Raw genomic sequence first — 57,671 nt, forward strand, 5'->3', positions numbered from 1 at the left:
CGGTATTGTTAATTTAAATGTTTCCTCCCAAAAGCCATTACATTTCAGTGCTGATTCAGCAAAAAAAAGATGCTTTACCATCTATGAACTATTGTTCACTAATGGCGCAAACTATTTTGGTACGTATACAATAGATTATAAAAATTCTACCGTAACGCATTACCCTGTAGGCGGCAATATTCCCTGGTATATTAATACCTGCCAGAAACGCCAGTTTAAAATAAAAGGCGACACTTTGATTATCGGTGATCCAACCTTTGAGATTGGTAAAAGGATATTAGTAAAAGTGGATTGATACTCTTCTGCGCTGCACTATAGTTAGCATAGCTGTATTGCAGAATTTTGGCTGCTATTAAAACAAAAGTAAAATAGTAAGTTTGTAAAACAACTAACCGACACACTATGCCTGTCTTAAAAATTACCAGGAGCGACGAATCCACTAACCGCATGCGTAACATTAAAATATTTTTAGATGGCACTTTACTCGGCACTATTAAAAATGCAGAAACAAAAGATTTTGAGATAACAGCCGGGGAACATTTGTTACAGGCAAAAATAGATTGGTGTTCAAGTCCAAAAATAAGTTTCTCCATTTTAGCCAATGCCACAAAGGCTTTCAGCATGACCAGTTTTGCCAAAAACAATCCACTTAGTGGCCTGGCTCTTATTTACTACACTAGTTTTGGTGCTGGTAAATTTTTACAACTGCAAGAAACCCCACCCCATGGATAGAATCGGCAATATCGTTCCAGTAATTTATTAAATAGGTCAAAATTAATTGCGATGAAAAAAAAGATGTTTTTGGTAATTGCTTTTCTTACTGCAACAGTTGTGGCTTCATTTGCGCAAACAGCCAACCCCATTGCAGAAAAAACAAAACGCATGAAACTCTACAAGGGTTTTGTTGATTTTTACTGGGATGACAGCACCGGTAAAGTGTGGCTGCAACTAAATAAATTTGACACTGAGATTTTATACCAAACAGCTCTGCCTGCTGGTTTGGGCTCCAATGATGTTGGGCTGGACAGAGGAATAATGGGCAACACCTACATTGTAAAGTTCAACCGTGTGGGCAATAAAATTTTACTGACAGAACCCAATTATGCCTATCGTGCTGTTAGTGGCGATGCGGCTGAAAAAAGAGCCGTGGCACAATCATTTGCACAATCTACTATCTGGGGCTTTACTGTAGCAGCAGAAAAAGGCGACACCGTATTGGTAGATGCCACCGATTTTTTATTACGTGATGCCTTGCAGGTGAGCAATGTTTTACAGAACAGTAAACAAGGGGCTTATGCTATTGATGCTACCCGTAGCGCCATGTATCTAGCACGTACAAAAAACTTCCCTTTAAATACTGAATTCGAAACTACAGTTACTTTTGTAAATAAAGATGGCAGGCCAGGTAACTATGTGGCTTCTGTTACACCTGCACCGGAGGCCATTACATTGCGTATGCATCACTCTTTTGTGCAATTACCCGATAGCAACTACCAGCGCAGGTTATACGATGCCCGTTCACCGTTTATACCCACATCCTATTTTGATTACAGCACACCGGTTACTGAACCCATCCAGAAAAACTATATCATCAGGCATCGTTTGCAAAAGAAAGATCCTGCAGCAGCAAAAAGTGAAGCCGTAAATCCTATTGTGTATTATTTAGATAATGGTACTCCCGAACCTATACGCAGTGCTTTACTGGAAGGTGCTCAATGGTGGAACCAGGCTTTTGAAGCCGCCGGTTATATCAACGCCTTCCAGGTAAAGATTTTACCTGATACCGCAGACCCGATGGACCTTCGTTATAACATGATCAACTGGGTGCACCGTTCTACCAGGGGATGGAGTTTTGGCAATGCGGTGGTGGATCCACGAACAGGAGAGATTATAAAAGGCAACGTAACATTAGGTTCTTTAAGGGTGCGCCAGGATTATATGATCGCACAAGGTTTACTGGCGCCATTTGAAAATGGCGAATTGCCGGCAGACAATAAAATGCTGCAGATGGCATTGCAACGTTTAAAGCAATTGGCCGCACATGAAGTAGGCCATACACTCGGCCTGATGCACAATTATATTTCCAGCGCACAAAACAGGGCCAGTGTTATGGATTATCCGCCACCGTTAGTAACATTAAACAATAGCGGTGATATTGATCTGAGCAACGCCTACACCAACCAGATTGGCGATTGGGATAAAGTGAGCATTGCTTTTGGCTACCAGGATTTTGCTAAAGGCAACAATGAAGCAAATGAGCTCAATAAAATTTTATCTGATGCTGCAAAAAAAGGCCTTACGTTTATTTCTGACCGTGATGCCCGTGACCCGGGCGGCTTACACCCCAATGCACATCTTTGGGATAACGGTAAAGACCCGGTTACTGAATTGAAAAATGTTTTGAAAGTAAGAGCTAAGGCCTTGTCGCAATTTGGCGAAAATAATATCCGCAAAGGAACGCCAATGGCCATGCTGGAAGATGTGCTGGTACCCATTTATCTTTTTCACCGTTACCAGGTAGAAGCAGTTACCAAAGAAGTGGGTGGCATGTATTACTCATACGCTATTCGTGGTGATGGACAGGTGATCACAGAATCGCTTACAAAAAACGATCAGTTAAATGCATTGCATGCCGTTATCGATTGCATGGATCCTAAAATATTGGCCCTGCCTGAAAGTATCATCAAATTAATTCCGCCACGCCCTGCAGGTTATGGTTATACCAGGGAATTGTTTAACCGGAGAACAGGACTGGCTTTCGATCCTTTGGCTGCAGCAGAAGCAGCGGCAGATATGCCCTTATCATTTTTATTCAACACCAGCCGTTTAAACAGGATGGCACAATTCCAGGTTGAAAATAATGGATTGGGTATTGATGAAATGATCACAGAATTAATGGCGAAAACATGGAAAGCTGCAAGAGTAAAAGGTTTGGAAGGATTAATACAAAAACAGAATGAACAATTATTATTGACTTATCTGCTTGCTGTATCGGTAAATGACGATGCCTCCTTTGCCACTAAATCGCAAATGCTGAGCGCTATTGACGATATAAAAAAATACGCCACGGCACAATTAAAAACCACAACAGATAATAATTACAAAGGTTATTTGCTGTTGACATTGGAAAGAATAAAAGCGCCTGAAAAAGCAAAACCCACATTACATGAAGCAGTGCCTCCTGGTTCTCCGATTGGTTGTGATGAGGAGTATTAAGTAAAATATTATACCCTTCACCGTGGTTCGTGTCTCACGGGCCACGACTGAACCTTATTGCGGATGGTCCGTGAGACACGAACCATGGCGGATAAAAGTAAAATAGTAAGTTTGTAATTCTCTAACATAATCATTCATTTAAAACCAGCGGTATGCAATTTTTATCCCTTGCTCCTTTTATTCCTTCAGGCAGTAATTTTGAAAGTGCCAAACAATTTTTTGCAGCACTGGGTTTTAATATCACCTGGGATGGTGGAGGTTATGCCGGTTTTGAAAGTGGCGAATGCAAATTCATTTTGCAGGAGTACAATGATAAAACATTTGCAGAAAACCTTATGCTGACGGTAAAGGTTGACGATGTAGCTGCATTCAGAAACTCGGTAATAGAAAAACAATTACCTGAAAAATTTGGTATTAAGCTAGGTGCCATTACTCAACAGCCTTATGGTAAAGAAGTAAACATTATTGATATGGCGGGTGTATGCTGGCATTTTGTACAATAATTAAAAGCATCGTACCTGCATTTATCCTGGTTCAAATTCTTTTTTTATGGAATAAAATCAATACTGCATCTGCTCATCTACATGATGCTACTGAAGAACTATACGGTATGAGAATTATTAGTTTTCTACTGTCTGTTACCGGAATATTTTTATAACCCCTCAATCAATAGCTGATGAAGAAATTTTTAATGCTTTGTTTCGCAACAATTCTTTTTGTGTGCGGTGCCGGCGCACAAGCTAATTTTGATAAGAATAAAATTTCAGATTTTTTTCAAAACCAGCAGTATGAAGAGGCTATAAACTACTTAACGCCACTACTGGATGCTGACCCAAAAAACATTTCATTACTCGGCTATATTGGTTATGCAAATTATATGAACGACAATGAAAATGCTGCAGAAATATTTTACAGGCAAATTTTCGATATCGATTCTGCTAATATTGCGGCTCTCAGTTACCTGGCAATTTTAACCAAAATTGAAAGCCCGGGAGAATCCTTGTCCTTTTACCGGCGCCTGGTTAACCTGCAGCCGGCAAAAGCAAGCCATTACAGAAACATGGCCGAACTTTTAAAAAGGAAACAACCTGATTCTTCACTTTTCTTTTATAATAAAGCGTATCAATTATTGCCCGGGGATCAAAAAAACAGCCTGGGCCTGGCAGATGCACTAATTGATAATAAAATATTTATAAGGGCAGATAGTATAATAGAAGTTGCCTTAAAAAAAGATTCTGTAAATATTTCTTTTCTAAAATCAGCAATACGTTCTGGTTATAATTCCGGTAACTATCAAAATGTAATTGTTCCCGGAGAAAGACTGGTGAGGCTTAATGATCCTGCACTAACCGCATTAACGCAAGTAGCATTATCCTACTATTCTTTAAAGTTATATAGTGATTGTATCAGGATTTGTGATTACATGGATCAGCAGGGAATTGCAAACGAAAGAATTTTATACTACGAAGCAAAAGCATGGAGCCAGTTAAAAGAATTTAATAAAAGTAATGCATTGCTGAAAACCTGCATTAATATGGCCATTTCAAAAGATGCAGAAACCTATTATTATAACCTGGCACAAAATCATGAATCACTTAAACAATATAAGGTTGCCATTTCTAATTATGATACTGCCTATTATATCTTTAAGAACCCGGTAATGAAATATAACTGCGGCCGTATTTATGAGCTCAGTTTAAAAAATAGTTTGCTGGCCCGGAAATATTATACAGAATACCTGGCAAAGGCTGATCCAAAAGATGCAGAAGAAAAAAAGGCTTACGACTATGTGAAATCGAAATGGGGGAAAACAGGCGCTATAAAAAAATGAGTGTGAATTATAGTAATTGTTAGCGTGGATTAAGAATTGAGACACTAATGAAATGATTCATTTCCGTTTACAAAATAGTACCTGCCGTTTAATAACCGTTTTCCTTTATAACAAATCACGGTTGTTTTCTTTGCAAAAAAATTATAATGACAAAGAGAACAATACTTGCTGTGTTACTATCGATATTTTCAGTTATTGCTTACGCTCAAAACAATACTAGAGATTACCTGAACATACCTGGTCCGGTTGTTTTTGATAGCCAATCGTTCCATCTCGACTGGAGCTCCCACCCTGCTGTTAATTTTTATAAACAGGAATACCTTACAAAAAACGATAGCGCAGGTAAATACAAAACCATGCTGATGATGGATGTGATTACAGGAGATAAAAACCTTAAAGATATAGTTGCAGAAAAAATAAAGGAACTCAAAAATTTAAAGGCCACCAACCCTTTGATCAGTTACGAAAGTTTTGGCAATGCCGCAGCAGGAGAATACATGCTTGATTTTGTTTTAACTGCCGGCACACCTGATGGCAAACAACTGAGCATTGCAGAAAGAAATGTGTACCGCTATAAAACCTTTGTTGATAAAGGAGGTAAAAGAGGTGTGCTTTTATTCGGCGTCAGCACAAGGGCTTATGGTAAAGACATCAGCAACTTTTATGCTGCATTAAAAACAAACAAGTCGCAATTGGTAAACCAGGTAGCAAAATATACGATCCCGGAAATAAAGGTGCGTAAATAAATCTATAGCCAGGGAAACAGTACCCATAATGAAATGCATTATCTTTAGTACACAAAACGTACTGATTGAACTGTAAAATAATTTTGACTGTAATACTAATTACGACAATTGTTGTATTCCATTCCTGTACAGATACAGCAAAAGAAAAAACTTCATCTTTATATGTACACCCGGCCCCGGTTGAACTTACTGCACAACTGGATAGTATTCAGCAAAAAGATTCGCAATCAGTTTTATTTATTAAACTGAGCCTGGTGAATAAAACGGTTGTTCCCCTTAGCTATTATTCGATGACTTGTTCGTGGACTACAGGCATTACCTGCGACAATAAAGACATTACCCCAAACCCAAACATTTGTTTTTCAAACTGGTGGATAAAAGAAAATATTGCTCCGGCACAAAGCCACAATTATTTTTTAACTGCCATTACAAAAAACAATCTTCCGAAAAAAAAATTCCGGATCGGTTTTAATATGGTCACTGATGTGGTAAATGATGTTGACAGTATTGAGCATGCTTTATCCGCTATGAAACATGTGGTATGGAGTAATGTAATTCACCCGGAGCACTAATTGCAAAACTGAGGTTTACATTTATGCCACCGCCAATGCCAGTTCCGAAAAAGATATTTTTATAGCATTGGCAGAAGCTGCTGAAACAGTATGCTCTACCGTACCGTTGTAAGATTGTGCCACCTCAAATAACAAACTATTAAATACTTCTTTACTCACTTCATTAAAACTAAGTACCGGGCCATCATCTTCAATTAAAATTTCAAAAGGCATTCCCGTTTGTATAGTAATGGTAACTATTGAAATATTTTTGTTATCAGCAAGTACTTTTAACCATTGTTCAATAATGCGGATAGCGGCAATGGCTTTATCGCCTGTATAAGAAGTTTTTTTACCTGTAATTACAGTACGTATGGTAAATGAAAATGTAGCCGCCACTCTTTCTACAAATTCTTTCACCAGTTCTTCTGCCGGTATAAAATTCATCACAGGTGGCGTAATAGCATAAGATAATTCCCGTATGCCGGTTAGCACTTTACGCAATTGCTCCTGTGCAGTTTTCCAATGCTGCGATTCTTCCATGTTTCCATTAGCCGCCATTTTCAGGAACATCATAGCAGATGCCAGTGATTGCGCCAACTCTTCGTGCAGGTTATATGCTATCTCCTTTTTATTAATTTCCTGCGCCAGTATCACCCTGCTGATGGTCTTAGTTTTTAAAGCGATCATTTCTGCGGCCCGTTTGCGGATCAACAGATTTTTCTTACGCAACTCCAGCAATTTGGTCACCTGGTTAGATAAAATTTTTAATGCTCTTTCCTGCTCCGGTAATAATTTACGGGGTTGATTATCGATGATACAGATAGTCCCCAGTTTATAACCTGCTGTTGATACAATTGGTGCCCCTGCATAAAAACGAACCTGGTGCTCACCTGTTACAAAAGGGTTATCAAAAAAGCGTTCATCTTTTGTGGCATCTTCCACCTCCATTACCTCGTCCTGCAATATGGCATGGGTACAGAAAGCAACGTCTCTTGCTGTATTATTTTCAGCAATCCCTTTTTTGGCTTTAAACCATTGCTGGTTTTTATCCAATAATGTAATTAAAGATATGGGGCAATTACAGATCTGCGCCGCCAGCTCTACCAGCTCATTAAAATCATTTTCTTCAGGGCTATCTGTTATTTCATAAGAAGCCAGGTCAATAAGGCGTAGTTCTTCATCTGGAGGTAATTCTGCAATGATCATAATATTGAATTTTACTGCCGGATTATCAATAAAGATAATCAACTACAAAGGTGCAGTTATTACTTACATTAATTACTCATTAGTTGTTAAAAAGACATCTACTACAGCAATTTCGAACTAGTACTACCCGTTTCAATGACAGTGTATTGCTTTCAATTGTTATATCTTCACTATCGGCTCTCTGCAAAAAAAAAGCGCACACAATTGTGATATACAAAAACTAAAGTATTTTAGCAATCGTTACAAACTGTATTTTAAATTAATAACAACATGACAACAGCACCATACCCAAAAGTATATTTATACCGGCGTATTGTGCAGGCCAAACTTTTTATTGACGATCATTATACAGAGCATATTGACCTTGATAACATTTCAGATGAAGCTTATTTTTCCAAATTTCATTTTATCCGGTTGTTTAAAAAAATATATGATAAAACACCGCACCAGTATTTAACCGTAGTAAGAATAGACAAAGCAATGCACTTATTAAAAGCCGGCACTCCTGTTACAGCAGCTTGTTATGCTGTAGGATTTGAAAGCCTCTCTTCTTTCAGCGGACTTTTTAAACGTACTGTTGGTATCTCCCCCTCTGATTACTTACTGCAGCAACAAATCATCAAAAAAGAATTGCAGCAAACACCATTGAAATTTGTTCCGGGCTGTTTTGCTTCCCGGCATGGCTGGACAAAAAATAGCAATTTTGAAGAAGCGGCATTATAATGTATTGCTCATCTTTGTTGCTCATCAATAATTATTATCATCATGATATCAAAACTTACACATGTATGCGTTTATGTACTTAACCAGGATAGCGCTTACGATTTCTATGTCAACAAACTCGGGTTCAAAGTACATACAGATGCGCCGATGGGTAAGGACGCCCGGTGGCTTACCGTTTGCACACCCGATGATCCGGGGCTGGAGATCACTTTATTTTTGATTGCCGAAGGAGGCCCGTTTAGCAAAGCAACGGCAGAAACTATGAAAGAACTGGTACAAAAAGGAACTTTTGGTTGTGGCGTATTTACCTGCAAAGATATTTTCGCCACTTATGAAGAACTGAAAGCAAAAGGAGTAGAATTTACCAAAGCGCCAACAAAAGAATTTTATGGTACAGAAGCGCTTTTTAAAGACGATTCAGGTAACTGGTTTTCTTTAGCACAGTTGGAGTAAAGCAGAATTAATGGCAGCATTTACTTTTCAATGTGATCATAAAAAATTATGAATAATATGAAATCAGTATTTGACGAAAGTACCAGGACTGAATTGACCGGCAGGATAAATTTACTTACTGAAAACAGCAGTGCTCAATGGGGTAAGATGAATGTTTATCAAATGCTGAAACATTGTACCATGTGGGACGAATGGGTAACCGGCACGGATACCAAAAAATATCCGAGAGCATTCCTTGGCCGCATTGTTGGCAGAATGGCGTTGAAAAGCATTACAAAAGATGAAACACCTATACAACGCAATGCCGTTTCACTTGCTGCATTTATAATAAAAGAAACAAATGGAGATATTGATACTGAAAAAAAGAAATGGATAACACTTATTGCATCCTATGCACATTTTTCTAATCCCGGTTTTGTACATACTTTTTTTGGAAAGATGACAACTGAACAGATCGGTTATTTTGCCTACAAGCATGCCGATCATCATTTGCGGCAGTTTAATGTTTAGAAATAAAAATATGGATAGCGTAATCTATTCGTATTTTTATTATACTACTGATATACGCTGTACAATGACAGGAGAAAATGATCTATCCCGGCTTTTAAAAACCATGCAACCGCAATTGAATGACGGTGAATTTGTTTTTTGTACCACTCCCGATCTTACAAATATCAATATGGCTGACGTGGTGATGCTATTTAAAGAACAGGAAGGATACACTCTCCTGCTTACGAAAGCAACAGCCGACCAGTTGCCATTACCCTACTCTTTTATTGCTTCCTGGATCACATTAACGGTGCATTCTTCATTAGAAGCCGTTGGATTAACTGCTGCATTCTCCAATGCACTTGCTGCTGAAGGAATCAGCTGCAACGTGGTGGCGGCATTTTATCACGATCATATTTTTGTTGATAAAAAAGATGCACAAAGGGCAATAGTGGCACTTCAAAAGCTTTCAAAAACAGCGTAACCATTTAAAACTAAAAAACTCCGCCTGTAACATCCGGGTAATTTTCATTAAACTTTTTCAATTTCCGGTTGTTGATTTCCATTTATTATCATGCTTAATAATGGCAGGTAGAATATGGAAATCATTTATATCGCTAATATCATCGTTGCAGGATGGATAAGTATCACATCAATATTTAATCCTAAACTTGCTGCAGCAACTATATTTCAAAATGCCTACCCCGATACAGAAATCACCAGGCTAACAGGTTGCCTTTGGCTTTCCATTGCTATCATTTCTTTTTTGGGGCTTTGGCAACCGCTCATATTTGCACCCATACTGCTGGTACAACTAATATACAAATCTGCCTGGCTACTATTTGTTGCATTACCGGCCTTTAAAAATAAACAACCCTACCCTGCAGCTATGGCTTTATTCTTTTTAGTGTGGGTAATGGCTTTACCTTTTTTTATACCCTGGGACGAATGGATAAAGTGAGTACTGTTTTTCAAATACATCATTTGAATTTCATTGTTGCATAGTAAATTAAAAATATGGAAATCAAACCTGAAGAATTAGTTGCAAATAATTACACCCTCCTCGCCAGCCTGGAGCATCATAACATTATCCCTTTTGTAAGAACCTACATAAAAAAGAAGACCCGTTTTGCTACCATTTATTATATCAGCAATATCATTCCCTTATTGTTACTGTTTTTCTTTTCTTACAAGTATTATAATACTCCGGGGTTTACAATTATCAATTGCATCAATCATTTTTGTTATGGACTTGCCATCGCCATCGCATTAGTACCCTTGCATGAGTATATTCATGTACTGGCCTATAAATCGCAGGGCGCAAAACAGACATCCTATGACAGCAACATTAAAAAATTCTATTTTATGGCTATTGCCGATCAATTTGTTGCGAACAGAAAGGAATTTCAAATTGTGGCATTGGCTCCATTTGTATGTATTTCTTCCGTTTTGATAGTACTATTATTTTTCGCCGCCCCCTCCTGGAATTATACAATCATCGGAATATTATTTACTCATACGGCATGCTGCTCCGGAGATTTTACCCTGTTGAGTTTTTTTGATTTTCATAAGGATAAGACCGTGGTTACTTATGACGACAAGAAAAATAAGATTTCTTATTTCTTTGAAAAGTAAATACTACCTCACCCTGCGGCTACTCTTCACGCACTTATCCCACATGCTTACAAAATAATCTGCGGCATTAAAAAATACCTGCCGTTCACTCCTCTCCATTCCCAGGTTTTTAAGGTCCTGGAAATAATCGGGGTACAATCCAATATGCGCCATGCCCTCTGTATTATAATCCCAGCTTTTATTACCAAATTTATATTTACGCATTTTTAAAGGAGAGCCCGGTGAAGATTGCAAAGGCATTCCTTCTGCAGCATAGCTTACCTGTTTATTCCAGTAGTTGTAAATATTTCCTGCATACTTGCTTCTTGCCCCATCCCTGCCCGGGCCAATTCTTGGTTTAGGCAAGGTAACTGCACCATTCACATCAGAGCCCATCATAATTGCGCCACCATTCATTTTATTGGCTCTCATAGCAATGCGAAAATTGGTGAGGTATTGCGCCGCTGTTGATTCGCCGATACCAATACCAAACACTCCACCGAGGCTTTTTATGTTTTGTAATTGTTCATCTGTTCTTTGGTTCTCACTCACCTTATGATCTTTGTCTTCAAAAAAACCGTCACGCACACCATTGTGCCCCGATACCACAGGATAATCAAATTCGTTTGCCATCATCAGCATATCCGAAACAGAATGGTCGCTCATGTGATCCACATCAATGATCATTCCTAAACGCATCATCTCTTTTATCGCCACTTTTCCCAGGTCAGTAAGTCCTAACTGATTTTGTTGTCCGCCCGGAATACTATTGTAGATATCCCATGCAGGATCGGGTGTAAGTAAACTTTTAATAATTTTAAATTGACTAATGCAACCCAATTTTGGATCAGGACAAAAATCACCACTTGTAAAATCAAGATTTAATGCCGGCGGAAAAGGTATTTGCGAAATGCCATCAAATAATCCATTGATACCACCAATAGCTGCATTCATAGAACCAGCGGTTGCAACCCCGTCTGTAAGACTTAAAGAATATTTTATCCGTGGATCACGTGCAGACTCCACATTAAACATTAATCCGGGCCGCAACGGATCGCCAAAGCGCAGGGGCTGACTATTAGTAAAACGATTACTGAAATTAAACAGCAGGCTATAAATAGCAGAGCCGCCGAATTTATTATTTACTAAATGAACAGGGAAAATATACCGCACTCCTTTGTCATAAAGCCGCCTGATCTCTGCCTTTGCAGTGGTTTCATTTACGGTTATATTAGCATAGTTAAAGTTACCGATATTATCTACTTCCATACCTATGATAATGGCCATTTTATTACTACGCACAATACGCCTGATGTCATCGGGGCCATTGGCTACTTCCATAAAATCATTATGCCTTGCCACGAATGATTTTATTTCATCCAGTTGCAGATCCGCACTGGCTTTATCATCCATTGGTCCATCCCCGCTAAGCACGGCACCCAGCAATTCACTGTTTACTGTAAGTGTTACCATCACCCGCAATCCGCCCTGGTAGGCCCGTTTGATCCAGTCTACCCACATCTGCTGGTGGCTGGCACTTGAAAAATGCGGCCAGTATAAAAAATCCGGGTAACCTGCATGCGGATGATCACCATGCAGGTTCCTTTCCAGTGGCACACGATTTTCAAACTCTGCATCAAATGCAAAATTCAATACCGCTGCACGGATGTAATTACCGCAATCATTATCTGCACCCCAGCCACCATGCGCTGCATTACAGTTACCTAATGCATCAGCAGGGCCTTTTGCTCTTTCGTCGCTGGGATTACATTCAGGAGCAAATGCATCAAAACCACGTACATGCGTACCCGCCGGAACTATTGACCCCGAGTCTGGTGCGCCATAAATCAATTTCTTTCCCATGGATAAATGGCTCATCAGGTGCGTATGCAGATCTGCGGCTCCACATATCGGCACATAAACATCGGCAGTAATTTGCTGGTCCCTGTTGGCTACCATATCTTTTATAGTGATCTGCTGTACTCTTAACGAGTCATTGGGTTCCCTGTTAGTTGCAGGATTAAATTTTACCATTTTAAAATCATCTACATTAATGATACCCCATGTAAGATTGGTGGAATTATCTGTAATGCGGATGGCGTATAATTTAGAAGTATCAAGATTGTGTACATCCCACCAGTCCCTGCGAAAGATATGATTGTTGTGGCCTGTTTTTGCAGTAATACCTGCAATAGGTTTGTACATAGTATCTCCTACAGTTCTTACACTTCCCTGGCTTACTCCAGGTAAAGTTTGCTGGCCGGTTAATACGCCACCAACATTGGAGCCTGCAAGCCTTATGCCTGTTGCATATTCCAGCAACTCTACTTTTAAGTTTGCGGCATCATTACCACCGGAAATTAAAAAGCTGATAAAATTCTGATCAGGATATAGTTTAAATGGCTCCGAAGTTAATGTACCTGTTGCCCGGCCCACTTCCGTGCTGCTTCCCAACATACCTTCGCCTTTACTACTGATCCAATGCTGGCGGTGATTGCCCAGGTTAAACTTAATATCCGTCCAGTAATCACCTCCCACATCAGTTTTTGAAACCACATCAAAATCATTCCAGGTATAAATATCTGCACCTTCTTTTTGCATAAATGCAGCACCTGTAATTTTCCATCCGGGCAACTGGCGGAAATAACCCAATTCAAAATCGCCGTTATTCAAATAATCAAATGTGCGGATGTTAGCATTTACCTGTACCGGGGTGGGCACATATACCATTGTTTTAACCGTATCTTTTTTAGGCAGCGTTTTAATTTTAAGCGGAACAGTCTTTACAAATTTTGGATCAATCTCAAACCCGATACTGTAGGGGTTTTTAGATTGATCTACCTTTGCCAGCATATTGTTGTACAACTGCCTGTAAAAAGCAGTGTCGCCCGGGTTCATATGCAGGAAGATGATCTTACTGCCCTCTAATCTTATCTGGCCCTGTTGTTCCATCATCTTAAGGCCACGCTCAAAATCTTCTTTTGATTGCTGGGCATTTGTAACACAAGGCAGCATCAGCAGCAGGTATACAATGGTTCTTTTAAGCATAGTATGATTTTGCTACGCAATAAACAAAAAAACATGTTTCAAGAAAACTACATAATCATGTTTCAGTTTAAGTAAATTCGTTTAGCCTTAGCCAATTTTATGAACGATACGCCGGTTAAAAAATGGATACTGCCCGCCATTGTAGTGGCACAATTTTCCTGCACTTCCTTATGGTTTGCCGGCAATGCCATTATGCCCGATATTATTAAAAAATTTACACAGGATGAAAGTTTTTTAGCTAACCTTACCAGTGCTGTACAATTTGGGTTTATCACAGGCACCTTTATTTTTGCATTATTTACTATTGCCGACCGCTTTTCCCCTTCGGTAGTTTTCTTTAGTTGTTCTGTAATTGCAGCATTGTTTAATCTGGGCATAATTATCAATGGCATTCCTACTTCTGCATTATTGTTGTTCCGTTTTTTTACCGGCTTTTTTCTTGCGGGCATTTATCCTGTGGGTATGAAGATCGCTTCGGATTATTTTCAAAAAGGCTTAGGCAGGTCGTTAGGATTTTTAGTAGGTGCATTAGTATTAGGCACTGCTTTTCCACATTTATTAAAAAGTATCACCACACAATTACCCTGGAAATATGTGATCTATTCTATTTCCACACTCTCTGTAATGGGCGGATGTATTATTTTATTTTTAGTACCCGATGGGCCATTCAGAAAAAAAAGTCAGCAACTCAACTTTGCAGCATTCAGAAATGGTTTCAGCAATAAAAATTTCAGGTCGGCTGCTGTTGGTTATTTCGGGCATATGTGGGAGTTGTATACCTTCTGGGCATTTGTACCGGTGATATTAGCTACCAATAAAAATTATTACCATAACGATATCAATGTACCACTTTTTTCTTTTTTAATTATTGCCTGTGGTTCTGTTGCCTGCGTGGCAAGTGGTTTATTATCGCAAAAATTTGGCGCCAAAAAAATTGCCACCCTGGCCTTGTTTTTATCCTGTTCCTGCTGCCTTTTATCTCCATTATTTATACTCAGTAATTCAACCCCGCTGCTACTTTCATTTTTATTTTTTTGGGGATTAATGGTGATTGCCGATTCTCCTTTATTCTCTACATTGGTGGCACAAAACGTAGCAGAAGAATCAAGAGGTACTTCGCTTACAATAGTAAATTGTATCGGGTTTTCTATAACTATTATAAGTATTCAGCTATTAAAAATATTATCTGCAAACATTAATGCCCAATATTTATACCTGGTATTGGCTGTTGGCCCGGTGATAGGGCTTATAGCATTACTAAGAAATAAAAAATGATAATTTACCGGATGATTATTTAACCGTTATGGTCAAAACTAAAATATACCTGTTAACTTTCATATTGCTGTTTTCTGCCACAATACTTTTTTATTGCTCCAATAAAAAAATTATTACCGACGCTAACTTTATAACCTATATCGTTGATGCACAAAAGCAAAATATTAAATTGTATTGGAAAGACGAGGCAAATAAAAATTTCAGCAGCATACAAAACCTTAACCAATGGGTTGAAAAAAACAATCAAAAGCTTTTATTCGCCATGAACGGTGGTATGTATACAACCGATGGTTCTCCACAAGGGCTGTACATTGAAAACGAAAAACTGCTCTCACCTTTAGATACTGCAAGCGGTGATGGGAATTTTTACCTGAAACCCAATGGCGTTTTTTACATCACTACAGATAATATTGCGGGTATTTGCAGCAGCCTTAATTTTATTGGTAAAGAAAAAATAAAATATGCTACCCAATCCGGGCCACTGCTGTTGATTGACGGTGAAATCCATCCTGCTTTTCAGCAAGGTTCGCCAAATGTTAATACCAGGAATGGAGTGGGCATCTTACCGGATAATAAAATTGTTTTTATATTATCCAAAAAGCCCGTAAGTTTTTTTGACTTTGCTAAATATTTTAAAAGTTTAGGTTGTACAAATGCATTGTATTTAGATGGGTTGGTATCCCGTGCTTATTTACCTGAACAAAACTGGATACAGACTGATGGAAATTTTGGTGTAATGATCGGCGTAACAGAAAATATTAATTAAACGCTTTTCATTTGCGTAACGTTTTACTTCAATTAACAGCTGATGGAATTTCTTCACGGATCATCCCGGGATGAATTTGAAACAAACTTACAAACTAACTAAAAATTTTATATTTACTCATGCAAAAGCCCGTAACCTTTTTAATGTTTGATGGCAAAGCTGAAAAAGCTATAAATTTTTATTTGTCTGTTTTTAAAGAATCCTCAATATTACAAATTGCCCATTATGGTAAAAACGAAGGTGGTGCAGAAGGTTCTATTCAATTAGCCACTATTGTTCTTGCCGGCCAGGTATTCATGCTTATTGATAGCCCGGTAAAACATAACTTTTCTTTTACGCCTGCCATATCCATTTATGTTAACTGCGAAACTGACGAAGAGATCAATACACTTTTTACAAAACTATCACAACACGGAACTGTTTTTATGCCACTGGGGCCTTACCCTTTCAGCAAAAAATTTGGTTGGCTGGCAGACCAATTTGGTGTTTCCTGGCAAGTAAATCTTATTGCTACATAAAATACCAGGTCGTATTTATACCTGAAAAAATACAAGCATAGTAACCACTATAAATACGTGATAATACCTGCTGCTATCTTAAAAAACCGGCACTAACTATATCAGCATGCATTGTAAATTTTTAATATTATTATTTCTTTGCTATGTTACAACTATAATAATTTTCTACAGTTGAAGTCATAATTTATCCAATTAATTTTTCATCCACCATTTAGATTGTATCTTACATACGCATACAGTATTTTTTTCGTTCTTACAAAACCTATGAGCATGGAAAACCTGCTGAAACCTGAAATAGAATTATCTGCTTTTTTTGAAATGACACCCGACCTTGTTTGCCTTGCCGGCAAGGATGGCTTTTTCAGAAAAATCAATCTTGCTGTTATCGATAAACTGGGGTACACTAAAGAAGAATTATTTGCAGCTCCCATTGCTTCGTTCATCCATCCTGAAGACAAAGAAATCACACACCAGACCCGCCAGGAAATGCTGCAGGGTAAACCATTGCGTAATTTCAATAATCGTTATGTTACCAAGAGTGGCAATGTAGTCTGGCTGGAATGGACCTCTATTTATTTTGCCGATAGCGAACTTGTATTTGCGATTGCAAAAGATGTTACCGAAAGAAAATTAATAGAAAAAGAGGTAGATGAAAAGTATAATAAATTCAAGAGCTTAGCCACGCATTTTAAAAAGCGCATAGAAAAAGATAAAAAAAACTTTGCCTATGAATTGCATGAAGAGTTAGCCCAATTAGTATCTGTTATAAAAATGGATATCGACTGGATTGCAAATGCTATGACCAATTTGCCTGAACCTCTAAAAAACAGGATCGATCATGCTTCAGTTGTTTCGAGGATGTTGATAAAATCAATTCAGAGAATATCGTTTTCCATCAGTCCCGGCATGATGGATGACCTTGGATTTAATACTACACTGGAATGGCTTTGCAACGAATTTGGATTGCTGAATGGTTTTCCCTGCAAATTTGAAAATTATTATGACGAAGAAAAATTAACACCGGAATTAAAGACCGACCTCTTTAGAATATGCCAGGAATCATTAACCAATGTTACCTATCATGCACAGGCAAACAATGTTATTATACGTATTGAAGAACTGTCGGGCAAGATTGTACTTACCATTACCGATGATGGAAAGGGGTTTGATATTAACGAAGAGAAAGAAACACCCGGCATTACCAACATGCATGAACGTGCCGCTTCAATTAATGGTTTGCTAACAGTTGAAAGTAAAATTGGCAAAGGCACAACAATTACTTTTAGTGTGGAGAAACCTAAAATACCGTAAGCCCTGTTTTCCGCTTTTAAAGTTGAAGTATACACTAACAGGGTTCTTCGTTGCAATGATAATTGCAGCGATACTCAAATAAAAAAAGAGCATTATCCTTTTACTTCCACTCTTTCAATCTTACAAATGAAACAACAGGCTTCTGCATTTCTTGCATGCAGATAGGCTACATAAGGATGCTCTTCAAATATTTTTACAATCAGTTCATCTATATCATCTTCCCCAACCAGTTTTGCAAAAACCATTTGCTGATTTTTACTGTACCCTATTAATGACAAAGGAAAACTTTCCTTATCTGCTTTTATCTCGGGTGGAAAACGATGCACATCTTTATACGCCTCCACTTCTTTTTTATGAATAAAGATCGGGCCTGGCTGGTTGAATGCATTGTCTTTTTCAAATGGACTGTGCGATAAGAGCAAGCGCATATCTTCCCCCACTGCAAATGGTTTTAAAGAGACCCTGCAAGGACCTTTACCTGTTGCCAGCTTTTCTGTTACGGTATGCCCGAATGCATCGGTATTGGTGGAACGAATTGTTGCGGCAAATTCCTCACTCAGTGGAATAATTTTAAACTGATTCATGTTGATTAATTTTATTGATACAAAGTTGCCGCAACAAATATTTTATCTCAACCCGATATTTGCGGAGTTAATTTTCAGGAGAGAGTTTTGCAGCTTCCCAACCAAGGATAGCAGTTTTGCGGTGGCTGCCCCAGTGATAATCACCAATAATACCCGTTGATTTTATTACACGGTGGCAAGGAATTAAAAATGCAACAGGATTATCACCAATGGCAGTACCCACTGCCCTTGATGCTTTTGGATTTTGTATACTGCCGGCAATAGTACCATAAGTGGCCATGTTGCCAAAGGGAATATGCAACAGCGATTGCCATACTTTTAGTTGAAAGGCCGTTCCTTTCAGATGCAGCTTTATTTTTTTAAGATCATTCCAGTCGCCGGTAAAAAACTGCAGTGCATCTTCCTGCAAATGATCCCTTTTTTTAACCAACTGTGCATTAGGAAAAAAATACCGGAGGTTCTCTAAGCCCTCCTTTTGATTTTTAATAAATGAAATATGACAGATGCCTTTTTCTGTAGAAGCTATAACAATTTCGCCAAAGGGAGTTGCTGCAAAGCTATATTGTATCAGTAAAGCCTCTCCCCCGTTTTTAAATTCACCCGGCGTCATTCCTTCTATACCAATAAACAGATCATGCAATCTTCCGGTACCTGATAAACCGGTTTCAAAACTTACATCAAATAAGGAGCGGTTTTGTTTTAATAAATTTTTTGCATACTCTACACTGATGAACTGGAGAAATTTTTTAGGACTTACGCCTGCCCACTCTTTAAATAAACGTTGAAAATGAAACGGACTCAGGTGTACCTGTTTTGCCACCACATCCAGATCGGGTTGGTCTCTAAAGTTTTCCTTTAAATACACAATGGCTTTTTCTATTCTTTCGTAATCGTTCATAACAGTACAAAAGTACAGCAGGACTGCACAATTAAAAACCCGAAACTTGCTATAAATTGAAAGGTATTTTTTTACACCATATAGGCATTTAAGACATTTTAGGCATATAGAATACACATATCAATCTTATATGCCTTAAATGCCTGTTTGGTAAATTTAACTCTGCAACATTTTTTTACCGCCCCAACTAATTAGTAAGATTTACTTTATCCAGTGCATCGCAAACCTGTCGTAGTGCTGCATTCTCTTTTTAACACGGCGTAATTTTCTTTTGCATTTGCCGGGATTGCTATAAAACAGTAAAGCCATTTGCACCTGCCTTTTCCGCCAGTTAAATATCATTTGCCTTCCCATTATTTTATCGGCGCCTAATGTAAAAAAATGGAGGCGTTTTACTTTTTTATACTTTCCTGTTGCAACGTAAATACTATCAAAAAAACTATTCAATGCTTTTTGAAATTGCAGCAGCGGCTGCTTATATTTTTTGAGTGTATCATAGCCAAATTTATCTTTCAGCGCCAGCCACATGTCGCCGTTAATATGAGCATTCATTCCCATAAACTGGTATTGCAATTCATTTAAACCGGTATCAGCATAATAATTTTTCCAGCTGAATTCCTGGGGTTGCTGTGTAATGTAGTTATGGTAAGACCTGAAAAAAGTTGGTGCAAAAAGAGATTCAAATCCAAATATAAATTGCTTTACACTATCTGGTTTTGCAATGGTATAGCGGTTAGTGGTTTCTATAGCTTTGTAATATAAACGGGCAAAATATTTTGAGGGAGTATTACTGTTGGCTATTTCCTGCAATGTATCTAACAATGGAGCGTTGTACCTAGGCTGTGCAAATGCAATTACAAAGAAGCCCATACAAAAAAATGTAGCCAGAAACCTCATTTAGCTAACGGGATTTACGTTATTACCAGTAAGTATTTTTTTGGCGATCGCTGCTTTTTTTGCAATGGGAAACTCCAGGTAACAGCTGGTTAAAAAATACCTTTCTTTACGGGAGAGTTTTTTTAGCAGGAAGGTTTTTAATTCACTATCCATTAATGCCACATCAATGATGTATGCCCATTTCATATCAGCAGTGATAAATGTATACCCGCCATACATTACCTGCTTATGAATAAAATAGAGTTTTAGCGGAATGCTGTTATCTTTTTTATTCATTACTGCAGAAAGGCAAAAACCATTTTTGTTTAGCAGCGGGTTATTAAAGCCCAGCCAGTTTTTTCGCCACAGGTAGTTTTGTATTTTGCGCTGCACCCAGCTCAATTTAGTATGTGCAATATTACGGGCATATTGCATCGCCATCATGCAGCTGGCAGGCATGTACACACTGATAGTACTATGCAGTTCTATGCCTTTACATTTTTGTAACCTTTCTTTATGCTGCTGTAGCCACAACCATTCTTCTGTAAAATAATTTTTAGCAAAAAAGCAAAGCACATTCATTTGAAAATCACAATCACCTGCTACGTCCTCCATATCATCATACAACTGCATACTACGTACCATACTGCTCCAGCTGCTGAATTGCTTTTGATACTGCAATTGCTTTTTGTTCAACAGTACTGCCCTTAATGTAAGCAGCACCTGTATGATATCATCGTCTTTTGTTTTTTGGTATTGCAACAGGTTGGTTAAAGTATAGTTGCCGTCAAATTCATTAATATCTGCTTTATAAGTATCAAAACATTTATTACAGGCCTTGCAGATCAGTTGTGCTGCTTCTGTGGCTTTTTCATCATCCAGTTTATTCAGGTAACTATTCATTTCCTGCAATAAAAATTGCAGGTGATTATAAAATGCTTTGTAAGTAATGCCGTATTTGCTGTTGCTACTTTCTAAAACCTGGTCAGGTAATACTTCGCAGATGTCAAACTCATAATATAATTCATGCCGGTTATTTATTTTTTTGTAACGCAGGTAATAATCGAGATCTTCATTATAAAGAATGCGCTGTATGTTTTCTTTGCCATGTTCGGCAGCAATGCCGTCAATAAATTCATCACCAAAAAGAATAGCCAGGCAAACCAGGTTGGCCAGGTGACTTTTATTTTTTAATAATTGTACCGGTGATTGCTTAAACAATAAAGTGTCGTAAGCAAAAGAACCTTTTTCGATATTATTTCTTACCTGTAATAATTCTTTAAACTGCAGGATATAATTAAGCCTTTTGTTTTTACGGATGCGCTTACGCATGTACAGGCCCACAGGAAAGGCACACAACATTGAAGCGGTGAATTGTAAAAAATTAAAAATTTCGCCAGATAGTTTGGTCTTAAACTCCTGGTCATGCTGAAGGTTTTCCTGTAGCATGTCCTGTACAAGCTGTGCTTCGGCATTATACAGATTTCTGTACGCCACTGTAACCGGCGCTGCAGTTATCAGATTTTGCTCAAGGCTGGTAAAAAAGAGTTTCATGAATTGCTAAAGTAAGCATCTATAGTAACCAGCCTATACCCTTTCGGGGGTATTTTTAGGAAACAGGGTTTTATTTTAATTCCAGCATTACAATACTTTGTGCCGGCAATTCCACCGTTAACTGGTCACCAGATTTTTTTGCTCCATTGAAAGGTACGTTTTTAACCTTATCAGGGTTTTCAAAAGTATTGATGTCAGTTAGCTTTGCAGAAGTAAGAATTTGTCCCTGTACTGTCTTCCAGTTTAGCCCAACCAATGCCGTTTGTAAATTCATTTTTTTATTGGGATCAAGATTAACCAATGTAATGTGTACTGTACCGGTTGAGTCCTGGGATGCAGAAATATTCAGTGCAGGAATTTTGTTGTTCTCGTTCACATAATCCGGTGATTTAAAATTAATGTTCAGTTTTTTTGCATCCATATGCACTTTGTACATATCAAAAATATAATAGGTTGGTGTGAGCAATATCTTATCTCCTTTGGTAAGAATAATAGATTGCAATACATTGATGGTTTGCGCCAGGTTTGCCATACGCACCCTGTCGCTGTGATTGTTGAAGATATTTAAAGTGGTTCCTGCAATCAATGCATCACGTAAACTGTTTTGCTGGTATAAAAAACCGGGATTAGTACCAGGTTCCACATCTGTCCATATACCCCATTCATCCACCACTAACGCTGTTCTTTTTGCAGGATCATATTTATCCATGATGGTAGAATGCCTTGTAACCAGGTCTTCCATCACCAGGCAATTCTTCATGGTATTGAAATATTCTTTTTCATCAAATGCAGTAGCCGATCCTTTCTTTCCCCAATTGCCGGAAGGAATGGTGTAGTAATGTAAAGTGATGCCCCACATTCTGCCGGGGCCAACATTTTTCATCAACGATTCCGTCCAGTTGTAGTCGCCGCTGTTAGCACCGCTGGCAATTTTCATCAATGGTGCTTTTGCATAATCTCTTGCATATACTGCATAACGTTTGTATTGATCGGCATAAAAATCAGCAGTCATATTTCCACCACAGCCCCAGCTTTCGTTACCTACGCCCCAGAATTTCACACGCCACGGTTCGCTGCGGCCATTTTGTTTACGCAGGTCGGTCATGGTACTTTTAGCATCGCTGTTTAAATACTCTACCCACTTGGCCATTTCTTCTACCGTACCACTACCCACATTACCTGCGATGTAAGGTTCACAACCGATCAATGAGCAGAGGTCCAAAAATTCATGCGTGCCAAAACTGTTATCTTCTGATACGCCACCCCAATTGGTATTTACCATGTACGGCCTTTCTTTTCGTGGACCAATACCATCACGCCAATGATATTCATCTGCAAAGCAGCCACCCGGCCATCTTAAATTAGGCACTTTAATTTTTTTCAATGCTTCTACCACATCTAATCTTATCCTGTCTTTTTTAGGTACATTCACAGAATCACCTACCCAAAAGCCATCGTAAATGCAGCGGCCAAGATGCTCGGAAAAATGCCCGTAAATATGGCGGCTGATGATGTTGGAAGAATTGGTAGCATCAATCACTACAGTTGTAGTTTGTGCCTTCGAAATATTTACAATTGCAGCAATCGTTAATAACGATACAAATATTTTTTTCATAATTCTAAATTATTCAATGTTTAAGGAAATAGTTCGGTTGATGATTTATATTTTAATTTAACTACGAAAACGTTTTAGCTATTTACTTCCTACTTTATTTACTTCTTACTTTATTTACCTACTTCCCTCCCTGCACACCTTCCCCCGTCATCATAACTCTTTTAATAGTTCCATCTTTATTATAATACAGGTAATCAATACAAACAGAACGATGGAAGCTGGCGTAATCAGGCACCAATGCACCATTATGATAAATAAAATAATCCTTGCCTTTAAATTCAATAATAGCCTGGTGATTGGTATTACAGTTGCCTGCAATTTCATTAATGATGCCTTTGTATATCCAGGGGCCTTCTATATTTTTACTCATCGCATACGCAATTTTTTCAGGAAATTCGTAAGCGTAAGATAAGTAATACCAGCCATTTTTTTTATGTACCCACGGCGCTTCAGTAAAATGTGGCAGCGATATAGTTTGTATCGGCCCATCCATATCAATCATATTCTCTTTCAACTTTACATAATGCAATGTGGTATTACCCCAGAATAAATACGCTTGTTTGTTATCATCAATAAAAATGGTAGGGTCTATATCATCCCAGCTGATCTTAGTCTCTGTAGTCATATCATTGGTAATAATTGCAGATCCTTTTGCATCTGTAAACGGGCCTAAAGGATTATCACTTACTGCAACGCCGATTGCTTTACCACGGTGTGTGCTATCATGGGTAATGGCTACATACCAATAAAATTTCCCGTTACGTTCTATTACCTGGCTGGCCCAGGCATCATCTTTTGCCCACTTAAAAGCTTTTACATTTAATGGAGATGGGTGCTCGGTAAATGTTTTCATATCACTTGTAGAAAAACAAAGCCATTCGTGCATTTCATAACCATTGCGTTTTTCCGGGGCCACATCATGCCCGGTGTAGATATACACTTTATCCTTATATACCATTGCCGCAGGATCGGCAGTAAATTTATATTTGATTATCGGGTTACCGGTTGCTGTAAAAGTAGTGTCTTTTATTCCGCTATTACCCTGTGCATTGCTTATAGTATTTGACAGTATCAGCAGGAACAATCCTGCAATATGTTTTACTTTTTTTTTCATCCGCCTGATTTATTTAAACTAATACAATAAAATTATTTGCTTTTTTATCACTTTATTTTCACCAGCGATACATCATCTACATAACAAAAAGCATTGGCCATACCCGCTGCACGAAAACCAATTTCCACCTTTCCTCCTTTAACAGCTATACGGTCTATACTGATTGTTTTCCATGATGTGTTTTCTTCTTTAACAGTAACTACAAAAGATTTGCTTTTACTAGAAGCATACATTTCCAATGTAGAAAAGCCAATGCTGTTCTTCACTTTTGCAGTCATGGTATAATAGCCATCCTGCAACTCTACATAAGGTGACGACGTTATTGTTTGCGATATATTTCTTTTAAAATTTACCTTATCACTGATGTTCATACTTTTTTCACCAGTCACCATTTTACGATCACTCTCACTATTGAAATAATTCAGTATGGGTGAACTGTTACTATCCTGCGAAATTTTATTGCCTTCCACAACCGTAGTCTGCCATCCTGATAAATATTCCTGCACGGGTTTAACCGGGCTTGGAATTTTTCTTCTATCCGCTTCAAAACTTCCATTCTTTACATAATTATTATCAGCGGAAATATTCCACTCTCCCGTTTTTGCATTGATGTTCCAGGAGCTGAGTGAATTAAAATAAGGTATGGTATCATTAAATGAAAGCGGGAACCATTGATTGTACCCTAAACCATTGCCGGCAAAATCAGCCCAGCGGTCACCGCAGTACACTACAGTTTCTTGCTTGCTGCCTTTTATGTTACAAAAAAATCCCGTTTGCGTAACATGTGCATAGTCATCTGCACAACCATTCATTACCTGCATATCATTCGCAGGTGTAAATGGGCCTCTTATATTATCCGACACCAGGTAATAAGCAAAAGAAGCATCCCAGCCATAAATATTTGATGCACACATATAATATCTTCCCTTGTATTTGAACATACAATTACCTTCCCTGCTTTCACCCTGGAAAACCTTTGTGCAATCTAATAAATTTACCATCCCATCTTTAACACCGATCTCCGACACATAGATTTTATTTCTGCCGCTGCCATAAGAGTAAATAAGATATGACTTGCCATCTTCATCAGTAAATACCGTTTGGTCGCCGGTATTGCTGGTACCAATCATATTGGTCATATTAATTTTCTGATGCCAGGTAAATTTTCCTGCAGGCTGATCAGCAACTGCAACCAACACTTCTTTATCATGCTGTACAAACAGTGCATATTTTTTAAGCTCTTTTAAATAAGCAACACCTAAGCGCCCCACCCAACTATTTTTTCCCGGCTTTATTACTTCTTCTTTTGTTAGTACATCGGCTTCAAATTTCCAGTTCACTAAATCAACCGAACTATAACAGGTAACAGATTTAAAAGTACATTTTGAATATGAGGTTACCGGGTTATTGCGATAAGCATCAGCTTCTTCATAATATACTCCATACCAGTAATATTTTTCCACACCTGTAACGGGATCAGCAAACCTGAATATTCCTCCTCCCTGGCTGTTTATCGGGCTTCCATCTTTTGTATTCCAGAATGTATCATTCTTAATATTGAGCAACTGAGCATCAACTGATGGAAGAAAAAAAGTACACAATATTGTTAGGATAAAAATTTGTTTCATGCTTTTATTTTAATTCCGTGGCCAGTGTCTTCACCGGCCACTATCCGAAATTACATACGATGTTTACTTAGCTGGTTCATGAAATTGTATGAACTCAAGTTTTAATAAACTTACACCCTGTGGTGGCAAACTGAGGGTAAAAATTCCTATTCCATTATCTACCCACAAGTCTTTCATTTTTCTTATCACCTGTAATTGACCGGCTTTTTCCAATTCCTTTACCTGGGCCATGGTTGGGTTTTGCGGTTGCCCCATTTTTTTCCAGGCGGTATAAGCATTACTATGTGTATCATCAATACGATACTCCGTCATAGTCATTGTATTAGTAGGTATACCCTTTATATTAATTAAAACCGGTTTAGGTACTTTTGTGATATCATCGTCATCATGATAATTCCATATCATGATGGCGCCCGTTTTTTTATCACAGCTTGCCAAAGCACCAATATCATTCTTTTTACCCCTTACACTGGAATCTACTATTAATTTCAGGTCATACATTTCATCTGCATCAACTGCCACCCGTTTTCCTGTCATCATACCAAACATCCTGAATACATTCAATACCGGTTTATCCACACCGTTAGTAGCCAGGTCTCTGAAACCATAGAACCAGGGTTGGTTCTCAAATTCAAATGCCCAGGTTACAGCGCCTAAAAAATTTACTTTAAAAGAATCTGCCAGTAAATACTTTCTTGCGAAAGATGCAGCTGTATAACTGGAATACATGGTGCCATTGCGATACGCATTTTCAGGATTAGTTTGCATGCCACATGCAGCACAACCTTCCGGATCAGATTCGCCAATGATAACAGGAATATTCTTTAACTGCGGATAAGAGGCCACTAATTTAAATCCTGCGTTGATGTCCTGTAATTGCCTTCCCATATTCATACGCACATGTCCATCTACAAGCTTTGGAGATCCCTTGGCATGAAATAAAAATGCATCAATTGGTGCACCTATTTTTTTAGTAACTGCATTGGTATCTTCAAAACAATGTTTAACAAATGCCTTTAACCAATCCTGTGCACCGGCACTTGCTGTACCTGCAATATTTATTCCCCCGATCTTTGCCGTAGGCAATGCTCTCTTTACTGCATCAGTAGTATAGTCATACAATTTAAAGAACTCTGCCTGTGTACCTTTCCAGTAGCCGTTGGGCTCATTCCATAATTCCCAGTACCAGCTATCCACTTCCTTCTTTCCATAACGGTCAACACTATGTTTTACCCATTGATAAACCAGCTCTGCCCATTTGTTGTAATCTTTAGGCGGATAGGCCCATCCGGTCATTATTTTAGAATAAGGGTCGCCGGGCTTCCAATCGTGTTTGTATGGTGAGGGATTTGTAGATAACGCTTCTGGCATAAAACCAATTTGTGCCAGTGGCTTCATGCCTCTTTTAATATAGGTATCAAAAATACTATCAATGATCGTCCAGTTGTAAATGGGCTTACCATTCACGTCTTCGGTATAAGCATTGGTACTGCCCCATTTTAATGCAGGAGTTCCATCGCCTGTAACCAATAAACTATGTGCCCTTACATAAACAGGCACCTTGCTTAATGCTGCAATTTCACTCAGTAGTTTTTTGCCATCCTTCATATAAGTATAGTTGGGTTCATCATAACCAAACCATGCCCATACCGGTTTCATATCTCCTGTTTTTTTATTCAGATCAACATTTATAGTTGCCTGCTGTGCCTGCATTGAAAAAGAAAATAAAAAACTGATGACTACAAAATATACTTTCATGTTATTGAATTAAAGTACTGTGGCTGATGATTGTTTGATTTTTTTATCTTTGAAACCTTCGCTGTTTTTTATACTGAACTGTGTTATATTTTTCAGGATGATATTATCAGCACCGGCAACCGCCTGCGTTTTTATACTGAAGAGTGTTGCATTTTTTACATCCTCCATCATTATTGCCGCACGGGTTTCATTACCCAAATAACTCACCTGCACATTATTAAGTGCAATACCATTTACATGGCGGATAAAAAAACCATACACCGGCATGATACCCATTTTTGCTGGCTCAGGATAATCTTTTTCATTTTCAGGAACTATAGCAGGAATTTTTGCCGTTGCAGAATCCATCTGGCGGTATTGGATATTGATATTGCTCAACTGAATGCTTTCTATAGCATTGCCGGGCACTCCGCTAATGATAGAAGCAAAATGCGAATTGGCATTATATACATTGATATTGCTGATCATTATCCTTCTTAATTTACCAACCGGTGTACCTTCGGGGCCACGCATTCTTGCACCTAATCTTAAAAATAATGGCGCATTTACAATATCTTTCATAGTGATGTTGCTGATCACTACATCTTCCAGCAAAGCACCATCAACAGTTTCCAAAGCCAGGCCCCTGCAATAATCAAACACACAATTGGAGATGCTGATATTCTTAAATCCTCCATTTGATTCTGTTCCGAATTTTATCCTTCCCGTTGGCCCCATTTTATCAGGCACTTTCTTCCACTCATTGCGTTGGTAAGTGCCATTGTAAAAAGTACCTACATCATAACCACTCACAATACAATTGGTGATGGTAACATTTTCTGTTGCCCTTGCATAACCCAGCGCATAAGAGCTTTTTAAACAAATAGCATCATCCCACGGTGCGTTGATGCTGCAATTAGAAACATGCACATTATTACAACAATCAATATCGATGCCATCACGGTTGGTGTCCATCTTCAAATTATCAACTGTACAATTATCAACACCTGTTGCCAGTATTCCAAAATGACCGCCGTTCAAAATGGTAAAATCCCGAAGTGTAACATTGCGGCACAATCTTAATGCAATGGCTTTATTGCCCCATGGCCTTCTTTCAGATGCGTTTCTTCTCAATCCCTTCCCGTTAATAATACCATTACCAGTGATGGCAATATTTTGCAGGCTATCACCCCATATCAAACTATTATGCCAGTGACTATGGCCATAGTCCTGGTATTTATCGTCGGCATTTTTTTCTGCTGCATCATATTTCCCATCAGCAGTGGAATCAGCTGCCAGCAATACTGCTCCATTATCAAAATGCAAAGTGATAAAACTTTTCAGGTGAATAGAAAAACTCAGGTAAGTGCCTGCAGAAAAAAAAACAGTTCCTCCTCCGTTTTTTGAAGCAGCGTCAATAGCATCGTTGATTGCTTTTGTATCAACAGCAATGCCATCAGCCTTAGCGCCAAAATCTTTTACATTATATACATTATACTGTGCCTTTGCAGTAACAATAAAAAAAACAGCAAGTATAAGAAGATAAGGTTTCATTTTTATTACTGGTTAATTACCATCAGGCTTTACTGCTGCCATTAAAACACTTTGCGGCCAGTACCATTTTTCTACAGCATCGGGTTCTGCAGGATTAAATTTCGTAATTCCCTTCTTTAAATATTTTGCAATGGGCAATTTATTATCCTGTATCGACTGCACAATACAACGGCATATCTCATAAGCTCCATAAGTATTAAAGTGTGTATTGTCTTCTAATTTTTTATCCTGGTTAGGAAATGTATTGGCAGGATAATGCACAAATGCTTTGATTGATTTTTCCGGACCCCAGGCTTCATACATAATCTTACTCATCGCATTCAGATCAACCAATGCCACATTTTCTTCTTTAGCAGTTTGCCGCACAGCTTCAGGATAATCACCTAATGAATTGGTGATATGCCCCGTGGAATCAAAAGTTCTGCGGTTCATAGAAGTTACCAAAACAGGTATGCCGCCTTTCTTTCTTGTTTCGCTGATAAAATATTTTAAACTGGCTTTGTAAGAGGTGAATGGGCCAATACCTTCCCCTTTTTGTTTCATATCGTTGTGACCGAATTCTATAAACAAATAATCGCCTGCTTTCATCAGGCTTAATAATTTCTGCAAGCGTTTAGCGCTTTTAAAAGAGCTTAATGTTTCTCCGCTCTCTGCATAGTTAGCAATGCAAATATTCTTTCCTTCAAAAAACGAGGGAATCATTTGTCCCCATGATGCCCATGGTTCTCTATCCTGATCAACCACGGTTGAATTACCGGATAAAAATATAGTAGTGGCTTTTGTATTGGGTGTAATTTCTATGGCACAAACTCTGGAAGCAGTATCATTAAATTCAAGCGTGAGTTGATTATCCCAATGCAAGTAATTTATTTCTCTCTCTTTTAATTTTACTTTATCTATTATAGTACCTTTTGCATCCCTTATCAAACTATCTTTTACATGAACTGTGAAGGTTTCGGTTCTTATTTCGCCAGCTTTAGTAATAATGTTTTGCAAAAATAACCTTCTGCATTCCGCTCTTACTGTGGTGGCAGATGTACCGCTCCCTCCCAGTGTAACTTTTACATCATAATTACCTTCGGGTAGCTTCACAGAAAAGAAAAAAGGTTTGCTACTGCCAATATTATCTACTGTTATACTTTTATTTTTTTTATAGGGTTTAAGGGCCCGGCCAATTAGCTCTTCTTCATCCGGATTTATAAAACCATACCCAAGTGCATCTGTATAAATCGTTCGCACAGTTACCGGTATGTATCCTATTGCAGCTTCGCCATTCCCAAAATCAAATTTAAAACTCGTTTTTTGTTGTGCGTTTGCAACGCTACACAAAAGCATTAAAGCAATTATTGTTTTCATCTTGCTACTCATACATTTTTTTATTTTTTCTTGTACCAATCTTTACTACTGTCATCCTGAGCTTTATTTTTACTCCTCATACTGCAACGCACTATCGTTCATTTTAAATTTATTTTTTGCCACCAGTTTATACATTTCTGCGCCGGCTAAAATTACCGGACCATAACCATGCGCTGCAAAAACATTTACAGGCCGGTGATAATAAAATGCAGGATCAAATGCCATACCTGTTCCCACACAAGTGCCTTCTACCTGGCCTTTGTCATTTACTTTGGTAGCTACTGCATTCCATGCCAGCATAGCCATGGGTGCATAGGTAGCAGGATTTAACCAGCCTTTGTTGCAGGCATGTGCAATACAATAAGAATAAATGGCGGTGGCAGATGTTTCCAAATAACTATCTTCCCTGTCTAACAACTGGTGCCAGAAACCGCTGGCACTTTGATAAGAGGCTAAACCTTTTACATGCGCTTTTAATTGTTGCAACACAAAATCTCTCCCTTCATGGTTTTCCGGTAGCACATCCAGTAATTCAACTGTTGCCAGCAAAGCCCATCCATTAGCACGTGCCCATTTAAATTCAGGATGTGTTTCCATACTCTCCACCCAGCCATGCATGTATATTCCTTTTTCTTTAATGAACATTCGCTGGCTGTATAATTTTACCTGGTTCACAGCATCATCAAAATATTTTTTATCGCCGGTAAGTTTTCCCATTTGTGCTAACGTTGGTATCCCCATGTACATATCATCCAGCCACATGGTATTTTTCTGCGGACGGTTTCTTGCTAATGTACCATCCGGTAGGCGATATTCTTTTTTAGCAACCCAATCGCTGTATACATCAATCTGCGGACGTAAATTATTATTCACTCCCATTGTGGTAGCTTTTATCATAGCTGCACAAACAGCACCTGCATCATCCAATGCTTTTGGATCTATTGGTTGGTGCAAAGGATAATTATTGCCGGTGTAACCACCAGCTGCTTTTAATTTTTTTACAGCGGGTATCCAGTTAGCAAAAAAATTAAACCTGTCTTTTGTATAGTTGGTGTATTTTTTATCGCCGGTAATTTCTCCTGCCCATAGCATAGCTGCATAAGTCACTCCCCATTCATAACTGGTGATCCTGAAATCGCCTTGCTGCAAAACTGTATTGGTATCAATTTTTGCGACATCGTTCACCAGTTCATTTGTTTTTTTGTTGATCATTTGTGCAGGCGTAACGGCATCTAAATAATTAAATACTTTATCCAGCACTTTTTTTATTTCTTCTTTTGGCATAGGCTCATAAGGCACAGTATACACCGGCTTCATCGCATGCAGTGATGCATCGTTGGCAGCTTTTACCTGAGCATTGGCAACTGCAGATAGTAAACCCAATGCTGTAAATATGGCTAGTCTTTTCATATCAAATTTTATTTCAGTGTTTATGTTTTTGTTTTGCCCGGTTTCAACAAGCCCCAACTAACAGCATTAATATTTTTAGAGCCTGCAGTAATGTTACTGATAAAGCAGCGTTTAAAGAAGTCAAGTCTTAAAGACTTGACTTCTTTTGGCAAGCCAGCTGATTACATTTAATATAATATGCCATTTATAATTTTTTACAAGCAATTCTCATCACAATAAGTGAAGATGGATTTAAAACCACTGCTACTTTATTATTTTTTACGGAAATTATTTTTTCTACCGGTACTACTTCAGCAGGTTTGTCCAGCGAATTGAATGCTTCTTTATTGGCCGATTGCAGCAGCATTGCTTTTACATCCTGTTTATTCACTACAGTATTTTCAAGATTTAATGTCAGCGGAATTGATGCACCACTGATATTCACCATTTTCAAAATCACTTCGTTGCTGTTTTTATCAATAGCAGCCGTTACATACACGCTATCTTTTCCTGCTACTACTTCTCCATTTTTTAAAACAGGTATTACATGCGTTCCCCTGTTGGTAGAAAATAATTTCTGCACATAATAATTCGGTGTTCCTATTGAACGTAAATTATCAAACCAGATCAGGTCAGGCCGCCACTGCCATGCTTCCACATGCGCCAGCAATGGTGCGTAAGAAGCCATGTTCACCACATCAGCATTTCTTTCCAGGCCGGTCATAAATGCAGCTTCAGCAATAGCACTTTCCCAGTTATTTCTTCCTTCCGAATTATTATTATCTTTTGAATGTGCAGCATATTCTCCTGCAAAAACTTTAGGACCATTACGATCGTATTTATCATAGCGGTTAGCATTATCCAAAAACCATTTAGGTGGCTTGTAATAATGCTCATCAATTAATGAAGGGCTGAGTTGCTTTAATTCCTTCCAGGCCATATCAAAATATTCTCCGTTAGAATAAGGGCCTGAACCGGAAACAATTTTTATGTTGGGATATTTTGCAAGAATCGCTTTTTCAAAAATTTTATAGCGGTCGAAATATTGTGCTTCCCATTGTTCATTACCCACGCCTAAAAATTTTAAATTAAATGGTGCCGGATGCCCCATATCAGCCCTCAGTTTTCCCCATGAAGTAGTTACAGGCCCGTTGGCAAATTCTATAAGATCCAGTGCATCCTGTATATAAGGTTGCAATGCGTCAATAGCAACAACTTCTGCGCTGTTGTATTGACAAGCCATACCGCAATTCAATATCGGCAACGGTTCTGCACCTATATCATCTGCCAGTTGAAAATATTCATAAAACCCTAATCCAAAACTTTGAAAATAATCCGGTGCAGATTTTTGTTTGAATTCCACATTCCACCGGTTCATAATTAATTTGCGATCATCAACATTGCCCACAGTGGTTTTCCATTGGTAACGATTGGTCAGGTCTCTTCCTTCCACAATGCAACCGCCGGGAAAACGAACAAAACCTGGTTTAAGATCGGCCAGTTTTTGTGCAAGGTCTTCTCTTAAACCATTCGGCCTGTTTTTAAAAGTATTGGCAGGAAATAAAGAGACCACATCAATATCGATGGTACCATTGCCTTCAAATAATAAATTTAATTTTCCTTTTTGTGCAGAGTCAGTAGTGGTAATTACAGCTGTATATTTTTTCCAGTCGCTGGTAAAATTTGACAGTACTGTCTCTCCTATAATTTTTCCTGAAGCATTTACCAATTGCACTTTTATTTTTACTGCTGCACCTGCCTCATTTTTTGCCACCACCGAAAAATTATATTGCTTGCCTGCGTAAATACCCATACCCCTGAACCCTTCATTACTTAATCCGTACACAGGTGATTGGTTATTGATAGAAATACTTGCATAACGAAGATTGGCGGTATTTTCTTTTCCGTGGTTTACAATTAATGTGGAAGACGTGTTTCCTTTTTCTTCAATTTCTTTCCACCCCATCATGGGCATAGGAAATTCAAAAGAACGGTTCTTTACCAGCTCTGCATACAAACCACCATCAGCTGCAAAATTGATGTCTTCAAAAAAAATGCCCCACATAGTGGATTGAATGGGTGCCAGTGGTTTGGTTGGCTGCACGGTTAATTGCATCGGTTGTTGTGCAATTATTGTTTGATGGAGCGTAAATACCAATAACAGTACAAAGCTATAAAGTAGTGTAGTTTTTTTCATGCTTAAAATTACCAAATTCAATCTTTAAATTCTATATAAACTAAAGGACGGTACAATTTTCATTGACCGCCCTTTACCAACTGCTAAATGAGAAAAATCTTAATATCCCGGGTTTTGCATTGCTTGTTTTTCGGCAGGTGTTAAGTTAACCCCACCTTTTTGAATTCCATCAAGAAAAGTTTGTGGAATAGGCCTAAGCGTATGATAGTCTTTTATATTTGGAGCAGCGTCGGGATTAAAGACCTGCGCACGTTTTACTAATGTTTTGGTCCGGCTCAGATCCTGCCAGCGTAAATATTCACCAGCCAGTTCACGTGAACGTTCATTCAATACAAAGGCCAATGCCCTGTCGTAAGCAGACGTGTAACCTAACCTTGTAATGATATCTTCATCCTGTGCAGGTAATGTTGCCATACTTGCAACTGATAAACTTGTTGCTGTAGAAGGAGGAGCCAATAAATTAAAATTATTTGATTCGGCGTAAGAATTTTCAGCCACAAAAGATACTGGCACTGTACCTTGTGAAGTTGCATTAATAGCACCGCCGCCATCCCAATATGCGGTACGGTTTTCGCCATTTTGATATTGTGCTCTTGTTCTTACAGCATTAATATAAGGTAACGCATCGGCATAGGTGCCGGTGCCCAAAGCTGCAAGGCGTATCTTAGCTTCAGCAGCAATTAAATAAGTTTCGGCACTGCGTGCCAATGTAAGATCTCTAAGCCCCCTTGTATCATTGAAACCACCAACACGGGAACCATCAAAAAATTTGCTTAAAGGAGGAAAACGAGGTTCGGGATATAATGCCCCATCAGTTGTAGTACCGGCAGGATAAGCTACATAAACGTTTGCTATATTCCTTCCTGTTCTTGCATATGGCACCGAGTTAAGCAATTTAACGGAAGAAAAACGATTATCTCCCGGCTGATTGATCACGTACATCACTCCCATATCACCATTTACATAAGGTGTAGAAGCTTTATTTACGAGATACTTGGTCCTGAAACTTTTCCAGAACCTGGAATCATTTACCAGGTCGTAAGCCCTGAACATAAAATAACTAGTGGCCAAACGACTGAATGGCCTGTTACCACTAAGATCGCGTTGCATAAATGGCAGATCGTCGTAACGGCTACCGTAGTGAAGATGTTGTTGATTGCCGCCGGTGGCAGATGCATCACCAGTAAATTGGGCTGCTAAAATTATTTCGTTCAATTTTTCATTTGGCGCATCCGGGCCTGTATATTTCCAAAGATCGCCAAAGTTTGGCGCCAATGGATGATTGGCTATAACGGCATCACATAGTGGAATTATAGCCGCAAGGTCTGCCGCTTTTGTAGTACTGTTCCAGGAATCATTGATCTCGCTTGCACGGCTCAGGTATGCTTTGGCCAAAAAATGTGCTGCTGCATCCTTGGTTATTTTTGCAGGGCCGCCGGTGTTGGTTAAAAGTGTATTTGCCTGTGTAAAATCAGTGATGATTTGCGTGTATACATCTTTGGGAGCAGCCCGGGTAAATTCTAATTCCACACTTGTGCTGGGTGTAGTTTTTAAAGGTACTGCACCATATTGGCTTACCAGTCTTAAATAGCTATAGGCACGAAAAAAGTACCCTTCGCCCAAAGCTGTTTTCTTAATGGCATCGGCAGTAGATGTACTGGCAAGTGCATTTTGAATGATAAGATTTGCATCCCCTATGCCAATGTATAAATTATCCCATTGCGCATTGGCGGCAATCGTATTGCCATTAATTACAGCAGTTATAGAAGCCAGGCCATTACCGTAAGAGTTGAATGATGCGTTGGAGTTATCGCCACCCAAGTGAAATTCATCGGTGCCATAACTCATATTTGAATAAGGAAATTCCCCGCTGAACGGTACGCTGAATATATGATAATAAGTACCATTTACTAAAGACAATATCCCTGCATCAGTTTTATAATAGTCCTGGTTCCTTGCTGTAGTTAATGTCTCATCAAGAAAAGTTTTTTTACAGGAAGCAGTAACCATTGCCAGCGCAATGATTGCAATACTGATAAAAAATTTATTATTTTTCATACTTGTAATTTTTTTGTTGTTTTAAAATGCCGCATTAATACCTACAGTAATACCGCGGTTGTTTGTAGCTGCAGCCACATCCATATCCAGGAACTTTATCTTTGAGAACAACATACCCGGGTTAGCCATTTGGAAGAACACCCTTAAACTCTGCATGTTCATTGCTTTTAAAGGCCTGCCGGTAAGATTATAGGATGCAGAAATATTCCTGATCTTAATAAAAGAGGCTTTTTGATATCCTAAAGAAGAAGAATACAGATCACCGGTACCTGTTGAATAAATTGGTTTTTGATAATCAGCATTGGTGTTGTTTTCGGTATAATAGCTAAGCGCTCTTGTACTGGATCTTGCTACCATTGCTTCTCCGCCGGTATTGAACATGTAGTTCAAACGGCCATATAAAAACACAGAAAGTTCAAAATTCTTATAACTAAAACTGTTTGTCATACCTACTATCCATCTTGGCCTGGTGTATCCTACGATTACACGGTCGTTATTTGCATCAATTTTGTAATCCCCGTTTTTATCTACAGGTCTTACATTTCCCGGAGAAAATTTAGACCCTGCCGGTAGGTTAGCATTAAATTTATTCATCTCCACTGAATCAGATATATGCCATAATCCATTAGCCGGTATACCATAAATTACACCAATAGGCTGGCCGATGAACCAGGTATTATTAATGTCATCTGATTTGCCATTTGCCAAAGAAACGATTTCATCTTTCTGCCATGATGCATTGAAGTTAGTTGTCCATTGAAAATCCCTTATTGCGACGTTTGTAGTATTGATACTGATATCCACACCCTTGTTTGCAGTTTGCCCGATATTTTGTAAAGTAGAGAGGTAGCCTGTAACTGAAGGAATGCTACGTGACAATAAAAGGTCCTTGGTATCGGAAGAATATACATCAACTGAACCAGAGATACGGTTTTTGAAAAAAGAAAAATCCAGCCCCAGGTTATATTGGGTAGTTTTTTCCCAACCCAGTGCCGGGTTGCCAAATTCTGTTGAAGGTGTGGACCCTGCAGTGACAGCACCTATAAACGGATAGAATAAAGATACAATAGCAGGGTTTGTTTTATAGGCATCAACAGCTGAATTACCTGTAACACCAACTCCTACACGCAGTTTAAGATCGTTAACCCAATGTATATTTTTCATGAAGTTTTCATGATTGATACGCCATGCTAAAGCGGCGCTGGGGAATACAGAATATTTATTGCCCTCTGCAAATTGAGATGCACCATCCTGACGGGCAGATACCGTTAACAAATACCTGTCGTCAAATGCATAGTTCAGGCGGGCCATATAGCTTAACAATTGCCTCTCTATCAGGTCTGAAACAAAGTTTACTGAAAGATTGGCTGAAGGAATAACTCTACTATTAAGTGTATACCATTTCTGGCTGGCAAACGGTATACCTGTTCCTACAATGGTGTTAACAGGATCAGATGTGAATTTTGTAGCACTTTGTAACAGGGTAACGCCAAAACTATGCTTTTTTATTGTTTTGTCATAATACAACAGGTTATCTAAAGTGTAGGAAAAAGTTTGCGCTTTTTGCAAAGAAGCTGAACTTATACCACTGCTTGCAGAAGATAACCCGTCAATATAAATACCATTTTGATAAGTAGAAAAATCAGGACCAAAGTTCATCCTGTATTTTAATCCTTTTAAAACAGGATGCATTTTTCCAAAATCTAATTGTGCGTATAAACTACCAAACGCCCTGAGCGTTTTACGCTGGTCTTGCGAATAGTTCCATTCATCCACTACGTTTTTAAAAGCCACATCACCAGCCGGATAAAGTACCCTTGCGCCAGTGGCATCATAAGGAACCGCATAAGTATACAACCTTCTTGCCGATTCATAAATACTTGTACCAGGGCTTCCCACAAAAGAACCGATCACACCGCTGGATTGCCCAAATTCCTGTATACTCTGGGTTACGTTCATATTAATACCCATACTAAACCAATTGGTAGCCTGTATATCAACACTAGTTTTCCCGGAAAATCTAGTAAATTTCTGGCCAATGGATGTGCCCTTATTATTCAGGTATCCAAATGAAGCATAAGCTTTCACTTTATTGGTACCTCCGCTAACACTTAATGTATGATCTGTAGTAATACCTTGTTGTGATACGAGACCTTTCCAGTCTGTAGTAGTTACTGCGGAACCATCCCAGGTACCTTTTGCCCAACCCTTTGCCACGTTAGCCCAGGCTGCAAGATCAGTTGTAGCCTTGATGACGTTAACACTATCATTTAACCTTGTTGGTTGATCACCTCGTGTAGTAGTAAATCCACCATAATACCTGGCCCAGCGTAGAAAATCAATAGATTCTGCGGCTGTCATCGACGGAGAGTAATCATTTATATTTTCCACAGTAACAGAACTGTTAAGTCCGATTTGCAACTTGCCTGCCTTACCCTGCTTGGTAGAAACGATCACCACACCATTAGCACCTCTTGAACCATAAATTGCCGTAGCGGATGCATCCTTCAACACATCAATTGTTTCTATATCATTGGGATTAATATAATCGATACCACCTGTTGTTAATGGGATACCATCTACCACAAAAAGTGGAGTGTTGGATGCCGTAATAGAACGTACGCCACGAATGTTAATAGCGCCTACTTGTCCGGGACGTTCATTGGAAGTTATATCCACACCAGCTACTTTACCCTGCATAGCCTGCAGTGCATTGGTTACCGGTCGTGATTTAATGTCATTCTGGTTAATCCCGGAAACAGCGCCGGTTACATCTTTCTTTTTAACTGTTGCATAGCCTATCACCACAACATCAGTTAAACTTTCGTTGGTAGATTTTAATGTTACTGATAGTTGCGCTTTATTATTTACAGCAACTTCCAGTGGGTCGTGGCCTACAAAACTAATCTCCAGTTTTGCTTTGCCAGATGAAACATTCAATTTAAATGTACCGCCCGTTCCGGTAACGGCAGAGTTTTTGGTGCCTTTCTCCATTACAGTGGCACCTTCCAAAGCCTTACCGGCGTCATCTGTAACTGTACCAGATACAGAGAAGCTTTGTGCTTTAACAGAAAAAGAAGAAATCAGGAATAGAAGGAGAATTGCAAAATTCTTCCTCAGGAATTTTTGACTCATGATAGCATCGTTAATTTGGTTAAAAAATAGCAGCGATTAATTTCCTTATAGCGGCGGAAATTATTTTCTAAAAATAGTTTTTTGATTTTGCGAAAGGGAAAAAAAATGCGCAATCGATTGCGTAAATACCGCATTCTTATTAAGCTATAGCAAAAGCAACACACTATCCTTAAGGTACTAAAGTTAGAAAAACTGTCTTTTTTATCATCCTGCCCCATCCTGTCCCCTGTGGTAACAGTCTGATTTTATCCTTTAGTAATCACAAGTAAAAGCAAAAAAAGTGCCTGTTTTTCAACAAGCACTTTTCAATATAATAGGAATAACCTTCTTAGTTAAATTTAAATGGCAGGAACCAATCTTTATTCATCAGCTTGGTTCTGGCAGCTGTAGCAGCTGCTGCTGATAAACCGGATTTGCGCAACTTGTCGTACACCTTATCTGCAATAAATGCAGGATCGTTACGGCGTATGGCAACTCTCAGCAGGTCGGGCCAGCGCTCGCCTTCGTAAGCCAGTTCCAATGCATCTTCTGTGATGATCATATTTTCAACATTGGTAACGCTATCAGTTAAAGGTAATGTAACGGGTTTCAGATTTGCCCTTCCTCTTATACCAATATTCCTGTACCAGGTATTTCTGTATGCAGGTGCCTGCCCGCCTCTTGCATCAAAATCGTAGGGCCAGGGTAAAAATGTTTGCTGGTAATTGGTTACATCCCTGTTGGCAGATACCGAATTACCGGGGAACGGATCGTAAGTATAACCAATGCCTTTGTTAACCAATGCATAAGCAACTCTGTACTTACCTGCACGGTTAGCCGCTTCTGCATAATGCAGGTGCAGGTTAGCTGCACGGCATAAAAACCATTTGCCTGATTTACTTAACGCATTGATAGGTTGGTTATCGGTACCCAGGTAATTGTACAGGTATTTCATTATCACCGGTTGACCGTTAATATTCCTGTACGTAAAATTAGCTCTTGAATCAGTGGGAAAATTATCCCTTAATACTTCGCCAGCTGTAACTGTTGCAGCTGTAAACACGTATACCTGCGTTTGTGCGTTCCAGTAATCCATTGCCTGTTGCGCAGGTTTTACCAGGTAGCTTCCTCCGTTTGGAGAAAACAGGTCGACAAAAGGATTTACCGGTTCAAAGTTTTTATCAAAAGGTAAACTCCAGATCATTTCCCAGTTAAATTCATTATCTACCTGCGGCCTTTCAAATAAATACCTCCAGCCATTAGTATACACTAACGAATTAAAATCAAAAGTTCTGGAATAACTGACACTTGCATTTCCAAAACTCGATATGCGGTATTGATTATACCATAACTCTGAGTTACCTACCGGGCCGCCTATTTCCAATACTCTTTTATACCTGTCGGCTGCTTTGTCGTACTGGCCCTGCCAAAGGTACAAGTCGCCCATTAAAATATTTTTATTGATAAAGAATTTTGAAGTACTGTAACCATCAACAACAGTTTGCAGCGTAGTACCACTGGGGTAATCATCTGTAAAAGGTAATTTTTCTGTAAATGATACCAATGAATCAATTAATACAGGTAATGTTATTGTAGGAAAGTTAGTACTGTCTTTCAGGTCTTTTAAAGTAACAACAGGATTGGTAACATACGGTATTTTACCGTAGTGAATGCCTAATTGCAAATATACCCAGCTCCGTATAGATGCAATATCTGAATAGCGCTGGTTAAACTCTTCCGCTTTTAGTTTGCTTTGGGCATACATTTTTTTAAAGTTATCCAGTACATCGTTACAGTTTACGATCACATCGTAAAATGGCTGGGGATCAATGTATGGATTGTTAACCGTTGCAGTGTGTTCGCTGATCTGGCGCAGGTTAGCATCTGCATTGGTGGTAATATCCATCAGGTCGCCTCTTAATTCGTTGAGTAACAAATAGGGCTTTGCTATTTTCATCACTTTGCCATACACACCAATTACAGCAGCATCTGCATCAAACACATTACGGTACATGTTGGCAATACCCACCGTAGTCTGGGGTTGTACGTCCACTAATTTTTTGCAGGAAGACATGGCGAACAATGTGCCCGCTGTACAAAAACCAACTGCTATTTTATTAATTAATTTCATCTCTGTAAAAATTTTGTAACTGAATTATTATTATAAACCAATTTTAAAGCCTACCTGAACTGACCTGAACTGTGGTTCCAGTGTATTATCCACACCCTGGCCAAATATGCTTTCTGTTGCGCTGAATTCCGGATCGTATCCTTTATAGTTAGTTAATGTAACCAGGTTGTTGCCGGTAGCATATACTGTTGCATATTTAAAGAAGTTAGACCTGATCGGTAAATCGTAAGAGAATGTAACCACTCTCAGGCGCAGGTAAGAACCATCTTCTATCCACCTGCTGCTGAAACGTGAGTTACCCATTGGATCGCCCCATGTGGCTTTTGGCATACTGGTAACCTGCCCGTTCGATCTCCACCTGTTTAATACTGCTTCTGTTTGATTGTAAGCGTTATTCATACCTTCCAGCTGTGCACGGGTGTAATTGTATATTTCATTACCATATGAAAAAGTAAATACGGTATTTAATGAAAATCTTTTGTAAGAAAATTTATTGTAGAAAGATCCGTAAAGATCGGGATTAGGATTACCCAATATTACCCTGTCGTTATCATCAATTATTTTATCGCCGTTTACATCAGTGAACCTTACATCACCGCCTTTAAACGCTGCCAGTGTACCATCTGCTTTGCGAACAGATAAACCTTCTGCTGCAGCTACTGCATCGGAAGCATATACGCCATTTGCCTGGTGACCATAAAATTCGTTAGGTGCACTGTTAACCTGGGTTACATAAGTAGCACCACCAAATGAAGTAATGATCTTGCTGGTTGGTAATTGAGTAACTGATGAAGCATAGTGGCCGATATTGAATCCTGCATCCCAGTTAAAATTCTTTTTATTAATAACTCTTGCGGCAACAGTAAATTCAACGCCTGTTGTTTTTAAAGCGCCGCTGTTGGTTACAACATAATCGAAGCCGCTTGCTGTAGCAGCAGGTTCGTATACAATTAGCTTATTGGTTTTGTTACTGTAGCCATCAAAACTAAACTGTAATCTTTCGTTAAGCACAGCCAGGTCCAAACCAACGTTTAATTTCTTTACCTGCTCCCATTGCAGCTGATCGTTGGCAATACCGGCACGTACCAACCCCTGCATACCCAAAAGGTTTTGAGACACATAAGTTCTTTGTGCAGTGTAGTTGCCTATATCATCATTGCCGGATAAGCCGTAAGAAGCCCTTAATTTCAGCAGGTCTATCTTACTATCTTCCATTGCTTTTTCACTTGAGATGAGCCAGGCTGCAGCAACAGAAGGCAACACTGCAAAAACATTACCGTTAACATTAATGCCGCTGTTTACATTTTTTCCAAAGCGGCTTGATGCATCAGCAGCAAGATTAGCAGATAAAAAATATTTATCCGCATAAGAGTAATCAGCATTAAAATAAGTATTCACCCATTTTGATTCTCCTATCTCACCACCAATTTTTCTCAGGCCATTCACACCATTGCCCACACTTACCAGTTCATCAATAGCAGAGTTGTATCCCAAACCATAATCCTGTTCAGTTTTATCTTTCATGTACCTTACCCCTAACCTTGCAGAAAATGAATGTACTTTGTTAAACACTTTTGCGTAGGTTAAACGGGTATCATTAAAAATAGAAAACAGGGAAGTAACCTGTGTACCCAACCTGCTGTACGCAACTGCATTGCTAAGCGTATCCGGTACCACACCTTTACGTGGAACAAAAAAACTTTCTCTTACTTTATTATATACTATACCAATGGTAGTAGTAAAATCAATGTCTTTGGTGATCTCGTATTTAAAACCCATTGAACCCATAAAACGATACGCTTTATTTAAACCCTGCCCCAATTCAGTTATCGCTACAGGATTACTGATATTTAAAGTATCCCTGTCTGCTATGATAGGAGATTCAACGCCTGTTGCCGATACATCATTAGTACGCAGGAAAGGCGCTTTAACCAAAGCCAGGAAAAGCGGATTTGTTTTTGCTGCACTTCCCTGGTCTCTTAAATTCTGTTCAGAAAAAGTAAAACTTAAATTAGTGGTAGCGGTCATACGGCGGCTTAAATTAAGATCGCCATTAAAACGCATATTATATTTAGAGAGGTCAGTATTTTTTGTAAGGCCGTCATTATTTAAGAAGCCTAATGAAATAGCATATTTTGCAATGTTATCACCACCGGTAACTTTTAAATATACGTTTTTCGTATACGCTTTCTGCATCACCAGGTCCTGCCAGTTGGTTTCATTATGATAGGCATAATAACCGGCAACAGACGGATCATCATTCATGTAAGGTTGCTTTTGTATATCTGCATCACTCATACCTTTCGTTTTCAGAATTTCTGAAAGGTAAGTTCTGTAATCACCTGATTTTAATACTGGTAAGTTTTTAGGTACTGCATTGTATCCGCCATACACAGCGAAATCAATTTTTGTACCCAGTTCTTTGGCCCTGATAGTAGTGATGATGATAGCACCATTACCACCTTTGGTACCATATAATGACGAGGCATCTTTAAGTACTGAAATATTATCGATGTCTCTTACATCAATAGAAGAAAGCGGGTTAGTGTAATTATTAGCTATGATAGAACCGCCCACATTACTGTTATTGAAAACAATACCATCTACTACAATCAACGGCTGGTTAGTGGCATACAAGGAATTAATACCACGTAAAAAAAGTGCAGCACCAATATTCTGGGTTCCGCTGCGGCGGATAACATTTAGCCCGGCTACCCTTCCCTGTAAGTAAGCATCAGGAGTTTCTCCATACCTGTTCCATCCATCCGATACCTGTATACCAGTTGCAGCATATGGACTAACTGTTTGTGTTGTTCTGCCCTGTGGCAGATCTACTCCATCTGATGAAGATGCAAATCCATCTTCATACATCGAAATCTTTAAAGTATGTAAAGCCCTTACCGGCACTTCTTTTGACTGGTAACCATCTCCTTCAAGCAACAGAAGCCCCTCTTGTACAGGCAGGTTAATAGAAAAACTACCGCTGCTATCTGTAATAGAAGCTGCAAATTCTTTATAGGTTAACCGGATACCACGAAGGGGTTTTCCTGTAGCCGCACTGGTAACGGTTCCCTCTACCTTAAATTTATTTTCAGAGGCAGTAGTACCCTTTTTTTGTGCCTGCACAAAAAAACAGGCAGCCAAAGCAACAGACAGTGTAATTATTTTCTTAAAAATATGCATGATAATAGAATGATAAACTTTGATAAAGAATTTTTATGGTACTGGTACTAATCTGATATAATCCAGCAAGATCGGCCCGGTAGTTACTGCGGTAACTCTCCAATCGATGGTGCCAAACCTTGTATTGGTTATATCGCCTACATAAACTTCGTTATAAGCGCCTGTTGCCGTATACAAGGGTACCGCATGAGTTAAAGTTCCTGTTAATGCACCTAAACTGGTATTCCATGCATTAATAGTCTGGTTAAATGCCGCCGCCTGAAAATCATTGCTGGCCTTAGCATATACCTGGTATTTAATAGTAGGTGTTTCTGTTGTTCTGTAAAAAGAATAAAAGGTAGTTACACCATGGCCACTGATGAGGATATCTGAAAAATTTAATCCTGTTACCGGATTTAAACGAAGGCGGTAGTTGATAAATGCGGTTTTATCATTTTGTAAAAACCCTGTAGGAAATTCACCTTCCAATGTGATGGGCAGGAATTTATTTTTTGTAGGCACATCCACTTTACTCATAATGTACACGTAACCGTTACTCATCTTTTTAATATCCACCACAAAAGCACTGCTTACCGGTACGCTTATGCCCGACCTTGAAATTAAGGGTTGTGGAACCTGGAAAGGGGTTTGATAAGGCACATCATAAGCAAGGTCTTTCACTACATTCCACCTGGTTAAACTATCGGTTGCCGTAGTGCTGGTAGTTCCAAAATAAGGTTTAAGCGAATCAGCTTCCAGCACAAAATTGGCATCCTGCATTACAAAATAAGTGTACTGTTTGTCTTCCCTTTTTAAATCATACACCCTGTCGATAAAATAATTTCTTTGCACAATACCGGTTCCCGGACGATAAACAGGTAAGCCGGTAATTACACTGATACTATCAATGATGGCCAGTGCAGGGTCAAAGCCATTGTAGTTTAAACTTTTTACGTAAGCATTTTGTGCATATTGTGCAGTAGTGGCATTGATATAGTCCCATATATTCTGCAAAGGCGGTACCATTGCATTAATAGTATGTAACACACCATTACTTACATATTTGTCGGTACTTAATAATGCAGCTTCATCAAATTTTGCACTGCTGAAATTATTGTACTTACCACTCAGCATCAGTATACGTGCTGGCGTAACCACATCTTTTATAAAATATAACTGGTTGGAAATGTGATTGAGTATAAAAGCTTTCAGCTTTGCCTTATCGGCAACTGTTGCCGGGTCAATAGTTTGCAATGCCGCATTATTAGGTGCCCAAACGGTAAACGTTTTTGATGCCTGCAATACAGAATCTAAACCGGCAAGCCCTACATATTCCCTGAACTTACTTAGGTCCGGATTAGAAGATACTGCCTGCAACAAATTTTGTGTAAGGTCTTGCTGAGTTACTGCAGTATGGTCTTTCCATTTATTACAGCCCGTAATTACCATGGTAAAGAGCAAAACAATCCCCGTTATATATTTTTTATTATACATCTTGTACTTTTTAATTGCTATGGTTTATCTATTAGAAATACTGTAATGTTCCGTCAGTATTAAATCTTGGTAAATACTGGTTTTGATTGATAGGAATAAAATGAACCATATCCAGGTAATCGGATGGATTTCCGGTACCGGCAGCAGGCAGGGACCGTAACCTGAATTTATGACGATCGGTAGTAGGTACATCAATGATGCCTAAGAATTTACCTGTCATAAACTGCGTAGTACTGGGAGAATATTTTTTCCATCCCAATGCTTCCAGTTCACCATCAGATAAGTTGGGCCTTTGTTCGCAAAAATTAAATTGCCTTGACAAATCAACTCCATCAAACGAAGGTTGTACCGGCATATTAGAACCACCAGGCAAACCAACTGTACCAGAACCTTTAGCTGCCCTGTAACAGATCCATACTTTATACCTTCCTTTAATGATGATTGGTGTGGTAAATTCTATCCAGTTATGCCTTGTAGTATTTCCCATTGGTACACTCAGGTAATCTCCATAGTATACATTTATTGAAGAAGAAGTAGTATAAGCATAATCCATAGTGTTAGTAGTTCTGTCCCATGTAATATCCTTAATAGCACCGTAAGCAAAACTGAAATTACCTCTTCTGAAAACTGCCGGCAATTTTCTTACTTCAGGAAAATCAGCCACATCCCAATACACTGCCGATGGCTGGCGGATCTTAGGTGCAAAATGAGCTAATGCAGTATGTAATACACCTGTAGTTGCAGACAGATCACTTGTTGAACGTTCTATCTCCACACCTTTTTCATGCACACCATTAAAGTCAAGATCATTCAATAACACTTTTACATCATCCAGTTTAGAGGCCAGTACTTCCAGCGGTGCTAATGTGGTATGAGAACTTGCGGATACGATATCAGCAAGATATTTTGTATCAGGAATGATATGATATTTCACATAGATACTTAAGCTATCCAGTGGATTTAAAGGATTACCGGTGTTGGAATATTTTGCTTTTAACGCTGCAAAACTGGTAATACCGGAATCGGCCAGGGCCTGGTTGGTTTCAGCAAATACAGTAAACCATCTTCTTAAAGAAGGTGTTGTACTGTTGATGGTATTAATGGTATCGTAATAACCTGTTGCCTGAAGCGCCTGTTTAAAAATAGAGAATCTTGCATCAGCCGAAATTAATTCTGCAACAGTTTTAGCTGCAGGTTTCAACACATGGTCGATCTGGTGTATAAGGCCATTACCGGTTTTAATATTACCCTGTGTTACAATACCCTGGCGATTGATAAGAAATGCAGATGTACCACTTTTATTTTCAACACCTGTTACCAGGTACTGTCCATACATGGTTATAGTAGGTAACTTGCCGTCTTTAAAAGAAGCGGTGGTAAGCGTATCTTCCAGCAGATGAAACTTTACAATATCCTGTGCTTCTTTTTCTGTTAATCCTGTTAAGGTTTTATTTACTTCTGTTAAATACAATGCAACTGCACTATCGGTAGGTACAAACATGGTGTACGAACCATAGGCATTTAAAAAACCGGCATAACCCGATTTATCAACTATTGCAGTAATAGAAGAATATTTAGAAGGGTTAGCTTTTATATAGCCATAAATGTTGAGGTCAGTAGTGGTACTTTCCACATATTTAATTTTTTTACAGCTACCGGTGTAAAAAATTATAAGCAGGCCAACTATTGCTGAAACCATGATGCTTAAATATTTTTTCATACGCTTTGGTTTATTTTGTAAATAATTTATTTATAAAAAGGGTTTTGCACTAGAGCTTTATTGGTAGTTAATTCATAGGTGTAAATAGGCAGGTAGTGACAATTTTTATCCTTGAATTTTGCAATGGCAGACTGCTGGCGGTTAGGCGGCACCGTTCCTGCAACCATATCCAGCAGCAGATCCAGTCGTTGGTAATTATTCCTGCGGGCATTTCTTAATATATCATACCAGCGTTTACCTTCAAACGCAAATTCTCTCGATCTTTCTTTTAAAATATAATCGGCAATGGCCACTTTATCATTAGGAGCAGGATTTGCTGCTGTTGCTATCAAAGCCCTGGCCCTTGCCCTTATAAGTGCAATGATATTTAAAGCTTCCTGCCCATTACCCAATTGATTTTGAGCTTCTGCTTTCATTAATAATACATCTGCATACCTGTACATGATCCAGTGTGCATAAGATTCTTCCTGGGCACGGGCTGTAGTATTAGTAAGGCCGATGTATTTCCATATTAACTGATCAGTTGACCTAACTGCAGCACCATCTGCCCTGATATCAAATTTTAATGGATCGGTAAAATCTACAGTATATATTTCATCCATTACAATTGAACTGGCTAAGAATTTCTTTTGTGTGGTATTAAAAATTGTATAGAAAGGATTTAATTTCTGGTTATCAAACTGTAATTCAAAAAGGCTTTCGTTACTGTTTCCGTTTACATATAAAGTTCTGTACCAGATATTAGCATCAGTTCCGTCTATCAAACCAAATTGGTTGGTGTTGATCACTTTATTGCAGGCTGCAACACACTCGGTATATTTCTCCTGCCACAGGTAAATATCTGCCTGTATAGCATTAATAGTGGCTTTGGTGATCCTGCCTTTATTAGAGGCCCTGTCGCCATAATCTGTTACAGCAAAAGTTTCTGCTTCACTCAAATCTTTTAATGCCTGGGTAAGTACTTCATCCTGTGAACTTTTAGGTAATGAAACAATATCCTGGTCACTGGAAGTGGATTTCAATTTTAAAGGTACCTGGTCAAAAGTGCGGACAAGATAAAAATACATCAGCGCCCTTACTGCTTTTGCTTCGGCAATGGCTTTATCCAGAGCAGCTTGTGTAAAAGTGGCATCTTTCGCCAATACCCCCGGCGCAAAATCAATAACGGTATTGCAGTAATTGATGGTTTCATAAATTCCTCTCCAGCTGGCAATACTGTTGGTAGGTAAAATATTAACATTGATCACATCTACCTGCTCAGCTGTGGTAGCCAATGTACTAGTAACCATGTCGGCCCTCAATTCTCCCCAAAGAAAGAAAGATTCCGCAGCACTTCTTGAACCCGTTGCAGAACCGGTTAATGAGGCATAGATACCAGTAACGGCAGCGGATACCTGCTCTTTTGTTTTCCAGTATTCGGCACCCGTTAAACCATCCTGCGGTTGAAGGTCGAGCCATTTTTTGCAGGATACTACCGGCAGCAGCAACACTACAGCCAGTACTTTGAAAATTGTTTTTGTAAACATTTTTATTTCTTTTAAATCAATTTAATATTTTAAAAACTTGCTGTTACGCCCACAGTAAATGTTTTTACCGGTGGTGTATAAGAATTATCAACCGCCACCCTGAAAGGATCACTTCCTCTTACACTTGCTTCAGGATCCTGGCCAGTGTAATTTGTCCACGTAAATAAGTTTTCAACGGTAACATAAGCACTCAGGTTTTTCACCTTTAATTTCTGTACAAACTTTTTAGGAGCTGTATAACGTACAGTAGCTGTTCTGAAACGCAGGAAAGAACCATCTTCCACATACCTGTCGCTACCCAGCCAGTTGTATCCTGTACGGTAAAGCGCTCTTGGAATATCAGTAATATCACCGTCTTTTCTCCATCTTCTTAAAGTAGCTGTGCTCTGGTTATCGAAACCATACATATTGGTGGTAAGAATCTTCGTTCCATTTACTAAGTCAACTTTATACCTGTAGTTAAAGAAGGCAGTAAATTTCCAGGCGCCTTTATAAGTTACTGAAGTACCAAAGCCACCGGTATATTTAGGATTGCTGTTGCCTAAGTAAACGATATCCTGGTAATTGATGTTACCATCATGGTTGATGTCTTCGTACATAGCATCACCCGGTTGAAAAGTATAACCGATACTTGGGTAATTAAATTTCATGAATATGGTTTGTCCTGTTGGGCCTACGATATTTTTACCACTTGCGTCTGTTGCAATGGTTGATGCCACATCTTTATAAACACCTTTGTATTTAAAGCCATAAAATGAACCGAAAGGATTATTTACCTGCAGGAAGGTTTTGTATGTTCCGTTTGTAGTGATATCGCCTTTATCCAAAGGATACAGATCAGATATTTCACGGATCATATTGATGTTACGGGCAATATTGAAATTGAAATCTACCTGCCATGTTTTTGATTTGTATGGAGTAACGCCAAGGCCTAACTCAAAACCCTGGTTATCCATTGTACCCACATTCATATCCACATTACTAAACCCGTTGATAGATGATATCTGTAATCCCGGGAAGTACATATTTTTAGTACGGTTTACATAAAACTCTGCATCCACAGTAAAGCGTCTTTTAAACATACTTAAATTGATACCGGCATTTTGTCCAACAATGGTTTCCCATTTTAAATTAGACAATTGCATGTTGGCAGGATATACACCAGCTTGTCCCAGGTAGGTCCAGCCAAAAGTATTGTAGGTATTGATGTAGCTGTAATCTCTTTTTGGTGCATTACCCGATTCTCCATAACTGGCCCTGAAACTAAGGTCATCAATTTTTTTCTGGAAGCGTTTCATAAATTTTTCATCAGAAACTCTCCATCGTATAGATGCAGAAGGGAATAATGCATAACGATTTTCCGGTCCGAATCTTGAGTTACCATCACCACGAACACCTACGTTAAAAATGTATCGGTCCTTATAACCGTATTGAGCATTTACTAATAAGCCAATACTACGGGTTTGCCCTGTATAAGCAGTTAATTTTGTTTCTGCATTTTGTGTACGGCCAGGGGAAGAAGGATCCTGTAAAACAGAAGAGGCGGTATTGGATGCCAGTATTTCCTGCGACACATATTTATTGTCGTAAGTGCTTAATGATAAAAAGCTGATCAATGAATGATTAGGGCTTTTAAACTTAGGTGTGTACACCAGGTTGGTTTTTGATTGCACATTAAACACATCAATATCTCCATCATAAGCCCTGTTTACAGAAGGTTCAGTCCATGGCCTTCCGGTAGCAGTCTGAGGTAAGAAACTATTGTTCTTATTATTGTTGATATCAAACTGTACATCAAAAGTTGCCATCAGTACTTTTTTCAGAATTTCGTACTGCAGGTTAAAATGCGGTGTAATTCTCTGGCTGATGATATTGTACTTAGCTTCCTTAGCCAACGCAACAGGATTGCTTGTACCTACTATATTGGATTTAGTATCTAATCCCAGGTATTGGCCCTGAATATTATTGGCAGGGCTAAAATAGTTACCTGATAAGTTGCCATACTCATCGTATTCGTAAATGCTCATGTTAGGCATTTTACGATAAGCCAGGTCTCTTAAATTCAATGCAAAATTCCTGTTATTGTCTGTATAAGAATAGGAAAGATCGGATTTAAAGCGGATGCGTTCAGAAACGATATAATCTAAATTGATACGGGTGCTGATACGTTTTAAATAAGTACCGATAGTAGTACCTTTCTGATCAAGATAGCCTAATGATGCATAATACCTGGCTTTTTCGCCACCACCGGTCATAGAAATATTATGATCCTGCGTAACACCGGTTTGAGTGATCGCTTTGATCCAGTTGGTATTCTTACTGTAGTTATTATACCAGTAAGGATCATTAGGATCATACTGGAATTCTTTTACATTTTGTGTATTCAGTGCAGTACCTGTTGCATTCATATACGCTTCGGGTATCAGTGTTGAATACTGATCACCGGTAAGCATTGGAATAGCTTCGGGCTGTTTGGTAATTGATGTTTTGTTGGTGTAGGTAAATGCAGGTTTTCCGATAGCGCCTCTCTTTGTGGTAATTACCACTACCCCATTAGCAGCCCTTGATCCCCAGACTGCAGTTGCCGCAGCATCTTTTAAAATGGTAATGTCCTTTATATCTGTAGGTGCAATGTTTATAAGGCTTGCATAACCTTGTTCATCTGCAGAGCCGAAATTAAAATCAGATGGCACTGAAGTTTCGTAAGGCATACCATCCACCACTATCAACGGATCGTTAGAAGAGTTGATAGATGATGTACCCCTGATACGTATCTGCATACCTGCACCGGGATCACCAGAGTTAGCAGTAATATCAACACCGGGTAAGCGTCCCTGTAATGCCTGGTCAATGGAAGCCGCCTGCATTTCTTCAAGATCTTTTGCAGCTATATGTGATTGTGCTGTGGTTAATTCTCTTTCCGGTATTGCCACGTTACCGTTATCTACTTTTCTTTGCGATACTACTACCACATCTCCCAGGTCTTTACTATTGCTTTCCATATTTATATTGAAAGTAGTACGGGTATTGATAGGCAAAACCTGTGTACGGAAACTGATATGGCTGATAGATAATTTATTTTTTGGGCTGGAAATCTTTATTACAAAATTACCCTCCACATCTGTTTTTACAGCATGTATGGTTCTGCCATCTGCATCTACCTCGGCAATAGTAACATGCTCAACCGGTTTTTTGTTTACCCCCAGTATCTTGCCCTGTATAGTAGTGGTGGTGGCTTGTGCCATTACCCCATTGGCAAAACAAATTGCAAACAACAGGAAGCTGATTTTGGTTATTAAAACTTTCATTATAAAATGACTTTTTGTTTGTATTATTTTAAAAAGGCCTTTTCGTATTATTAGTATTTCAGGTAATTGTCTATCAGGTGTATCACCGTTCGGTTAGACAGGTTGTTGCTTTGTGCAGTTACCAATCTTGCTTTTCGGCCATACCCATCTCCCAGTTCAAAAATCCCCCCAGGGTAAAGTATCGAAAATGTGACCGGGTCTCCTGCAGTATTTTTTAGTAACGAAGGATAAGAACCAATATCATTACCGTTCGCAATTACCGTTCGCTTATCTAATATGTGGTAATTAATAAAGTTTTCTACTTTTAATTTATCGGCTGTTAATGTTGGTGTATAATTGGGTACCCCAGCAGTACCAGGCAACAAACCATCATTAATAGCCTGCACTACTGCAGAGTTTTTAGGAACAAATACTGTATAGAAGGAACCTGCAGTTATACCAGTTATTTCAGAAGTAGTGGTATTAAATAATGTAGAGTTCTTTAAATAATTCCAGAAATAGTTAAACTCAGATGTGGCAGGAGTGCCTAATGTAGAAAGGTTGTTTCCTATAAGCTGGTATGGAAAATACATCAGATCATTGATATATACCACCTGGCCATTCAACACTTTCCTTACACTGTCAATCCTAACTGTTAAGCCGCGTTCGGCAGTGCCTGCAGTAATCACCTGGTTACCATTGTACTTAATATATTCGCCGCCATAAGACCCTATGATGCCGCTAAAACCTGTTTGACCAATATTAGCCAGTTCATTATTAGGTGTTTCAATAACCCCTGAATACAGCATCCTTAAAAGATTGAGCCTGTTACTATCATTGGTAGTAGTACCAAATACCCAACCATTAGACCCAGCATTATAACTATAACCCTTAGCCGCCAGTACCGCATCCGACATCATGAATAAAGTATACTTTACATTTGGATTAGTGATGGTACTTTTTATTTCCATATCCAGCAGCCTGGTCATTAAACTATATCGTGGATCTAAATAAGCTTTACCATACACTGTGGAAAACACATTGGGTTCATTTACTTTTTTAGTACCATAGAACATACCGTTACTCAGCACCTTCTTATCAATAATATCTGTAGCAGGATTCATTTTAGCCGGCTCGCCTAAAAAGTTATAAGAGCTGTTGAATTTACTTGGCCATACTGTACTTTGCCACATATGGGCATTGATAAGATCGGCAATAATGCTTATTGGTAAAGAATTGATGCTCGGGTATTGCTGCAGCACCACTGTATTAATATACTTGCTTAAAGAATCGTTGGTGGGCACAAACATTGTCCAGCCATCTTTCTGTGCATCATTATCCTGAAGCTTAAAGAAATTTTCGTTGTTGGGAGAAAATGCCAGCAGGTTAGAATACACTTTTACCATCACATCCTGTGTACCTCCGTTTAATACCTGGTAGCGATGGGTGGCATCTGTATTCTTAATAAACAATACCATAAACTGCTCCAGTAAACTTCTGAAGAGGCTGTACTCTGGTTTATTACGTAAATACTGATCGATGCTTTTTGCTGGTGTTACTACCTTATCTATTATATGTATCACACCATTTTCGGCAGGAATATCTTTCTTTGTAACTTTTGCGTTGGCAATATTAAAACCAGAGAAAGTTGAATTAGGATAAAAATAATTATAGTCCGCTACTGGTATGCCTTGTGCTGCAAAATATTCGCTGGTGAAGCAGGGAATATATTTATTGCCATTGTCGGCAAATATATAATACCCGGTATTGCTTGAATTATTATTTCTGTTAGAAGCCACGGCTTTATAGGCGGTACCAGTGTAGGAAGTATCATTATAAAAACCTGTATAATATGCAGTACGTCTTTTAAAGGCGTTATCAGGCACCCATCCTAAGTTAGATTGATAATCGTTGATCCTGTCTTTTTCAAAACCGTTAAATACCAAAAGGTATTGCACTATCATTTGTGCTGTGGTTGAATCAACATCAGCAGTGGCGTTAAATCCACGGCCTTTGATAAATGCAGCATAATCTGTATCTGCAGTAAATGCAGAATCAGTTGGCGCAAAAATTGTCCAGTAACCAGCCGAGGCTAACGTTTGTTTGTACCCTGCTTTATCAATCAGTGATACAAAACTGGTAAATTTTCCGTTATCAGTCAGTTGCTTGTAAATAGGGTCGGCAAGGTTTGCAGGCCTTGCATAGTAATCATCAAATTTCTTTTTGCAAGATGTAAGCAATGCAGCAAATACTACTACATACGCCAGCTGGTAAATTTTTTTATGCATATAAAATCCTACTTTGAGATAAATAATTTTATTATTTATACTAGTATGCCATAGAAAAAAATATTCGCCTTACACAATTACAAATGATGCCGAAAAAATCCTGGAATTGTAAAATCCGAAAATGGATTTTGTGTGTGAGCAAGAAGGTTTATTTTTCTCATATAGCAGTTCGTATTCTTTTTCGAAATAAAATATTTTCAGATCGAAATTGTTGACAATTAATTTGGGCTTTACATTTTTAGCAGCGAACAATGTTTGCCTGATACTAATCAATTGTTAACAGCACCAAATTAACATTTGCTTAATAGGTGACTATCCTGTGGCATCCTGTAAAACTATTGCTGACAGTGGCTTATCCACAAACCTGCATAACAAAATTTAATAAGCTAAAAGGGGGCAAACGGGTATTCAGGATATAATAAAAACTGTCATTGTTTTGGGGCCATGTGCACCAAGCACCAGAGATTGTTCAATATCAGCAGTTTTAGAAGGGCCTGCTATAAAAACTCCAAAATCGTAATTGTTATTGCCGATCAATTGATAAGCTTCATGCATATTGCTTACCATATCTTTTTTATTAAGTAGCACAGCAAGGTGTTGGCAAATAAATGGCAATGCCCTTATCTTTATTTCATCATCAGTAAGCCAAACCGAGCCATTTTCTGCCACGCCAAATAATGCTTTTACAACAGCAACTTCAATATTTTCTAAGAAATGGGGATCTAAATGTTCGTCCAGCATTTTAATTTCTTTCAACTCTGGTAAAGTAGTCACGTAATTTTGATGATTACTGAAATTATTTTTCACATATTCAATAATCTCATCCGTACTTTTTATTTCCACCACTTTGCCGCCAATGGTGGTAAGTACAGTTTTAAATTGAAGGAAATTATCCTCATACCTTATAGCATTGAGTTGCTCCAATACTGGTAATTGCTGCAATGCAGGCTGATTAGTTTTTACTGCCGCCAATATTTTTTCTCTGCTGCTCATTTCCTGTTCTTTTTATACCATTCTGTAAATGACTGTTTGGGAGGAGCCGGTAAATCTCTCTGTTTATACCAGGGATTCAACCTGTTATTCACTACAAAAGGCATATACCGGATTACCCACCGGGCCATCTTTCCTCCAATATTAAATAAACCGGGCTTTGATAATGTTGCTGCCATCACTTTCATGGCTGCTGTTTTTGTTTTTGGGGAATACCCTTCTTTAGTAATCTCCTGCCGCCATTGATACAATTGATTATGAATATCAATTTTTACAGGGCAAACATTACTGCAACTGCCACAAAGCGTAGATGCAAAAGGTAAGTCTGCATATTTTTTCATATCCAGGTTGGGCGCAAGTATTGCTCCGATCGGGCCTGCAATAGCCGTATGATAACTGTGTCCGCCACTTCTCCTGTATACGGGACAAGTATTAAAGCATGCGGCACAACGAATGCACTTTAATGAATTACGGAAAGATTCTCTCCCTAATTGTACTGTTCTTCCATTATCAACTAAAACAACATGTAACTTTTGATTGGTGTTTGGCTTTTTAAAATGACTGGAGTAAGTAGTGATGGGTTGTCCTGTTGCACTGCGGGCCAGCAATCTTAAAAAAACACTCAAATGTTTTCTCTGCGGAATAATTTTTTCGATGCCCATACATGCAATATGCACATCTGCCAGGTGTGCACCCATATCTGCATTGCCTTCGTTGGTACACACTACAAATTCTCCAGTTTCGGCAACAGCAAAATTTACACCGGTGATAGCGATTCGCCTGGTTAAAAACTTTTCCCGTAAATGTATTCTTGCTGCATTGGTTAAAAATTGCGGATCAGCATTTCCTTTGGGTGTGTTTAAATGCTGGTGAAACAACTCTCCTATTTCTTCTTTCTTCCAATGTATGCAAGGCAATACAATGTGGCTGGGATGCTCGTTGGCCAATTGTACAATACGTTCGCCAAGGTCTGTATCAACTACATCGATATTATTTTTTGCCAGGTATTCATTTAGTCCACACTCTTCCGTTAGCATGGATTTGCTTTTAACGATCTGGCTTACTTTATTTTCTTTTAAAATAGAATGAATGATCTCGTTATGTTCTTTTCCATCAGCCGCCCAATGAACGATGATACCGTTTTCTTTTGCCTTCTCTTCAAATTCAAGTAAATATTCATGCAGGTTGCTGAGTACATTATTTTTTATTGCAGAAGCTGTTTCCCGTAATTGCTCCCACTCCGGGATTGTCCACGCTGCTTTATCTCTTTTCTGCCGTATCCACCATAAAGTTTCATCATGCCAGTCTACCCTTGCTTCATCTTTGTTGAAGATGGTAGAGAGTTGAGGATGTGTTGCGTTGGGTGATGACATGGTATGGTGCCTTAATGGCGAGATATTTTTTGTTTAACGAAACTTATTTTTAATCAAGCTTCAAGTTACTAGCTTCAAGGGATAAGCATGCTGGTTAAAACTGCTTTTTCATCCCTTGTGGCTATTCCCCTTGCAGCTATAACTGGCTATTGAGTATCTCCGCAATATGCTTTATCTGAATTTTGCTTTTCTTTCTTTTTAATATCCCTTCCAAATGCATCAGGCAACTCATATCTCCTCCGGTAATCACTTCCACATTATTTTTTTCATGATCAG

General features: G+C 38.7%; 43 protein-coding genes (2 of these 43 only partly in view). 17 read left to right on the top strand and 26 right to left on the bottom strand.

Going from position 1 to position 57,671, the window contains the following annotated elements; genetic code table 11:
* From ACQ334_RS15875 to ACQ334_RS15905, 7 genes are all read left to right on the top strand, one after another.
* Positions 1-295, top strand: partial view of a lipocalin-like domain-containing protein gene (locus ACQ334_RS15875; RefSeq protein WP_430989227.1) — the 3' portion only. 260 nt of this gene lie to the left of the window's left edge; the window shows 295 of its 555 coding nt (coding positions 261-555); the start codon falls outside the window, past its left edge; the stop codon is at positions 293-295.
* A gap of 107 nt (positions 296-402) precedes the next feature.
* Positions 403-732, top strand: coding sequence for a hypothetical protein (locus ACQ334_RS15880; protein WP_430989228.1), 330 nt, complete (start codon positions 403-405; stop codon positions 730-732).
* Between the two features lie 51 nt (positions 733-783).
* Positions 784-3,216 carry a zinc-dependent metalloprotease gene (locus ACQ334_RS15885; protein WP_430989229.1) on the top strand — a complete coding sequence of 811 codons (2,433 nt, stop codon included), beginning with the start codon at positions 784-786 and terminating at the stop codon, positions 3,214-3,216.
* A 152-nt stretch (positions 3,217-3,368) separates the two neighbouring features.
* On the top strand, positions 3,369-3,719 hold the full coding sequence (locus tag ACQ334_RS15890) for a hypothetical protein (protein ID WP_430989230.1): 351 nt from the start codon (positions 3,369-3,371) through the stop codon (positions 3,717-3,719).
* Between the two features lie 173 nt (positions 3,720-3,892).
* A complete protein-coding gene (locus ACQ334_RS15895; protein ID WP_430989231.1) occupies positions 3,893-5,047 on the top strand; it encodes a hypothetical protein in 1,155 nt (384 codons plus the stop codon).
* Positions 5,048-5,193: 146 nt separating this feature from the next.
* Positions 5,194-5,793, top strand: a complete 600-nt coding sequence (locus ACQ334_RS15900; protein ID WP_430989232.1) for a hypothetical protein — start codon at positions 5,194-5,196, stop codon at positions 5,791-5,793.
* Positions 5,794-5,876: 83 nt separating this feature from the next.
* Complete coding sequence (locus ACQ334_RS15905; protein WP_430989233.1) at positions 5,877-6,365, top strand: hypothetical protein; 489 nt, start codon at positions 5,877-5,879, stop codon at positions 6,363-6,365.
* Between the two features lie 21 nt (positions 6,366-6,386).
* Here the strand turns inward: ACQ334_RS15905 and ACQ334_RS15910 are convergent, their stop codons facing one another.
* Positions 6,387-7,553, bottom strand: a complete 1,167-nt coding sequence (locus tag ACQ334_RS15910) for a GAF domain-containing protein (protein ID WP_430989234.1) — start codon at positions 7,551-7,553, stop codon at positions 6,387-6,389.
* 270 nt (positions 7,554-7,823) lie between these two features.
* Between ACQ334_RS15910 and ACQ334_RS15915 the strand changes: the two genes are divergently transcribed.
* From ACQ334_RS15915 to ACQ334_RS15940, 6 genes are all read left to right on the top strand, one after another.
* Entirely contained in the window at positions 7,824-8,276 is a 453-nt protein-coding gene (locus ACQ334_RS15915; RefSeq protein WP_430989235.1) for an AraC family transcriptional regulator, read from the top strand.
* 42 nt (positions 8,277-8,318) lie between these two features.
* Complete coding sequence (locus ACQ334_RS15920; protein WP_430989236.1) at positions 8,319-8,729, top strand: VOC family protein; 411 nt, start codon at positions 8,319-8,321, stop codon at positions 8,727-8,729.
* Between the two features lie 57 nt (positions 8,730-8,786).
* The gene (locus ACQ334_RS15925; RefSeq protein WP_430989237.1) at positions 8,787-9,239 is read left to right on the top strand and encodes a DUF1569 domain-containing protein; all 453 of its coding nucleotides are present in this window, start codon (positions 8,787-8,789) and stop codon (positions 9,237-9,239) included.
* Between the two features lie 10 nt (positions 9,240-9,249).
* Positions 9,250-9,702, top strand: coding sequence for an ACT domain-containing protein (locus ACQ334_RS15930; protein WP_430989238.1), 453 nt, complete (start codon positions 9,250-9,252; stop codon positions 9,700-9,702).
* A 114-nt stretch (positions 9,703-9,816) separates the two neighbouring features.
* Entirely contained in the window at positions 9,817-10,179 is a 363-nt protein-coding gene (locus ACQ334_RS15935; RefSeq protein WP_430989239.1) for a hypothetical protein, read from the top strand.
* 56 nt (positions 10,180-10,235) lie between these two features.
* Entirely contained in the window at positions 10,236-10,853 is a 618-nt protein-coding gene (locus ACQ334_RS15940) for a DUF3267 domain-containing protein (RefSeq protein WP_430989240.1), read from the top strand.
* A gap of 3 nt (positions 10,854-10,856) precedes the next feature.
* On the opposite strand, the gene ACQ334_RS15945 is transcribed toward ACQ334_RS15940, so the two are convergent.
* Positions 10,857-13,880 carry a membrane dipeptidase gene (locus tag ACQ334_RS15945; RefSeq protein WP_430989241.1) on the bottom strand — a complete coding sequence of 1,008 codons (3,024 nt, stop codon included), beginning with the start codon at positions 13,878-13,880 and terminating at the stop codon, positions 10,857-10,859.
* A gap of 99 nt (positions 13,881-13,979) precedes the next feature.
* Here ACQ334_RS15945 and ACQ334_RS15950 point away from each other — a divergent pair, with 99 nt between their 5' ends.
* The 4 genes from ACQ334_RS15950 (at position 13,980) to ACQ334_RS15965 (ending at position 17,750) form a co-directional block, all read left to right on the top strand.
* Entirely contained in the window at positions 13,980-15,155 is a 1,176-nt protein-coding gene (locus tag ACQ334_RS15950) for an MFS transporter (protein ID WP_430989242.1), read from the top strand.
* Positions 15,156-15,183: 28 nt separating this feature from the next.
* Positions 15,184-15,921: a phosphodiester glycosidase family protein gene (locus ACQ334_RS15955; protein ID WP_430989243.1), complete on the top strand. Its 738-nt coding sequence runs from the start codon at positions 15,184-15,186 to the stop codon at positions 15,919-15,921.
* 119 nt (positions 15,922-16,040) lie between these two features.
* Positions 16,041-16,439 (top strand): VOC family protein, encoded by a 399-nt coding sequence (locus ACQ334_RS15960; protein WP_430989244.1) that lies wholly within the window; start codon positions 16,041-16,043, stop codon positions 16,437-16,439.
* A gap of 270 nt (positions 16,440-16,709) precedes the next feature.
* Positions 16,710-17,750, top strand: a complete 1,041-nt coding sequence (locus ACQ334_RS15965; RefSeq protein ID WP_430989245.1) for a PAS domain-containing sensor histidine kinase — start codon at positions 16,710-16,712, stop codon at positions 17,748-17,750.
* A gap of 92 nt (positions 17,751-17,842) precedes the next feature.
* On the opposite strand, the gene ACQ334_RS15970 is transcribed toward ACQ334_RS15965, so the two are convergent.
* The 24 genes from ACQ334_RS15970 to ACQ334_RS16085 all read right to left on the bottom strand — a co-directional run.
* Complete coding sequence (locus tag ACQ334_RS15970) at positions 17,843-18,334, bottom strand: DUF1203 domain-containing protein (protein ID WP_430989246.1); 492 nt, start codon at positions 18,332-18,334, stop codon at positions 17,843-17,845.
* 67 nt (positions 18,335-18,401) lie between these two features.
* Entirely contained in the window at positions 18,402-19,232 is an 831-nt protein-coding gene (locus ACQ334_RS15975) for a bifunctional helix-turn-helix domain-containing protein/methylated-DNA--[protein]-cysteine S-methyltransferase (RefSeq protein ID WP_430989247.1), read from the bottom strand.
* A 201-nt stretch (positions 19,233-19,433) separates the two neighbouring features.
* On the bottom strand, positions 19,434-20,102 hold the full coding sequence (locus ACQ334_RS15980; RefSeq protein WP_430989248.1) for a DUF5995 family protein: 669 nt from the start codon (positions 20,100-20,102) through the stop codon (positions 19,434-19,436).
* Between the two features lie 27 nt (positions 20,103-20,129).
* Positions 20,130-21,662: a hypothetical protein gene (locus tag ACQ334_RS15985; RefSeq protein WP_430989249.1), complete on the bottom strand. Its 1,533-nt coding sequence runs from the start codon at positions 21,660-21,662 to the stop codon at positions 20,130-20,132.
* Positions 21,663-21,732: 70 nt separating this feature from the next.
* Positions 21,733-23,277: an alpha-N-arabinofuranosidase gene (locus tag ACQ334_RS15990; RefSeq protein ID WP_430989250.1), complete on the bottom strand. Its 1,545-nt coding sequence runs from the start codon at positions 23,275-23,277 to the stop codon at positions 21,733-21,735.
* 118 nt (positions 23,278-23,395) lie between these two features.
* Complete coding sequence (locus ACQ334_RS15995; RefSeq protein WP_430989251.1) at positions 23,396-24,391, bottom strand: glycoside hydrolase family 43 protein; 996 nt, start codon at positions 24,389-24,391, stop codon at positions 23,396-23,398.
* A gap of 47 nt (positions 24,392-24,438) precedes the next feature.
* Positions 24,439-26,019 (bottom strand): family 43 glycosylhydrolase, encoded by a 1,581-nt coding sequence (locus ACQ334_RS16000; RefSeq protein ID WP_430989252.1) that lies wholly within the window; start codon positions 26,017-26,019, stop codon positions 24,439-24,441.
* A gap of 63 nt (positions 26,020-26,082) precedes the next feature.
* Positions 26,083-27,777, bottom strand: coding sequence for a GH39 family glycosyl hydrolase (locus ACQ334_RS16005; protein WP_430989253.1), 1,695 nt, complete (start codon positions 27,775-27,777; stop codon positions 26,083-26,085).
* A 9-nt stretch (positions 27,778-27,786) separates the two neighbouring features.
* Positions 27,787-29,310, bottom strand: a complete 1,524-nt coding sequence (locus ACQ334_RS16010; protein WP_430989254.1) for a rhamnogalacturonidase — start codon at positions 29,308-29,310, stop codon at positions 27,787-27,789.
* Between the two features lie 12 nt (positions 29,311-29,322).
* Positions 29,323-30,666, bottom strand: coding sequence for a rhamnogalacturonan acetylesterase (locus ACQ334_RS16015; RefSeq protein ID WP_430989255.1), 1,344 nt, complete (start codon positions 30,664-30,666; stop codon positions 29,323-29,325).
* A 69-nt stretch (positions 30,667-30,735) separates the two neighbouring features.
* The gene (locus ACQ334_RS16020) at positions 30,736-32,076 is read right to left on the bottom strand and encodes a glycoside hydrolase family 88/105 protein (RefSeq protein ID WP_430989256.1); all 1,341 of its coding nucleotides are present in this window, start codon (positions 32,074-32,076) and stop codon (positions 30,736-30,738) included.
* A gap of 184 nt (positions 32,077-32,260) precedes the next feature.
* Positions 32,261-34,252 (bottom strand): alpha-L-arabinofuranosidase C-terminal domain-containing protein, encoded by a 1,992-nt coding sequence (locus ACQ334_RS16025; protein WP_430989257.1) that lies wholly within the window; start codon positions 34,250-34,252, stop codon positions 32,261-32,263.
* A gap of 99 nt (positions 34,253-34,351) precedes the next feature.
* Positions 34,352-36,310: a RagB/SusD family nutrient uptake outer membrane protein gene (locus ACQ334_RS16030; protein ID WP_430989258.1), complete on the bottom strand. Its 1,959-nt coding sequence runs from the start codon at positions 36,308-36,310 to the stop codon at positions 34,352-34,354.
* 21 nt (positions 36,311-36,331) lie between these two features.
* Positions 36,332-39,445 carry a SusC/RagA family TonB-linked outer membrane protein gene (locus ACQ334_RS16035; RefSeq protein WP_430989259.1) on the bottom strand — a complete coding sequence of 1,038 codons (3,114 nt, stop codon included), beginning with the start codon at positions 39,443-39,445 and terminating at the stop codon, positions 36,332-36,334.
* Between the two features lie 328 nt (positions 39,446-39,773).
* On the bottom strand, positions 39,774-41,555 hold the full coding sequence (locus ACQ334_RS16040) for a RagB/SusD family nutrient uptake outer membrane protein (RefSeq protein WP_430989260.1): 1,782 nt from the start codon (positions 41,553-41,555) through the stop codon (positions 39,774-39,776).
* Positions 41,556-41,585: 30 nt separating this feature from the next.
* Positions 41,586-44,738: a SusC/RagA family TonB-linked outer membrane protein gene (locus ACQ334_RS16045; protein ID WP_430989261.1), complete on the bottom strand. Its 3,153-nt coding sequence runs from the start codon at positions 44,736-44,738 to the stop codon at positions 41,586-41,588.
* A gap of 33 nt (positions 44,739-44,771) precedes the next feature.
* Positions 44,772-46,211, bottom strand: a complete 1,440-nt coding sequence (locus ACQ334_RS16050) for a fasciclin domain-containing protein (RefSeq protein ID WP_430989262.1) — start codon at positions 46,209-46,211, stop codon at positions 44,772-44,774.
* 31 nt (positions 46,212-46,242) lie between these two features.
* Positions 46,243-47,931: a fasciclin domain-containing protein gene (locus ACQ334_RS16055; RefSeq protein ID WP_430989263.1), complete on the bottom strand. Its 1,689-nt coding sequence runs from the start codon at positions 47,929-47,931 to the stop codon at positions 46,243-46,245.
* Positions 47,932-47,957: 26 nt separating this feature from the next.
* On the bottom strand, positions 47,958-49,457 hold the full coding sequence (locus tag ACQ334_RS16060; protein WP_430989264.1) for a RagB/SusD family nutrient uptake outer membrane protein: 1,500 nt from the start codon (positions 49,455-49,457) through the stop codon (positions 47,958-47,960).
* A gap of 29 nt (positions 49,458-49,486) precedes the next feature.
* Entirely contained in the window at positions 49,487-52,765 is a 3,279-nt protein-coding gene (locus ACQ334_RS16065; RefSeq protein WP_430989265.1) for a SusC/RagA family TonB-linked outer membrane protein, read from the bottom strand.
* A 50-nt stretch (positions 52,766-52,815) separates the two neighbouring features.
* Positions 52,816-55,032, bottom strand: a complete 2,217-nt coding sequence (locus ACQ334_RS16070) for a fasciclin domain-containing protein (RefSeq protein ID WP_430989266.1) — start codon at positions 55,030-55,032, stop codon at positions 52,816-52,818.
* Positions 55,033-55,440: 408 nt separating this feature from the next.
* Positions 55,441-56,025: a LutC/YkgG family protein gene (locus ACQ334_RS16075; protein WP_430989267.1), complete on the bottom strand. Its 585-nt coding sequence runs from the start codon at positions 56,023-56,025 to the stop codon at positions 55,441-55,443.
* A complete protein-coding gene (locus ACQ334_RS16080; protein ID WP_430989268.1) occupies positions 56,022-57,395 on the bottom strand; it encodes a lactate utilization protein B in 1,374 nt (457 codons plus the stop codon). The genes ACQ334_RS16075 and ACQ334_RS16080 overlap by 4 nt, the downstream gene beginning before the upstream one ends.
* Before the next feature lie 136 nt (positions 57,396-57,531).
* Positions 57,532-57,671 carry the 3' end of a (Fe-S)-binding protein gene (locus ACQ334_RS16085; protein ID WP_430989269.1) on the bottom strand. It continues 598 nt past the right edge of the window, so 140 of the gene's 738 nt are visible here — the last part of the coding sequence; its start codon lies off the right edge, out of view — the gene reads right to left on this strand; the stop codon is at positions 57,532-57,534.

This window comes from Ferruginibacter sp. SUN106, assembly GCF_050611765.1.
Taxonomy (GTDB): domain Bacteria; phylum Bacteroidota; class Bacteroidia; order Chitinophagales; family Chitinophagaceae; genus Ferruginibacter.

Coding starts and splice junctions, on each gene's coding strand:
- ACQ334_RS15880 (WP_430989228.1), top strand. CDS start 403: ATGCCTGTCTTAAAAATTACCAGGAGCGACGAATCCACTAACCGCATG.
- ACQ334_RS15885 (WP_430989229.1), top strand. CDS start 784: ATGAAAAAAAAGATGTTTTTGGTAATTGCTTTTCTTACTGCAACAGTT.
- ACQ334_RS15890 (WP_430989230.1), top strand. CDS start 3,369: ATGCAATTTTTATCCCTTGCTCCTTTTATTCCTTCAGGCAGTAATTTT.
- ACQ334_RS15895 (WP_430989231.1), top strand. CDS start 3,893: ATGAAGAAATTTTTAATGCTTTGTTTCGCAACAATTCTTTTTGTGTGC.
- ACQ334_RS15900 (WP_430989232.1), top strand. CDS start 5,194: ATGACAAAGAGAACAATACTTGCTGTGTTACTATCGATATTTTCAGTT.
- ACQ334_RS15910 (WP_430989234.1), bottom strand. CDS start 7,553: ATGATCATTGCAGAATTACCTCCAGATGAAGAACTACGCCTTATTGAC.
- ACQ334_RS15915 (WP_430989235.1), top strand. CDS start 7,824: ATGACAACAGCACCATACCCAAAAGTATATTTATACCGGCGTATTGTG.
- ACQ334_RS15920 (WP_430989236.1), top strand. CDS start 8,319: ATGATATCAAAACTTACACATGTATGCGTTTATGTACTTAACCAGGAT.
- ACQ334_RS15925 (WP_430989237.1), top strand. CDS start 8,787: ATGAAATCAGTATTTGACGAAAGTACCAGGACTGAATTGACCGGCAGG.
- ACQ334_RS15930 (WP_430989238.1), top strand. CDS start 9,250: ATGGATAGCGTAATCTATTCGTATTTTTATTATACTACTGATATACGC.
- ACQ334_RS15935 (WP_430989239.1), top strand. CDS start 9,817: ATGGAAATCATTTATATCGCTAATATCATCGTTGCAGGATGGATAAGT.
- ACQ334_RS15940 (WP_430989240.1), top strand. CDS start 10,236: ATGGAAATCAAACCTGAAGAATTAGTTGCAAATAATTACACCCTCCTC.
- ACQ334_RS15945 (WP_430989241.1), bottom strand. CDS start 13,880: ATGCTTAAAAGAACCATTGTATACCTGCTGCTGATGCTGCCTTGTGTT.
- ACQ334_RS15950 (WP_430989242.1), top strand. CDS start 13,980: ATGAACGATACGCCGGTTAAAAAATGGATACTGCCCGCCATTGTAGTG.
- ACQ334_RS15955 (WP_430989243.1), top strand. CDS start 15,184: ATGGTCAAAACTAAAATATACCTGTTAACTTTCATATTGCTGTTTTCT.
- ACQ334_RS15960 (WP_430989244.1), top strand. CDS start 16,041: ATGCAAAAGCCCGTAACCTTTTTAATGTTTGATGGCAAAGCTGAAAAA.
- ACQ334_RS15965 (WP_430989245.1), top strand. CDS start 16,710: ATGGAAAACCTGCTGAAACCTGAAATAGAATTATCTGCTTTTTTTGAA.
- ACQ334_RS15970 (WP_430989246.1), bottom strand. CDS start 18,334: ATGAATCAGTTTAAAATTATTCCACTGAGTGAGGAATTTGCCGCAACA.
- ACQ334_RS15975 (WP_430989247.1), bottom strand. CDS start 19,232: ATGAACGATTACGAAAGAATAGAAAAAGCCATTGTGTATTTAAAGGAA.
- ACQ334_RS15980 (WP_430989248.1), bottom strand. CDS start 20,102: ATGGGCTTCTTTGTAATTGCATTTGCACAGCCTAGGTACAACGCTCCA.
- ACQ334_RS15985 (WP_430989249.1), bottom strand. CDS start 21,662: ATGAAACTCTTTTTTACCAGCCTTGAGCAAAATCTGATAACTGCAGCG.
- ACQ334_RS15990 (WP_430989250.1), bottom strand. CDS start 23,277: ATGAAAAAAATATTTGTATCGTTATTAACGATTGCTGCAATTGTAAAT.
- ACQ334_RS15995 (WP_430989251.1), bottom strand. CDS start 24,391: ATGAAAAAAAAAGTAAAACATATTGCAGGATTGTTCCTGCTGATACTG.
- ACQ334_RS16000 (WP_430989252.1), bottom strand. CDS start 26,019: ATGAAACAAATTTTTATCCTAACAATATTGTGTACTTTTTTTCTTCCA.
- ACQ334_RS16005 (WP_430989253.1), bottom strand. CDS start 27,777: ATGAAAGTATATTTTGTAGTCATCAGTTTTTTATTTTCTTTTTCAATG.
- ACQ334_RS16010 (WP_430989254.1), bottom strand. CDS start 29,310: ATGAAACCTTATCTTCTTATACTTGCTGTTTTTTTTATTGTTACTGCA.
- ACQ334_RS16015 (WP_430989255.1), bottom strand. CDS start 30,666: ATGAAAACAATAATTGCTTTAATGCTTTTGTGTAGCGTTGCAAACGCA.
- ACQ334_RS16020 (WP_430989256.1), bottom strand. CDS start 32,076: ATGAAAAGACTAGCCATATTTACAGCATTGGGTTTACTATCTGCAGTT.
- ACQ334_RS16025 (WP_430989257.1), bottom strand. CDS start 34,252: ATGAAAAAAACTACACTACTTTATAGCTTTGTACTGTTATTGGTATTT.
- ACQ334_RS16030 (WP_430989258.1), bottom strand. CDS start 36,310: ATGAAAAATAATAAATTTTTTATCAGTATTGCAATCATTGCGCTGGCA.
- ACQ334_RS16035 (WP_430989259.1), bottom strand. CDS start 39,445: ATGAGTCAAAAATTCCTGAGGAAGAATTTTGCAATTCTCCTTCTATTC.
- ACQ334_RS16040 (WP_430989260.1), bottom strand. CDS start 41,555: ATGAAATTAATTAATAAAATAGCAGTTGGTTTTTGTACAGCGGGCACA.
- ACQ334_RS16045 (WP_430989261.1), bottom strand. CDS start 44,738: ATGCATATTTTTAAGAAAATAATTACACTGTCTGTTGCTTTGGCTGCC.
- ACQ334_RS16050 (WP_430989262.1), bottom strand. CDS start 46,211: ATGTATAATAAAAAATATATAACGGGGATTGTTTTGCTCTTTACCATG.
- ACQ334_RS16055 (WP_430989263.1), bottom strand. CDS start 47,931: ATGAAAAAATATTTAAGCATCATGGTTTCAGCAATAGTTGGCCTGCTT.
- ACQ334_RS16060 (WP_430989264.1), bottom strand. CDS start 49,457: ATGTTTACAAAAACAATTTTCAAAGTACTGGCTGTAGTGTTGCTGCTG.
- ACQ334_RS16065 (WP_430989265.1), bottom strand. CDS start 52,765: ATGAAAGTTTTAATAACCAAAATCAGCTTCCTGTTGTTTGCAATTTGT.
- ACQ334_RS16070 (WP_430989266.1), bottom strand. CDS start 55,032: ATGCATAAAAAAATTTACCAGCTGGCGTATGTAGTAGTATTTGCTGCA.
- ACQ334_RS16075 (WP_430989267.1), bottom strand. CDS start 56,025: ATGAGCAGCAGAGAAAAAATATTGGCGGCAGTAAAAACTAATCAGCCT.
- ACQ334_RS16080 (WP_430989268.1), bottom strand. CDS start 57,395: ATGTCATCACCCAACGCAACACATCCTCAACTCTCTACCATCTTCAAC.